The 41,926-nt window shown below is 43.9% G+C and carries 37 protein-coding genes and 1 pseudogene; 12 read left to right on the top strand and 26 right to left on the bottom strand.

What is annotated here, in order from left to right:
- From IR173_RS15050 to IR173_RS15035, 4 genes are all read left to right on the top strand, one after another.
- Positions 1 to 646, top strand: a 646-nt coding sequence (locus IR173_RS15050; RefSeq protein ID WP_237040363.1) for a M16 family metallopeptidase, incomplete at its 5' end; no start/stop codon positions are given.
- 125 nt (positions 647 to 771) lie between these two features.
- On the top strand, positions 772 to 2,031 hold the full coding sequence (gene hflX, locus IR173_RS15045; RefSeq protein WP_237040362.1) for a GTPase HflX: 1,260 nt from the start codon (positions 772 to 774) through the stop codon (positions 2,029 to 2,031).
- A 12-nt stretch (positions 2,032 to 2,043) separates the two neighbouring features.
- The gene (locus IR173_RS15040) at positions 2,044 to 4,029 is read left to right on the top strand and encodes a DUF4954 family protein (protein WP_237040361.1); all 1,986 of its coding nucleotides are present in this window, start codon (positions 2,044 to 2,046) and stop codon (positions 4,027 to 4,029) included.
- A 50-nt stretch (positions 4,030 to 4,079) separates the two neighbouring features.
- Positions 4,080 to 5,324: a GTP-binding protein gene (locus IR173_RS15035; RefSeq protein ID WP_237040360.1), complete on the top strand. Its 1,245-nt coding sequence runs from the start codon at positions 4,080 to 4,082 to the stop codon at positions 5,322 to 5,324.
- A gap of 173 nt (positions 5,325 to 5,497) precedes the next feature.
- Here the strand turns inward: IR173_RS15035 and IR173_RS15030 are convergent, their stop codons facing one another.
- Positions 5,498 to 7,408 carry a CocE/NonD family hydrolase gene (locus IR173_RS15030; RefSeq protein ID WP_237040359.1) on the bottom strand — a complete coding sequence of 637 codons (1,911 nt, stop codon included), beginning with the start codon at positions 7,406 to 7,408 and terminating at the stop codon, positions 5,498 to 5,500.
- 141 nt (positions 7,409 to 7,549) lie between these two features.
- Between IR173_RS15030 and IR173_RS15025 the strand changes: the two genes are divergently transcribed.
- Positions 7,550 to 9,193, top strand: coding sequence for a fumarate hydratase (locus IR173_RS15025; RefSeq protein WP_237040358.1), 1,644 nt, complete (start codon positions 7,550 to 7,552; stop codon positions 9,191 to 9,193).
- A gap of 237 nt (positions 9,194 to 9,430) precedes the next feature.
- On the opposite strand, the gene IR173_RS15020 is transcribed toward IR173_RS15025, so the two are convergent.
- The 8 genes from IR173_RS15020 to IR173_RS14985 form a co-directional block, all read right to left on the bottom strand.
- Positions 9,431 to 11,086: an amino acid permease gene (locus IR173_RS15020; protein WP_237040357.1), complete on the bottom strand. Its 1,656-nt coding sequence runs from the start codon at positions 11,084 to 11,086 to the stop codon at positions 9,431 to 9,433.
- An 88-nt stretch (positions 11,087 to 11,174) separates the two neighbouring features.
- Positions 11,175 to 12,494: a TolC family protein gene (locus IR173_RS15015; protein ID WP_237040356.1), complete on the bottom strand. Its 1,320-nt coding sequence runs from the start codon at positions 12,492 to 12,494 to the stop codon at positions 11,175 to 11,177.
- Positions 12,491 to 15,526: an efflux RND transporter permease subunit gene (locus IR173_RS15010; protein ID WP_237040355.1), complete on the bottom strand. Its 3,036-nt coding sequence runs from the start codon at positions 15,524 to 15,526 to the stop codon at positions 12,491 to 12,493. Before IR173_RS15010 ends, IR173_RS15015 begins: the two co-directional genes overlap by 4 nt.
- An 18-nt stretch (positions 15,527 to 15,544) precedes the next feature.
- Positions 15,545 to 16,621, bottom strand: coding sequence for an efflux RND transporter periplasmic adaptor subunit (locus IR173_RS15005; protein ID WP_237040354.1), 1,077 nt, complete (start codon positions 16,619 to 16,621; stop codon positions 15,545 to 15,547).
- A gap of 93 nt (positions 16,622 to 16,714) precedes the next feature.
- Positions 16,715 to 17,734 (bottom strand): M28 family metallopeptidase, encoded by a 1,020-nt coding sequence (locus tag IR173_RS15000; RefSeq protein WP_237040353.1) that lies wholly within the window; start codon positions 17,732 to 17,734, stop codon positions 16,715 to 16,717.
- A gap of 13 nt (positions 17,735 to 17,747) precedes the next feature.
- Positions 17,748 to 18,680 carry a ribosome small subunit-dependent GTPase A gene (rsgA, locus tag IR173_RS14995; RefSeq protein WP_237040352.1) on the bottom strand — a complete coding sequence of 311 codons (933 nt, stop codon included), beginning with the start codon at positions 18,678 to 18,680 and terminating at the stop codon, positions 17,748 to 17,750.
- A gap of 9 nt (positions 18,681 to 18,689) precedes the next feature.
- Positions 18,690 to 19,250 carry a ribosome recycling factor gene (gene frr / locus IR173_RS14990; RefSeq protein ID WP_237040351.1) on the bottom strand — a complete coding sequence of 187 codons (561 nt, stop codon included), beginning with the start codon at positions 19,248 to 19,250 and terminating at the stop codon, positions 18,690 to 18,692.
- A gap of 99 nt (positions 19,251 to 19,349) precedes the next feature.
- Positions 19,350 to 20,756, bottom strand: coding sequence for a S41 family peptidase (locus tag IR173_RS14985; RefSeq protein ID WP_237040350.1), 1,407 nt, complete (start codon positions 20,754 to 20,756; stop codon positions 19,350 to 19,352).
- Positions 20,757 to 20,855: 99 nt separating this feature from the next.
- Here IR173_RS14985 and IR173_RS14980 point away from each other — a divergent pair, with 99 nt between their 5' ends.
- A complete protein-coding gene (locus tag IR173_RS14980) occupies positions 20,856 to 21,371 on the top strand; it encodes a histidine phosphatase family protein (RefSeq protein WP_237040349.1) in 516 nt (171 codons plus the stop codon).
- Between the two features lie 517 nt (positions 21,372 to 21,888).
- Here the strand turns inward: IR173_RS14980 and pyrH are convergent.
- Positions 21,889 to 22,599 carry a UMP kinase gene (pyrH, locus tag IR173_RS14975; RefSeq protein WP_237040348.1) on the bottom strand — a complete coding sequence of 237 codons (711 nt, stop codon included), beginning with the start codon at positions 22,597 to 22,599 and terminating at the stop codon, positions 21,889 to 21,891.
- A gap of 171 nt (positions 22,600 to 22,770) precedes the next feature.
- Between pyrH and IR173_RS14970 the strand changes: the two are divergent.
- Positions 22,771 to 22,980: pseudogene (locus tag IR173_RS14970) on the top strand (DNA-3-methyladenine glycosylase I); the annotation flags it as partial.
- Here the strand turns inward: IR173_RS14970 and IR173_RS14965 are convergent.
- Genes IR173_RS14965 through IR173_RS14950 form a run of 4 tightly spaced genes read right to left on the bottom strand, consistent with a single transcriptional unit; the run spans position 22,947 to position 25,782 of the window.
- Positions 22,947 to 24,281 (bottom strand): MATE family efflux transporter, encoded by a 1,335-nt coding sequence (locus IR173_RS14965; protein ID WP_237040347.1) that lies wholly within the window; start codon positions 24,279 to 24,281, stop codon positions 22,947 to 22,949. The pseudogene IR173_RS14970 and the gene IR173_RS14965 sit on opposite strands and share 34 nt — an antisense overlap.
- 12 nt (positions 24,282 to 24,293) lie before the next feature.
- On the bottom strand, positions 24,294 to 25,055 hold the full coding sequence (locus tag IR173_RS14960; RefSeq protein WP_237040346.1) for a biotin--[acetyl-CoA-carboxylase] ligase: 762 nt from the start codon (positions 25,053 to 25,055) through the stop codon (positions 24,294 to 24,296).
- Positions 25,039 to 25,398 carry an MmcQ/YjbR family DNA-binding protein gene (locus IR173_RS14955; protein ID WP_237040345.1) on the bottom strand — a complete coding sequence of 120 codons (360 nt, stop codon included), beginning with the start codon at positions 25,396 to 25,398 and terminating at the stop codon, positions 25,039 to 25,041. The genes IR173_RS14960 and IR173_RS14955 overlap by 17 nt, the downstream gene beginning before the upstream one ends.
- Positions 25,399 to 25,416: 18 nt before the next feature.
- A complete protein-coding gene (locus IR173_RS14950; protein ID WP_237040344.1) occupies positions 25,417 to 25,782 on the bottom strand; it encodes a YraN family protein in 366 nt (121 codons plus the stop codon).
- Positions 25,783 to 25,857: 75 nt separating this feature from the next.
- On the opposite strand from IR173_RS14950, the gene IR173_RS14945 reads away from it, so the two are divergent.
- Together IR173_RS14945 and IR173_RS14940 are read left to right on the top strand one after the other, a co-directional pair.
- Positions 25,858 to 26,091: a hypothetical protein gene (locus IR173_RS14945; RefSeq protein ID WP_237040343.1), complete on the top strand. Its 234-nt coding sequence runs from the start codon at positions 25,858 to 25,860 to the stop codon at positions 26,089 to 26,091.
- Between the two features lie 7 nt (positions 26,092 to 26,098).
- Complete coding sequence (locus IR173_RS14940; protein WP_237040342.1) at positions 26,099 to 26,533, top strand: nucleoside deaminase; 435 nt, start codon at positions 26,099 to 26,101, stop codon at positions 26,531 to 26,533.
- Positions 26,534 to 26,553: 20 nt separating this feature from the next.
- Here IR173_RS14940 and IR173_RS14935 read toward each other — a convergent pair whose 3' ends face one another.
- From IR173_RS14935 to IR173_RS14925, 3 genes are read right to left on the bottom strand one after another with little or no spacing between them, the layout of a single operon-like run.
- Positions 26,554 to 26,844, bottom strand: a complete 291-nt coding sequence (locus IR173_RS14935; protein WP_237040341.1) for a DUF4834 family protein — start codon at positions 26,842 to 26,844, stop codon at positions 26,554 to 26,556.
- A 52-nt stretch (positions 26,845 to 26,896) separates the two neighbouring features.
- Entirely contained in the window at positions 26,897 to 27,604 is a 708-nt protein-coding gene (locus tag IR173_RS14930) for a CDP-alcohol phosphatidyltransferase family protein (protein ID WP_237040340.1), read from the bottom strand.
- A 10-nt stretch (positions 27,605 to 27,614) separates the two neighbouring features.
- Positions 27,615 to 28,301 carry a phosphatidylserine decarboxylase family protein gene (locus IR173_RS14925; RefSeq protein ID WP_237040339.1) on the bottom strand — a complete coding sequence of 229 codons (687 nt, stop codon included), beginning with the start codon at positions 28,299 to 28,301 and terminating at the stop codon, positions 27,615 to 27,617.
- Positions 28,302 to 28,492: 191 nt separating this feature from the next.
- Here IR173_RS14925 and dnaE point away from each other — a divergent pair, with 191 nt between their 5' ends.
- From dnaE to IR173_RS14910, 3 genes are read left to right on the top strand one after another with little or no spacing between them, the layout of a single operon-like run.
- A complete protein-coding gene (gene dnaE / locus IR173_RS14920) occupies positions 28,493 to 32,290 on the top strand; it encodes a DNA polymerase III subunit alpha (protein ID WP_237040338.1) in 3,798 nt (1,265 codons plus the stop codon).
- A 52-nt stretch (positions 32,291 to 32,342) separates the two neighbouring features.
- Entirely contained in the window at positions 32,343 to 32,657 is a 315-nt protein-coding gene (trxA, locus tag IR173_RS14915; protein ID WP_237040337.1) for a thioredoxin, read from the top strand.
- Between the two features lie 37 nt (positions 32,658 to 32,694).
- Positions 32,695 to 33,030 (top strand): hypothetical protein, encoded by a 336-nt coding sequence (locus IR173_RS14910; protein WP_237040336.1) that lies wholly within the window; start codon positions 32,695 to 32,697, stop codon positions 33,028 to 33,030.
- A gap of 74 nt (positions 33,031 to 33,104) precedes the next feature.
- Here the strand turns inward: IR173_RS14910 and IR173_RS14905 are convergent, their stop codons facing one another.
- From IR173_RS14905 to gpmA, 9 genes are all read right to left on the bottom strand, one after another.
- A complete protein-coding gene (locus tag IR173_RS14905) occupies positions 33,105 to 35,399 on the bottom strand; it encodes an outer membrane beta-barrel protein (protein ID WP_237040335.1) in 2,295 nt (764 codons plus the stop codon).
- 152 nt (positions 35,400 to 35,551) lie between these two features.
- Entirely contained in the window at positions 35,552 to 36,442 is an 891-nt protein-coding gene (locus IR173_RS14900; protein WP_237040334.1) for a LytTR family DNA-binding domain-containing protein, read from the bottom strand.
- Positions 36,439 to 36,660 (bottom strand): immunity 17 family protein, encoded by a 222-nt coding sequence (locus IR173_RS14895; RefSeq protein WP_018452168.1) that lies wholly within the window; start codon positions 36,658 to 36,660, stop codon positions 36,439 to 36,441. Before IR173_RS14895 ends, IR173_RS14900 begins: the two co-directional genes overlap by 4 nt.
- Before the next feature lie 136 nt (positions 36,661 to 36,796).
- On the bottom strand, positions 36,797 to 37,222 hold the full coding sequence (gene tsaE, locus IR173_RS14890) for a tRNA (adenosine(37)-N6)-threonylcarbamoyltransferase complex ATPase subunit type 1 TsaE (protein ID WP_237040333.1): 426 nt from the start codon (positions 37,220 to 37,222) through the stop codon (positions 36,797 to 36,799).
- Positions 37,223 to 37,250: 28 nt separating this feature from the next.
- Positions 37,251 to 38,075, bottom strand: a complete 825-nt coding sequence (locus tag IR173_RS14885) for a metal ABC transporter permease (protein ID WP_237040332.1) — start codon at positions 38,073 to 38,075, stop codon at positions 37,251 to 37,253.
- A 52-nt stretch (positions 38,076 to 38,127) separates the two neighbouring features.
- On the bottom strand, positions 38,128 to 38,547 hold the full coding sequence (locus tag IR173_RS14880; RefSeq protein ID WP_237040331.1) for a phospholipase: 420 nt from the start codon (positions 38,545 to 38,547) through the stop codon (positions 38,128 to 38,130).
- A gap of 4 nt (positions 38,548 to 38,551) precedes the next feature.
- Complete coding sequence (locus tag IR173_RS14875) at positions 38,552 to 39,778, bottom strand: 3-phosphoshikimate 1-carboxyvinyltransferase (RefSeq protein WP_237040365.1); 1,227 nt, start codon at positions 39,776 to 39,778, stop codon at positions 38,552 to 38,554.
- A 203-nt stretch (positions 39,779 to 39,981) separates the two neighbouring features.
- Complete coding sequence (locus IR173_RS14870; RefSeq protein ID WP_237040330.1) at positions 39,982 to 41,034, bottom strand: class I fructose-bisphosphate aldolase; 1,053 nt, start codon at positions 41,032 to 41,034, stop codon at positions 39,982 to 39,984.
- 24 nt (positions 41,035 to 41,058) lie between these two features.
- On the bottom strand, positions 41,059 to 41,805 hold the full coding sequence (gpmA, locus tag IR173_RS14865; protein WP_237040329.1) for a 2,3-diphosphoglycerate-dependent phosphoglycerate mutase: 747 nt from the start codon (positions 41,803 to 41,805) through the stop codon (positions 41,059 to 41,061).
- Between the last annotated feature and the right edge of the window lie 121 nt (positions 41,806 to 41,926).

The raw sequence follows: 41,926 nt of genomic DNA, 5'->3' as shown, positions 1-41,926 counted from the left end.
GAATACGGTTTATTTCCTTCCCAACACTGATGCCCAGCAGAGCCAGATTTATTTCTATATTCCCATGGGGGATTATAACCGGGAGGAGAACGTGAGGCGTGAGGCTTTCAACCAGTATATCAGTGGCGGTTTCAGCGGATTGATAATGAATGAGATCCGTGAAAAGAACTCGATGGCGTATACCGCTTACGGTTTTGCCTCCTCGCGCGGACTGCCGGGAGCACAAACTTATTTCTCCGGTTATATCGGTACCCAGAACGACAAGGCGGTCGATGCCGTTGATTTATATATGAAACTGTTGACGGATATGCCTGAGCGTCCGGAACGCATTGACAACATAAAGAGTTACCTGCGTCAGTCCGCCCTGACCAGTCATCCTGACTCTCGTAACCTGAGTCTCCAGATAGCGGAATGGAAACGCAGGGGCTATACGGATGATCCTGCCAAAGAGGAGCTGCCCCGGATTGATTCCCTGACATTCCCCGATATTGTGGAGTATTACCAGAAGAATATAAAGGGAAAGCCGATTGTCATTGGAATTATGGGAAATCCCAAAGATATAAGTGTTGAGGCGTTGAAAAAGTTCGGAAAAGTGATAAGAATGAATGAGAAAAAACTGTTTAATGAAAAAGATACCATGTTCTAGGGCTTTTATAGAATTAAACAGGAGGATTCATATCTCAGAAGAATCATAAAAAAGAGGATGAACGTTCAACGTTCATCCTCTTTTTTTGTTATATTTGTCGCGAACTTATTTATAATCATAGATAAATGAAAGAATTTGTAATATCTGAAGCACAAGTTGAAACGGCTATCCTGGTAGGTCTTATAACACAGACTCAGGATGAACGGAAGACAATGGAGTATTTGGACGAATTGGAGTTCTTGGCGGAAACGGCAGGAGCGACGGTTGTGAAGAGGTATACTCAAAAGTTACCGTCTGCCAACTCTGTGACTTATGTTGGTAAAGGGAAATTGGAAGAAATCAAAGAATATATTCATCAGGAGGAAGAGGAAGAACGAGAAATCGGAATGGTGATTTTTGATGATGAACTTTCTGCAAAGCAGATACGGAATATTGAGGCTGAACTGAAGGTGAAGATACTTGATCGTACTTCGCTGATTCTTGATATTTTTGCCATGCGTGCGCAAACGGCAAATGCCAAAACTCAAGTGGAGTTGGCCCAATACAAATATATGCTTCCTCGTCTGCAACGCTTATGGACACACTTGGAACGTCAGGGTGGCGGTTCTGGTGCCGGTGGTGGAAAAGGTTCTGTAGGTTTGCGCGGACCGGGTGAAACACAGTTGGAAATGGACCGTCGTATTATCTTGAACCGTATGTCTCTATTGAAGGAGCGTTTGGCGGAGATTGATAAGCAAAAGACTACTCAACGGAAGAACCGTGGCCGAATGATACGTGTGGCATTGGTAGGATATACCAACGTAGGAAAATCTACATTGATGAATCTGCTTTCAAAAAGTGAAGTATTTGCAGAAAACAAGTTGTTTGCTACCTTGGATACGACTGTGCGTAAGGTTATAATTGATAACTTGCCCTTCCTTTTGACGGATACAGTAGGGTTTATCCGTAAGTTGCCGACAGATTTGGTCGATTCCTTTAAATCGACATTGGATGAAGTGCGTGAAGCGGATTTGCTGATTCATGTAGTGGATATCTCGCATCCTGATTTCGAGGAACAAATAGCAGTAGTAGATAAAACCATTGCAGATTTAGGTGCCGGTGGTAAGCCTACCATGATTGTGTTTAACAAAATTGATGCATACACTTATATTGAGAAGCCTGAAGATGATTTGACTCCTAAAACAAAGGAGAATATTACTTTGGATGAATTGATGAAAACGTGGATGGCTAAATTAAATGATAATTGTATTTTCATTTCGGCAAAAGAGAAAACCAATTTGGAAGAACTGAAGAATATCATATATAATAAGGTGAGGGAACTCCATGTGCAAAAGTATCCATATAATGATTTTCTTTATCAGACTTATGACGAAACAGAGATATAAAATATACCGGTTATGAATACTTATCGTTCACTGACACTGCAGGAAATACAACAACTGAAAGAACACTCATGTACGGCTGTCAATTGGGCGGACGTTGAAGTAGTAGAGAATTTTAAGACCGACTATATTTACCATACCCGTTTCTCAGGAAAGGTGAAGTTGGGAGTCTTTGAAGAGGAGTTTATCCTTGCTGGTGGTATGTGCAAACATTCGGGTTTGTTTCATACGACGTTGCACAATGTGACAGTGGGCGATAATTGTTGTATCGAGAATATTAAGAATTACATAGCCAATTATGTGATTGGTGATTATACTTTCATTGAAAATGTCGATATTATACTGGTAGACGGCAAGACTAAGTTCGGCAATGGGGTGGAGGTAGCTGTTCTGAATGAGACAGGAGGACGTGAAGTAATTATTCATGACCGTTTGTCGGCTCATCAATCTTATATTATGGCACTGTACCGCCATCGTCCCGAATTGATTTGCCGGATGAAAGCGATTATCGATAAATATGCGGAAGAGAATGCATCCGAGACAGGTTCTATCGGACACCATGTAACAATTGTAGATGCCGGATATATAAAGAATGTGCGTATCGGTAATTATTGTAAGATAGAAGGGGCCGGACGTTTGAAGAATGGAAGTTTGAACAGTAATGAGACAGCTCCGATTCATATTGGATATGGTGTGGTCTGCGACGATTTTATTGTGTCTAGTGGCTCCAGTATAGAGGATGGTACCATGCTGACTCGTTGTTTTATTGGTCAAGCCTGTCATTTGGGACATAATTATTCTGCATCCGATTCATTGTTTTTCAGCAATTGTCAGGAAGAGAACGGAGAAGCCTGTGCCATCTTTGCAGGGCCGTTTACCGTTACCCACCATAAATCCACATTGCTTATTGCCGGCATGTTCTCGTTTATGAATGCAGGTTCGGGTTCTAATCAGAGTAATCACATGTATAAATTGGGCCCAATCCATCAGGGAGCAATGGAACGGGGAGCAAAGACTACTTCTGATTCTTATATTCTGTGGCCGGCAAGAGTCGGCGCTTTTTCTTTGGTAATGGGGCGTCATGTGAATCATTCGGATACGTCCAACCTTCCTTTTTCCTATTTGATAGAACAGCAAAATACTACCTATTTAGTGCCGGGGGTAAATCTGCGTAGTGTAGGAACGATTCGTGATGCCCAAAAATGGCCGAAGCGGGACAAGCGGAAAGATTCGAATCGCTTAGACCAAATCAATTATAATCTTTTAAGCCCTTATACCATCCAGAAAATGATGAAGGGACGTGATATCCTGAAGGAATTGCGAAGGGTTTCCGGTGAGACCTCTGAAACTTATTCTTATCAAAGTGCGAAAATTAAAAACTCGTCTTTAAATAATGGTATTCGTTTTTATGAACTTGCCATTCATAAGTTCTTGGGTAATTCTTTGATTAAGCGTTTGGAGGAGATGCATTTTGCAAGTGATGAAGAAATCCGTGCCCGATTAATTCCTGATACAGAAACAGGGACAGGGGAATGGGTGGATATCTCAGGCTTGATAGCTCCGAAGAGTGAAATAGAAAAGTTGATGGCAGATATAGAATCGGGTGTATTGACTAATGTAGACCAAATACATGAACGTTTTGTAGAAATGCATCATAACTATTATACCTATGAGTGGACTTGGGCGTATGGAAAGATGCTCGAATATTACCATTTGCAATCCGAAACCATTACAGCTAAAGATGTGGTTGCTATTGTGAAACAATGGCAGGAAGCAGTAGTGGAACTCGATAAAATGGTTTATGCAGATGCCAAGAAAGAGTTTTCTTTGTCTGCCATGACCGGATTTGGCGCAGATGGTTCGCGAGAGGAAAAAGAACAGGACTTTGAGCAGGTACGCGGTGTCTTTGAAAGCAACCCATTTGTGACTGCCGTGTTGCAGCATATCGAGGTCAAGACGGCTTTAGGCAATGAATTGATAGAACGTATTGGCTTTTTGTAGCTAAAGAAGCGAAGGATTCTGAATGTGAATACAATAAAATAATAATTAGCATGAAAATAAAAGAAATACCTATATTACTGCTGACCGGCTATTTGGGCAGTGGAAAAACGACGTTGGTCAATCATATTCTCACTAATAAGCGTGGTGTCAAGTTCGCAGTTATAGTCAATGACATTGGTGAGGTGAACATTGATGCTGACTTAATTCAGAAAGGTGGAATTGTAGATAAGAAAGACGATAGTTTGGTGGCACTTCAGAATGGTTGCATCTGCTGCACCCTTAAGATGGATTTGGTAGAGCAGATAGATGACATTATGAAATTGGGACGCTTTGATTATATTGTCATTGAGGCAAGCGGTGTCTGCGAACCGGCTCCTATTGCACAGACCATTTGTTCTATTTCAGGGATGAACGCTGTACATGGTTCATGTCGGTTGGATTGCATTGTGACTGTAGTGGATGCCTTGCGTTTGCAAAGTGAGTTTTCGTGCGGCAATGATTTAACTCGTAAAGGTATTGATGAAGAAGATATTGAAAATCTGATTATCCAGCAGATTGAATTCTGTAATATTGTCCTGTTGAATAAGGCTTCGGAAGTGAAGCGTGAGGAATTGGAGCGTATTAAGCAGATTATCCGTACTTTGCAATCGGTTGCCGAAATAATAGAATGTGATTATGCTGGGGTTGGTTTGGATAAGATTATTAATACCGGAAAGTTTGACTTTGAGCATACTGCCACTTCTGCCGGTTGGGTGCGCGGAATAGAAGGAGCACTTACGGAAGAGCAGAAACAAGAGGCCGAAAGACATGAACATCACCATCATCATCACGAAGAGCATGAAGAGGAACACGAAGAGAACGCTCATCACATAGGCCACGATGATGAGCACCATCATCACCATCATCATCACGAAGGCGGCGAAGTGGAAGAATACGGCATCGGTACTTTTGTCTATTACCGCCGTCCTGCGTTCGATATTCATAAGTTCGACCGTTTTGTTGCTACCAAATGGAGTCGCAATATCATCCGTGCCAAAGGTGTATGCTATTTTAGCAATAACCCTGATATGTCTTTCCTTTTTGAACAAGCCGGTGTGCAGAAGAAACTGAAAGAAGCAGGCTTGTGGTATGCCACGGCACCGGAAGAGGAGTTGATGGAAGTGATGCGTCAGGAACCGGGCCTACTGCGTGATTGGGATGATAAATACGGTGATCGTATGCAGAAGATTGTCTTCATTGGTCAGCATTTGGATAAGGAACAGTTGATACGTGACTTAGATGAGTGCCTGGAATAATATAGGAGGATGAATGCTTCAATAGACTGTTAAGAGTTTCTTTTAGGCACAGAACTCAGGGACAAACACGGATTATTTTTTCTTATTCCGTAAGTTCCATGTTTTCTGTGCCTAAAACAGATTCTATAAATAAGTATATTTGCCTGTAGGACAATCTTCCTCCTGTTGCTGTCCTACTTCTTCTTTACTACCGGAAGTAGTAATCTAGTTGCTGCGCCTTGCTGGTGAAATATCTTAATGCTTTGTTTCATCACAAAATCCTCCACTCCGCAATGATAAGTGTCTATGAACTTCTGAGGGTTGCGGTCAATAATGGGGAACCATGAACTTTGGATTTGAATCATCAGCCTGTGTCCGGGCAGGAAAGAGTGGGCTACATCGTACAACGTATAGTTGACCTGTGTAATTTCTTCCGGCCTGAAAGGTTTGGGTGTGTCGAACCCTTCCCGAAAACGTCCTCGGAACAATTCGCCGCGGACCATTTGCTGAAATCCGCTCATGGGATAGTTGCTTTTCAGTTGTTTGCGTATTTCTTGTGGATATTCAAATCTTTCGGGGTAAACATCAATTACTTTCACCATGAAGTCTGCGTCGGTGCTGCTTATGGCTGTCATGAGCTCTACCCCGATGGGGCCTGCCAATGTGAGTGTATCTTGCAACGGTTCGGTCATGAAGGTAATGACATCTGGGCGTGAAGCGGCAAAACGTTGGTCGTCAATCATATATTCCAATGTGCGGTAAGTAGTCGGATTGGCTGTATAAGGAACCGGTCGTGACATATCCGATACATATTCTGTATACGATTTTTCTTCGGTCGGTGCCTGAGTCGATACTGAGCCGTCGGCATGAATATAATAAGGAGTCGGAACCATTTCTTTTGCAGGCCACTCTTCATAAGTCTTCCATTCGTTTTCACCGGAATAGAATATGTTTACCCGCTTTTCGGGTTTTTCTCCTTCCCCTTCCAAGAAATAACGGAAGAAGGGATACTGAATTTCATCCATATAATAAGCTGAAGTACTTTTGCCGAAATAGACATTTCCGATACTTTGGAAATTGCGGCGGGTCCAAGCACCATGCCACCAAGGACCGAAAGTCAGATAAAGGTCGGTTTCGGGAGACTGCTCTTTGATTGCTTTGTATAAGTTCCATGCACCATAGCAATCCTCTGAATCATACAGCCCTCCCACTACCAATATAGCCGGTTTCAGATTGTAGCAAGAGGTACGTGCATCTCGTTCTTTCCAGAACTCGTCGAAGTTGGGATGGCTTTTGATATCGTTCCACATGGTTTCAGTCGTATCTTTCACCAGATTGTCTATATCTTTAAATGTGCCGATAGACAGGAAATCAGTATATACATCGTTTTTCACAATCTGATGCATTACACCTTTTCCCATGTTGCGACCTTCCAGACGGGGGAGAAAATTAGTGGTTTGCAGGAGGGTAAATGCGCCATTGTGATGGCGGTCGTCTCCTCTGAACCAGTCTGTGACCGGTGCTTGCGGTGAAACGGCTTTTAATGCCGGATGATTGCATGAGGCGGTCATGGTGGCATAGAAACCTTCATAGCTGATGCCCCAGGTTCCCACTCGCTCGTTGCTGTGAGTATGATGAATCAACCATTCGATGGTGTCATAAGTATCGGTGGATTCATCTATATTTTTCTTATTCTTTTTCCCCTTCCTATTTTTGTTTAACGGACGTAGTTGCACGAAGTCCCCTTCGCTCTTATGGCGCCCGCGTACATCCTGAAAGACAATGATGTAGTTGTTGTCCACGTACTTTTTCAATGCGGTTTTCAGATAATCGTCAAATCTTTCTCCGTATGGACTGCACGAATAAGGGGTACGCATCATCAGTGTGGGGTGTTTCCGACTGTTGTCTTTTGGTTCGTAAATAGCAGTGTAGAGCTGTACTCCGTCACGCATCGGAATCATGACTTCTCGCTTGGTATAGATTTCCATGAGCCGGAGTTCCAGACTGTCCGGTTGGTTGGTGGCTCTGTCGCGGCTCCACCCTTTCAGACCGAAAAGACATAAAAATAAAGAAGTGATAAAAAGTAATTTGCCTGTTCTTTCCATATATAATATTAGGTTATTAAATAATGAGTCGGCAAAGGTAAGGACATTCTCTGAAAGTTTTTACGCTAATTAAGGAAAAATTTCGATAATAGTTGCTACCTTTGTGACACTAATAACTAATTAACTAAAATAAGTATCATTATGGCAACACCTCCGTTCCACTATCAGCCCATGTTCGATTTGGGACCTGACAAAACTGAGTATTATTTGCTGACCAAGGACTATGTGTCAGTAAGTGAGTTTGAAGGAAAACCTATCTTGAAGATTGCAAAAGAAGGTTTGACTGCAATGGCAAATGCTGCATTCCGCGACGTTTCGTTCTTGCTCCGCCGTTCGCACAACGAACAGGTTGCTAAGATTCTGAACGATCCCGAAGCTAGTGACAATGATAAATATGTAGCCTTGACTTTCTTGCGTAATGCGGAAGTTTCTGCCAAAGGTAAATTACCGCTTTGCCAAGATACCGGTACAGCTATCATCCACGGTGAGAAAGGCCAGCAGGTTTGGACTGGTTATTGCGATGAGGAAGCTCTTTCTGAAGGTGTGTATAAGACTTATACGGAAGAGAATCTGCGTTACTCTCAGAATGCTCCTCTGAATATGTATGATGAGGTGAATACTAAATGTAATTTGCCCGCACAGATTGACTTGGAGGCTACTGAGGGCATGGAATATCACTTCCTTTGTGTTACTAAGGGTGGCGGTTCTGCCAATAAGACTTATTTATATCAGGAAACGAAGGCTGTGCTGAATCCGGCTACTTTGGTACCGTTCTTGGTAGAAAAGATGAAAACTTTGGGCACGGCTGCTTGTCCTCCTTATCATATTGCATTCGTAATTGGCGGTACATCGGCTGAAAAGAACTTGCTGACAGTGAAATTGGCATCCACTCATTATTATGATGAATTGCCCACTACGGGTAATGAATACGGACGTGCGTTCCGTGACGTAGAACTTGAAAAGCAAGTATTGGAAGAGGCTTACAAGATTGGTTTGGGAGCTCAGTTTGGTGGTAAATATATGGCACACGATGTTCGTATTATCCGTTTGCCCCGTCATGGTGCTTCTTGTCCGATTGGGCTTGGGGTATCTTGCTCTGCCGACCGTAATATTAAATGTAAAATCAACAAAGACGGTATCTGGATTGAAAAGATGGATGACAAACCGGGTGAATTGATTCCGGCAGCACTTCGCGAAGCAGGTGAAGGTGATGCTGTAAAGATAGACCTGAATCAGCCGATGGCGGATATCCTGAAAGAATTGACTAAATATCCGGTAGCTACCCGCCTTTCATTGAACGGAACAATCATCGTTGGCCGTGATATTGCTCATGCTAAGTTGAAAGAACGTTTGGACCGCGGCGAAGATTTGCCTCAATATATTAAAGACCATCCTATCTATTATGCTGGTCCGGCTAAAACACCGGAAGGCATGGCGTGTGGTTCTATGGGCCCCACCACTGCAGGACGTATGGACCCGTATGTGGACTTGTTCCAAGAGCATGGAGGCAGCATGATTATGTTGGCAAAAGGTAATCGCAGCCAGCAAGTAACCGATGCTTGCAAGAAACATGGTGGTTTCTATTTGGGCTCTATCGGTGGACCGGCTGCTATCCTTGCACAAAACAATATCAAGAGCATCGAATGTGTGGAATATCCTGAACTGGGTATGGAAGCCATTTGGAAGATTGAAGTGGAAGATTTCCCTGCATTCATCTTGGTAGACGATAAGGGGAACGATTTCTTCAAACAGTTGAAACCGCGTTGCTTGGGTAACTGTAAATAAGCAATATACTCTTTTATAAATAACAATAGGGTTGTGTCAAAACGTGGATAATGCTGTCGTTTCGTTCGTTGGGGCGAGGTTCGCTCGCCCGAAAACAGTTTGCTTTGTGTCTTCGGGCAGGCAAACCCTGCCCCTACAGCTGACGATGGGATAGCTCGGTTTAGTTTTGACACACCCTCATTCCTTTTTATGGCGGTGAAACTGCCTTTACGATATTCGTTGCGTCTTCTGTTTTTTTTATTTCTTTTGGGAAGTCTGTCTCCAAATGCGTACCATATAGAAAGCACAGTGAGTAAAAGCGAAGACGAATGAGATAATAAGCAAAGTTTTATCTTCGTCCCAGCCTACTGTCTGCTGATGCCATAACCCTGTGATAACGGATAAGACAGATAAGGCAATACCTATCATGTTGAGTATGGTAAGTCCGCGTCGGCGGGGGATGTGCTGCTCCAGTTTGCTGTGTTTTACTCCATAACAGGCATAGATGTCCAAACCAATCAGCATCCACAATACCAATCGAATCCAGGTATCCGCCGGAAGGAATAGCATCATGCAAAGGCAGGTCAGGATTCCCAAAATAGGCACTACCGGCACAAAGGGTGTCTTAAAGGCACGATGCACTTCAGGCATACTTTTGCGGACAATCAAAACGGCTGCACAAACTAGGGTAAAAGCAAAAAGAGTCCCGATACTGGTCATCTCACCGGCTACGCGTGCCGGAACAAATGCGGCCAGCAATCCTACAATAATCATGAACAGCAGATTGCTGCGTGCCGGTGTACGGAATTTCTCATTGATATGTGAGAAGAAAGGCGGCAATAATCCGTCACGGCTCATGCTGAGGAAGACACGGCTTTGCCCTAATAAAGTAACCATAATGACAGAACAATAACCGAAAAGGATGGCGAGTACGATGGCGCGGTTCAGCCATGGGTAATCGGGATGAATGATGCCGGCTGCATCTGCATGTCCCATGTGGTCGATGGCTACGGCTACAGGTGCGATACCTTGTTGGCCGGCAAAGTCGGTGTAGTGGGCGACTCCTGTCATTACATGGGCAAAGACCATATAAAGTATGGTACAGATTAACAGTGACATGAGTATCCCGATGGGCATATCCCGTTTAGGGTTCTTGGTTTCTTGAGCGGCCGTACTTACGGCATCAAAGCCGAGAAAGGCGAAAAATACAATGGCGGCTCCACGCAGTACACCCGACAAGCCGAACTCTCCCAATGTTCCTGTGTTGGCAGGAATGTAAGGAGTGTAGTTCTCTGCGTTGATGTATTTCCAGCCCAGTACCACGAAAGTGAGTATGACAGCTACTTTCAGGAATACGATGAAACCGTTGAAGATAGAACTTCCTTCCGTACCTCTAATCAGGAAGATACTCATCAGTACTACGATAAGGAAAGCCGGAATATTGATAATGCCTCCGTCCCACGGGCAGGCTGTGAGCGCGTGCGGAAGGTTGATTCCCACTCCTTCGAGAAAAACGACAAGGTATCTGCTCCAACTGATGCTGACCGTGGTGGCCGCTACTGTATATTCCAGAACTAAGTCCCAGCCGATTATCCATGCTATCAGTTCTCCCATGGTGGCGTATGAATAGGTATATGCACTACCAGCTACGGGTATCATCGAGGCAAATTCAGCATAGCATAGCCCGGCAAAACAGCATCCAATGGCTGCAATGGCAAAAGAGAGTGTAATGGCAGGGCCGGTATATCCTGCTGCTACTGTTCCTGTGATGGAGAATAATCCCGCACCGATAATCACGCCTACTCCCAATGCTACCAAACTCCATGCACCTAATACTCTTTTAAGTGACTTTTCGCCTGATTCGTTTGCTTCGGCTTGAAGCATGGAAAAAGGTTTTCTAATAAATAATCCCATATCTTTTTATAACGTAATTAGTGATAATTGGGCGCAAAGGTACGGATTACCGCCCTGAAATACAAACGCGCAGTAAACTCTATAACGATTATTCGAGATATTTCGTTATTTTACCGCTTATTTGGAGCAGGGATATTTCGCATATCTTGGTATCATATTCTGCTGAAAGTATACGTTCTTCTGCATCGAGCAAACTTTTTTGCGCTTCACGCATTTCGATACCTGACAGGTCGCCGAGCAGATAGCGCTCTTTGGCTATTTCATGGTTCTCGCGGGCGGCAACCAGATTTTGACGTTCCAGATTTAACAGGCGCAAGTTATTGCGGTAGGCCTGCCATAAGTTGCTTAGGTCGGCCTTCAATCCCAGCTCCAGTTGCTCGCGTTCCAGTTGTGAATTGCGGATGGCAAGGCTGGCATTGCGTTTCTCACGGCGTCGGTTGCCGTCCCATAAGTTGATGCCTACTGTGATGCCTCCGTTCAGTCCCCAATTGCTTCTGCGGCTGGTGGCGTTAGTCTCATATTTATTTAATGTATAGCCATATCCGGCTTTCAGTTTCACATAAGGATAGTTGCGTGACAATACTTTCCGGTAGTCTAATTGGGCGATGGTCGTATTCTGGTCTGCTCTGAGCAGTCCGGCATTGGTCGACAGAGTTGCAGACCACAGTTCGTCATAATTCAGTACGTCATTGACCGTGATGATGGAATCATGGAGACGTAGGGGGCGGTTGACTTCTTGCACAGCCATCAGTTCATTCAGATTAATGCGGGAGGTCACCACCAGTTCTTGTTGTTTCATATATTGTGCACTGTCGGCATTGAAGTCTACTTTTGCCTGCTGGTAGTCCAGTCGGGAGAAGTTACCGATATGGTAACGTTCTTCTACGATACGCAGACGCTCTTTAGACAGTGATACGGCATATAGGAAATTCTTCAAACGTATCTCTTGTTGGACGTAGTTGTAATATTCGGCGGTCAGTCCGGCTATGAAATCCTCCAGCGTGATGCGGGTGTTTGTTTCTCCCAACCGTTCCAGTTCCTTCAATTGCTTGTAGGTTGTGCTGATGTTAAATCCGTCAAAGAGTGTCCAGTTTACGTCCAGTCCGGCTTGCAGGGTTTGGTCGTAGACATTGCGTTCGCTGGTGGTGCTTCCGGTGCTGCGGCTTTTACTGTCGGTATTGTCCAGTGAACCGCTATATCCTGCCGATAAATCGAGTGTAGGCAGATAACCGGCATTGGCTAGTGTGGCATTGTTGTGGCTCACTTGCTCTTCGTTGCGGGTGATGCGGATGGAATAGTTATTGGCGAGTCCTTCTTCCAGACATTTCTTTAGTGTATAAGGGTATTGTGCATATATCCCGGTTATTCCTGCCAGACAGATACACATTGTTATAATGATTCGTTTCATACGGTTTCTGTTTTAACTTTTCGGTTAGTGGAAATATAAGTATAAATAGCCGGTACGATGTACATGGTGAGCAGAGTGGAAACAAGCATACCGCCTACAACGGCCGTACCCATGGCGATACGTTGGTTGGTTCCTTCTCCGGTTGCAAAAGCCAAAGGAATCAGTCCCAATATGGTGGAAACACTGGTCATTAGGATGGGGCGAAGGCGCTGCAAGGCTGCATTTCGGATGGCCGCCATCTTGTCTTCACCCGATTCTTGCTTCAAATTGGCAAATTCTACAATCAGGATACCATTCTTTGCCACCAGACCAATCAGCATGATGATACCGATTTGACTGAAGATATTCATTGTAATTCCGCCGGCAAACATAAAGATAAGTGCTCCCGCAATGGCCAACGGTACTGTCAGCATAATAATGAACGGGTCTTTGAAGCTTTCGAATTGTGCCGCCAGAATGAGGTAAATAAGTATCAGTGCCAGTATAAAGGCAAACATCAGGCTGGACGAACTTTCGCGATAATCTTTAGAATCGCCCGAAAGTGCGGTACGAAAACTGTCATCCAAGGTTTCGGAGGCAATCTTGTCCATCTCTTCCAATCCTTGTCCGATTGTCTTTCCATCGGCAAGTCCCGCAGAGACGGTAGCCGAGATAAAACGGTTGTAGTGGTAAAGTTTGGGTGGTGCTACAGACTCTACGAATTCTACCAGATTATCCAACTGAATCATTTCTCCTTTGTCGTTTCGGATATAGATGGACTTGATATTGGAAGGTTTATTCCGTTGTTGACGGTTGATTTGCCCTAAAATCTCGTACTGTTTTCCATTCATATAAAAGTAGCCCATACGTTGTCCGCTGAGGCCGTATTGCAATGTCTCTGCAATATCGCGCACGCTGGCACCCATTGTTCCCGCTTTGTCGCGGTTGATATTGACTCTCATTTCGGGACTGCTGAATTTCAAGTCGACGTCGGCCATTTGGAATGTCGGGTTATCGTATACTTTGCTTAGAAATTTGGGTAACACTTTCTCCAAGTTTTCAATGCTGACGGCTTGCAGCACATATTGTACAGGCATACTTCCCCTGCGTCCGCCAAAGGAAGATTGCTGTTGGACAAAGGCTCGGGCTTTTGTTTTGTTGCGGATAGCCTTTGAGATACGTTCGGCCACTTCCATTTGGGTGTAATCGCGGTCTTTTATGTCTTTCAGTGTGATACGGATATTACCGCTACCGCTTGACACACGTGCCGTAACCGATTCAGCATCAGGGACGATAGAGTCAACCAGATTATTGATATCTTCGGTGTAATCGCGGATATATTCATAACTGGCTCCTTCGGCTGCGCGGGTATTAATGCTGATTTGTGAACGGTCTTCCATCGGTGCCATTTCTGCCGGAATATAACTCCATAATATTCCGATGGCAATCAACATCAATAGAGTTATAGGGATAGCCAACATACGCTTTTTTAAGAAAGCATCCAATGAGCGGGCATAAATGCGGTTCATACCCTCAAAGAACGGTTCTGTCTTTCGGTAGAACCAACTCTGCTTCTCACGTTTCACCAATAGTTTGGTGGCAAGCATCGGGGTAAATGTCAATGCGGCAAATGAGGAGATGATGACCGAACCGGCTACAACAAAACTGAACTCGCGGAACAGGCGCCCACTGGTTCCTTCCATAAACACGATGGGGAGGAAAACTGCAACCAGTGTGATGGTAGTCGATATCACGGCAAAGAATATTTCTTTTGCTCCTTCGATTCCTGCTTCGAACGGTTTCATTCCCCGTTCAATTCGGATATAAATATTTTCGGTCATTACAATGGCATCGTCCACCACCAAACCAACGGATAATACGACAGCCAGCATGGTGAGTACGTTAATGGAGAATCCGGCAATATACATGACGAAAAAAGCTCCGATAAGCGATACCGGAATAACGATACAGGGAATCAACGTCACGCGCCAATCGCGCAAGAAGAGGAAGATAATAATGATAACCAGTATGAAGGCTTCATATACCGTCGTCTTTACCTCGTCAATGGAAGCGCGTATGAATTTGGTATTGTCAAAGCCGTAGCTGTATTTCACATCTTCGGGAAGGTCTTTTTGCATTTGCTGCATACGTTGGTATACGGCATCGGCTATCTCTATGTGGTTGGCACCCGGTTGGGGAATCACGACAACTCCCACCATCGGGACTCCGTTCATTTTCATATAACTTTTAATATCGGCAGGACCGAGCTCGGCATAACCGATATCGCTAAAACGGATAACATTGCCGTTTACTTCCTTCAATATAATATTATTGAATTCTTTAGCCGTATGCATCTGTCCCATTGTACGCAAAGTCAGTTCGACAGTGTTTCCTTCGATACTTCCGGAAGGTAGCTCTATGTTTTCTTTGGTGACTGCATTTTTTACGTCTACCGGAGTAATGCCGTAACCTGCCATTTTAGTCGGGTCAAGCCACAGACGCATAGAGTAACGTTTCTCACCCCAGATGGAAACACTGCTTACATCCGATATGGTTTGCAATTGTTCTTTTACCGTTAAGTCGGCTATTTCACTGAGTTCCAGTAGTGAACGGCTGTCGCTTTGGATAGCCACCATCAAGATAGGAACGGCATCGGCATCGGCTTTCGATACGGTAGGAGGGTCGCAGTCACGCGGCAGATAGCGTTGTGCACGGGAAACTTTGTCTCGCACATCGTTGGCTGCCGTCTCAAGGTCGACAGATAATTCAAACTCTACCGTGATGCGGCATTGCCCTTGTTGGCTCACACTGGACAGGGAACGGATACCGGGAATGCCATTGATGTTCTGTTCCAGAGGTTCGGTGATTTGGTTCTCAATCACATCTGCATTCGCACCGGAATAGCTGCAAGTAACTGAGATGATAGGATTATCCACAGATGGGTATTCACGAACTCCCAGTGTGTTGTAGCCTATCAGTCCGAAAAGTAATATGATAATCGTAAGTACGGTAGCAAGCACCGGCCTACGAATACTAAGTTCGGATATATTCATAGAAGCATTTTTTTGTGGTTAGTTAAAAGCCTGGATTTCAACCGGCATGCCTTTTCGTAATTGTAGTGTACCCGAAGTCAGGATAGTGTCACCGATAGCCAAACCTTGGACAATCTGGATTTCGGACTCGGTACGGATACCGACAACTACATCGGTCGGTTCCGCCACTCCGTTGCGATACACAAAGACTTTATTCTTTCCCATTTCGGGTACGATTGCTTCTGATGGGATAGCTATTGCATCTGCTATTTCTTTCTGTTTCAACTGAATATCGGCATATCGTCCCGGCAATAACTCTCCGTTTCGGTTAGGATAGATGGCGCGAATGTTCAGTGAGTGAGTTTCCATATCCAGACTGGATTCTGTGGCATATACTTGTGCAGGATAAGCGTTGAGCCGTCCTTCTACCCTGAAGTCCAGATTCATTCCTTTTTTTATTTCGCGTGCGTAACGTTCGGGTACGGCGAATTCTACTTTCAGCGGGCTTACTTTTGTCAGTTTGGCAACTACGGTGGTAGGAGAGGCATAAGCTCCGACACTGACCTGTCTTAATCCGATAATTCCATCGAAAGGAGCGCGGAGTTCCGTCATGTCAATACTTGCTTTTACATTTTCAATGTCGGCATTCAGGGTAGCTAGTTCTGTTTTTACCTGTTCATAAGCCTCTTTACTGACAGCATCGCGTTGTAACAAGGCATTTTGGCGGAAAACACGGTCTTCTGCCAATGGTATTTGAGCTTCCAGCCGTTTGAGCTGAGCTTGCAATTGCCGGTCGTTTACTTTGGCAAGTAACTCTCCGCGCTTGACGGAGCTACCTTCTGTGAAAAAGATTTCGGTAATCTTGCCGGAGGTTTCAAAAGAGAGGTTTACTTCTTCGTCAGGCACCAAGCGTCCTGTCACCAATATTTCATCGGTTAGCAAGTGCGGTGTAATGACTTGTGCATTCACTTTCAGTGTCTTTGATTTATTCTCTCTGGGCAGTGCATCGGCTGCCGTTAACTCTTCATTTTCGTGTGGGGTGAATTGGTAGATGCCTAAACCGGACAATCCTATTCCGATTATTAATATAATGCCCCATTTAACTCGTTTGTTCATGTGCCTTTCTGATATCTGATTTCCGATGAATACAATCATCGTTGTAAGGTTAGAAAAGAAGCGCGGTGTTAAGTTTAAACGCCGCGCTTCTTTTTAATATTTTTTTTCGTTTGCCAGTTTCCACATGGCAAGGAAAGAAGCTTTTGTGATATCTACTGTTTTGTTCCAGTTTATTTTTGCCGCTTCGTCACCCGGCAGATGATAGTCTGGATGACCGTTGGTGTGATACCATATAATAGGTATCCCTTCTTTTGCGAAACTTCCATTGTCACTTCCACCTACAGGGTTGTCCCATGCACGATAGTCGGGCTCCAGTTGCAGGCGGTAGTCTTCAATGTCTTTTTTCAGCCAGTCGCCGAAAGCGGGATGAGCGGCGGTATAGAAATAAACGACACCTTTGGGTTGTTCTTCATTGTTGTTGCGCCCTATCATGTCATAGTTCAGATAACCTTTTATTTTCTTTAGTTCTGGATAGGTCATCGTGAAGTAGCGCGAACCTAACAAGCCTTTTTCCTCACCGTCCCAGAAAGCAAAGATAACAGTACGTTCCGGTTGCTCTCCTGTTGCCAGAAAAGCGCGTGCCACTTGCAGTACGGCTGCCACTCCCGAGGCATTGTCATCTGCTCCGTTGTAGATTTGATCGCCTTCCAAAGTCGGGTCATAACCAAGATGGTCATAATGTGCACCGATAACTACAATCTCATTCGGGTTCTTACCTTCTATTTTTGCCAGAATATTGCGCAGGTCCAGCTTCTGATGAACTGTTTTTTTCAGGGCGGCGATAGAATCGGGATGAACTTGCCAGCGTTTATTCTTCACCTGACGTTCGGCATGGCACACCTCGAAAGGTTGGACATAATCGTCAAATAGAGGTTGCAGTCCCATCTGTTTCAGGCATGAAATGATATAGTTACCGGCAATGCGACCACCTTTCCATCCGGCTTCACGCCCTTCCAGTTCATCGCAGGCCAGGAATCCGATATGTGCTTCGGCAGTTGCACGGTTGATGGTTTCTACTCCTTTCTTTTCCGGTGCTGTTTTCTTGGGGGAAGCAGCATTCAGGTTTGTGGCACCAATCGCAAAGAGTGCGGCTAGGATAAGATGTCTTTTCATAAAGTCATGGTTGTTAATAGGCTGCGCGATATTTACCTTCTTCCTTGTCTTCCAACATATTAAGATAAGAAGTATAGCGCGACTCGCTGATTAAATGTTTTTCTACTGCTTCACGAACTGCGCAGCCCGGTTCATGGCGATGGGTGCAGTTACCGTATTTGCAGTCGGCGGAATATTCGAATATCTCTTTAAAGTAATGTCCCACCTCTTCTTCTTCCATATCGAAGGTTCCGAAACCTTTAATACCCGGAGTATCAATAATATATCCGTCTCCCGCTATAGGGAACATTTCAGAAAAAGTGGTAGTGTGCATCCCTTTATTATGGTAATCGGATATCTCTCCTGTCTTTAGGTTCTTCTCGGGGAGAATGGCATTGATTAAAGTGGATTTGCCTACGCCGGAATTACCGGAAAGGAGTGTGACCTTACCTTCCAAATCCTTTTTAATTTCGTCTACACCGATGTGGTTCAGTGCGGAAACTTTAAAACAGGGATAGCCGATGTGTGTGTACAGGTTTATCAGGGCATCCAGATAGCGCAAATCATCTTCGTCATACTTATCTGTCTTGTTGAATACCAATTTGACAGGAATGCGATATGCTTCTGCGGTAGCTAGAAAGCGGTCAATGAAAATAGTCGAAGTTTCAGGATAATTAATCGTGATAATCAACATACACTGGTCGAGGTTAGCGGCCAGTATATGTGATTGTTTGGAAAGATTTGAGGCACGTCGGATAATATAATTCTTACGGTCTTCTATTTCACTGATAAAAGCGGTACCTTCATTGTTCATAATGATTTTCACGTAGTCTCCCACAGCAATGGGATTGGTACTACGAATCCCTTTCAGTCGGAAGTTTCCTTTGATTTTACAGTCAATGAGCTGTCCGTCTTCCGTCTTTACCTGATACCAGCTACCTGTATTTCTTATTACTAATCCGCGCACTTCGTTCTTTTATACGGTCATAATTTCTTTATCTTTCTCGGCAAGCAGTTCTTCAATCTTCGCAATGTACTTATCGTGTACCTTCTGAAGTTTGGCTTCTGCATTTTTCTGTTCGTCTTCGGGCATGCCTTCTTTTACGGCTTTCTTCAAAGCGTCGATGGCATCGCGGCGTGCGTTGCGGATACTTACTTTGGCTGTTTCGCCTTCTCCTTTGCACTGTTTGGCCAATTGTTTACGGCGTTCCTCTGTCAGAGGGGGAATGCCTAAACGGATAATTTCGCCATTATTTTCGGGAGTGATGCCGAGCTCGGAATCCATAATTGCTTTTTCGATGATGCGGAACATACTCTTGTCCCATGGTTTGATGACGATGCTGCGGGCATCGGGAGTAGTTACTGCAGCTACGTTGCTGATGGGCACCATGCTTCCGTAAGAATCAACACGAATACCATCAAGCAGTCTGGTGCTGGCTTTTCCGGCGCGGATGTGGGCCAAAGCCTCTTCCAGATACATAACGGCCATATCCATTTTCTCTTGTGCGTCGTTAATGCAAGTCTTTGCGTCTATCATACTGTTTTCTTATTTTAAGTTATATATTATCAATGCTTTGTTTTTTAGTGAAACAAAAGTAATTTATTTTTTGATTATCTGCAATATATGGCAGAGGATTTATTTATAAAGTTTCCCAAACTCTGTTTTCCTTTCCAGTGATGAGTAAAAAGGTTGTATGTCTTCCGGGGTTCCGGCGTTGCGCACTTTCGATTGTGATGTGGATTGTACCCCTATGATGTTGAGCGTATGGCTCAGAAGCATTTCCTTCGTATCTCCCAGTTCTTTAAAGTTATCATTAATCGACAATGACATTTCGTCGGCAAAGTAGCGGTATTTCTCAATCTTGAAGCCGTCCTCATAGTCCGATTCCATTTGGCTATTGTATAGTTTCATGGTAATAGGCCATATATCCCAACCCAGCTTTTCATTTCTGTGGAGAGTGGAACCGACATTCTTTCCGATGGTGGTACTGCCGATTAATGTAACATCCATATAGGGGAAGAGCCCGTTGATGAGTGCTTCGGAAGCTGAGGCGGTATATCTGCCTGTGATGGCATACAGGTTTGTCAGGTTGAGGTTAGGAACTTCTCGGATGAAGTCCACATCCGTTTTCTCTCCTTTGTTGTTCTCTTTTATCAGAAATATATCATTCAGATTTTGGGGAGGCACGAGCATACTGCCCAATAGTTGCAGGGTAGCAAGATTGCCTCCGCCATTATAGCGTAGGTCGATGATGAATTCCGTGACATGTTGTGATTTCATTTTGCCGATGACGTCTTTCAGTTCGTTTTCATAAGTGTGGTCATCGAATCCGGTGGGGCCGCTTGTGAAATGGTTATAGCACAGATAACCGATGGTCTTCCCTCCGATGTGGTATACAGAGTCTTTCAAGATGGGATGATTGGCTATGCTGCGGGAGGCTCCGATTGTTATTTCCCCGCTTTTGGCTATTGCATAGGATTTGCCTTCTTCTGTAAGTCTGAGGGTGCCGAGTGTGCATCGGATACTGCCTCCATACTGTAAAGAGGTAGAAGAGGCGTGAATTTTCTGTCCGTTGATTTCTATAATCCAGTCTCCGCGTTTCAGTCCGCTTTCGGCGGCCGGGGAGCCGGGCAGGACATACAGCACTCTGGCATAATAATAGTTCTGGTCTTTGATGGAATAAAGGATATATTCAAAGCCATACGAATTTTCTTCCGATACGGCACGTGCTTTGCTCGTGGGAGTCTTTTCTATCGTAGAGAAGTAGTGGTGCGAGCCGTCACTTAGTTTTTTTCCGTCTTTTGATGAGAGTAATGAGGTGAAGAATGTTTCAGGAGAAGCTTCGAAGTCGAGTGATGATTTACCGGGCAAATCGTCATTCCAAAGGTAGTCTTCTCTCATGGCGTTGTCTATCCATTGGTTCACTTTCCCATTGTCCGATGTAGGGGTCTCAAAATTATCCTCTTCTTTTTGACAGCCGATGGCGATAAATCCGATGAGGCAGCCTAAAAAGAGGGATAAATAGCATCTTTTGTTCATCATAACTGTGTAATTATACATTTTGCAAATGTACAAAAAACAATATTGGATTGTTCCTTATTGCTCTGTTTCTTATACCTTTGTAACAAAAAACATAGAAGTATGATTTCATTATATTTAGCCCGGCACGGGCAGACGGAAGAAAATATAGCGCGTATATTCCAAGGGCATTTACCGGGACAGTTGACTGCAGAGGGGATTGCTCAAGCGGAGGCTTTGCGGGATTCTTTGAAAGAGATTCCGTTGGATGCTGTCATTTCCAGTGACTTAAAACGCTGTATGGATACCACCCGGATTGTGATTGGGGACAGGCACTTGCTGTGGGAGACAACGGATTTGCTTCGCGAGATAGATTGGGGGAGCTGGACAGGACTTTATATAAAAGAGGTAGACCTTAATCATATTCCGGCAGATGTGGAGACAGAGGAGATGCTCTATCGGCGTGCCGGTCGTTTTCTTGATTATATAAAGGCGGACTATGATGGGAAAACGCTTCTGGCTGTCGGGCACGGATTGATAAACCGTGCGGTTCAGGCACGGATTCAGGGAGTAACTTTACAGCATTTGCGCAGTGTGCCCAAAATGAATAATGCAGAACTGAGACTGTTTATGCTGTAATTGTTTCATTGACAAGCGTGCCATTGGCTTTGTATGCTGCTCCCATACGTTCGCCAGAATGGAGGTGTTTCCATAGGGGCATCTTGTTTTCTTGGGGATTCAACATATCACCACACAAAGGGAAGAGTAAGCCGTTTCGTAGGGTCAGCTAAGGCTTTTTAAACGGAAGATTATTACAGTCTCCGCCGGCGGACTGTACAGTCCACTGCAATGGACTGTACGGTCTACTGTAGCGGACTATACAGTCCACTGCCGAAGACTGTAGTAATCTGACGGACAGAAAGGCATAATCGAAAGGATGAAAACGCTTACTCCGACTAATGAAACGACTTAGGGAGTTATAAACGTATGCAGTGTTTGAAAACCGGAGGAGACAACATCCGGCGACAGGTGTTTGCTTGATATATTAAATTTCCAAGAATAATAACTGAACCTTGCCGTTCTGTGCTTATCAAGAACGAGGGTGTGTCAAAATGAAAACACTTTATCGCTTTTGACACACTCCCTAAATGTGACATTAATTATGTACTAAAGTACCGATATTTTCTCCTGTCATGACTTTCTTCAGGTTGCCGAGTGTGTCCATATCGAATACGATAATCGGCAAGTTGTTTTCTTTGCACATGCAGGTAGCGGTGAGGTCCATCACTTTCAAACCACGGCGCAAAACTTCATCATAGGTGATATCGTCGAACTTGGTAGCTGTAGGGTCTTTCTCCGGATCGGCGGTATAGATGCCATCCACACGTGTGCCTTTCAGCATGACGTCTGCCTCTATTTCGATACCGCGCAGTGAAGAGCCTGTGTCGGTGGTAAAGAATGGGTTTCCGGTACCGGCTGACATGATGACCACTTCACCGTTTTCCATTGCTTCAATGGCTTTCCATTTGCTGTAGAACTCGCCAATCGGTTCCATGCGTATGGCAGTGAGTACGCGTGCTTTTACTCCGGCTGCACCCAAGGCGGAACTCAGCCCGAGGCTGTTGATAACGGTTGCCAGCATTCCCATCTGGTCGCCTTTCACACGGTCGAAACCTTTTGAAGCACCGCTCAGTCCGCGAAAAATGTTACCCCCACCGATAACGATACCGATTTGCACACCCAGTTCGTGAATCTCTTTGATTTGTTGTGCATACTCACCCAGACGTTTTTCGTCTATGCCATATTGTTTTTCACCCATCAAGCTCTCGCCACTCAGCTTTAATAGTATTCTTTTAAATCTTGCCATAGTGATTTATTATTTATTGTTTGGGCAAAGATAAAAAAATAATTTGATACTTGGCACTGTAATAAGAGCTGTGAATCAATTATCTTTGTGTCGGATTATAAATGTGATGACTATGCAAGGTATAATAAACGGACGTTGCGGTTGGTGTGGAACGGACGAACTGTATGTGAACTGTCATTCTTCCCCGATAGAAAGCCGGTTGTTCATACTTTTCATTCGTTAAGCGAGATTCCGGTTTCATCTCCCGAATCGGATGCTATGAGCAAAGATATGAAGGAACGGGGCTTTAAGTCCTTTGGAACGATGATTTGTTATGCTCACTTGCAGGCTTCGGGTTTTATCAATAATCACTTGGCTGACTGCTTTTGCCGAAAAGGATAGTAGCCTAGAATTTTTCTTCCCAAGATGCTTTGCAATACGCCCCGAAGCAATAGATAGATGATAAACGCCATCCACAATGCATGGTTTTCCATTGCGCCTTTGAACCCGTAATAAACAAGGAAGAAGCATCCGGATGCCACTGTCATGGCGCGGAGCATGAGATGGGTGGCGGTTGCGCCGATGAATATGCCATCGAGCAGGAATGCCGGGAATCCGGCCAAAGGTATGGCAAGTACCCAATAAAAATAACTTCCGGAGGCTGCAACCACTGTTTCTTCATTTGTCAATAATCCAAGGAAAGCCTGTCCGCCTATTCCATATAATAAGGTAAAGGCAAGGGAAAGGCCGATTCCCCAGCCAAATAGCCGGCGCACGGTCTGATGGAGTGCCTGCTTGTTGCCGGCACCGATATATTTGCCGGCCAATGCTTCTCCGGCGTATGCAAACCCATCCATGATGTACGAAAAGAGAGTGAACAGTTGCATAAGCAGTGTATTGACAGCCAGAACGACTTCTCCTTGTGCAGCTCCTACCGAGGTGAAGAACACGGTAACGGCTACCAGGCAGATGGTACGGAAAAAAATATCCCGGTTTACTTGAAAGAAACGATACATGGCTTGCCGGCCGAAGGAGGAATGCCATTCGATACGCTTCCTTAAGCTACCATAATAACGAATCCAAAGCAGGTAGGCCATCACTAATCCTGCATATTGTGCGGTTAATGTGCCGATGGCCACCCCTTCTATTTTCATATTGAAACCATAGACCAGACAAAGGCTTGCCACGATATTCACTATGTTTTGAGTGATGGCAATGTACATGGGGAAGCGCGAATTCTGCATACCGATAAACCATCCGGCAAAACTGTATAGCCCCAGTACGGCAGGCGCACCCCAGATGCAGATGCGGAAATAGAGGGTGGAAAGTTGTGCCACTTCGTCTGTGGTATCTATCAATGTGAAAGCCACTTTCTCGATGGGATATTGGAGGGCTAATAAGGCCAAGGCGATGAATAATCCTACCCCCACAGAGCGTAGCAGCAGGCGGGTTACTTCATTTAAATCGTGCCTGCCGTATGCTTGTGAAGTCATGCCGCTGGTTCCCATACGCAGAAAACCGAATATCCAGTAAATGATATTAAACAGCATTCCGCCGACAGCTATCGCTCCTATATAAGCGGCAGAACCAAGGTGTCCCACAATGGTAACGTCTATCAGGCCCAACAGGGGAACTGTGATGTTCGATACGATGGAAGGAACGGCAATCTGAAGAATCTTTTTATTTCCGTTGCTTAGTTGCATCTCTTAATATTGTTATATGATGTATTGCACTTCTTTGAATGCGTATTTTCGGAGCATACCTTTTTCATCTTTCAACAGGAGGTGTCCGTCCGGTTCTATTGTTTCGAGGCTTGCTTTAAATTCTCCGTTTTCATCTCTGTAAAGATACATTCCTTTATGGCGATATTGTGCGTTCAGATAATCGGAATGAATGCTTTCCTTAATATTCGGTTCTTGAGTCATCAATGGGATATAATAGGAAAGCAGTCTTTTCAGAATACTTTCCAATACCTCCGACTTGTCTGTCTCCCGTCCCAGTATCTGCTTCAGTGAAACCGGATTGGGGGCGGAAGAGATGAAATGTTCTTGGTTGATATTCACGCCGATACCTGCAATGCAACGAACCAGATAAGCTCCTTCCAATTCATTCTCTATCAGAATGCCGCATATTTTCTTGTCTTTCCAGTAAATGTCGTTTGGCCATTTGATGCTGAACCCTTCGGCATAGTCGCTCAATGTGTCGTAGATGGACAAAGCTATAAGCATGGAGAGTATGAACTGTTCACGTGCCTTTAGGGTTATGGGATAGAGCACGGTGCTGAAAGTGAGGTTCATGCCGGTGGCAGATTCCCACGAATTGCCACGTTGCCCCTTGCCTGCAGTTTGTTTGTCGGCCAACAAGGTGGTAAACTCTTTTATATCTTCCCGGTCGCACAGTTGCGCAAGCCGGTTATTGGTAGAGTCGGTTTCTTTTTCTTTCAGTATGGAGACTGTCGGGTTAGTCGGGTAATTCATTGTATTCTTGTTTTAGTTTACGAGTGAATTTCTTGATGACTTCTTCGTATGAATGGTCTATCAGACTTAAAATCAATTTGTCGTCGATATCTCCTTTCAGCGATACTTGATTCCAATATTTCTTATTGAAATGGTAAGCGCCTTCTATTCCCGGATAACGGTCGCGCAGCTCAATGGCATATTCGGGGTCACATTTCAGTGTGATTAGGTCGGGCTGTCCCAGCCAAATGCAGGCAGTCATCTTTCCCATTACTTTAAACACTAAAATATCCTCTCCGAAAGGAAATCCTTCTGTAGTTCCTTTTTTGGCGAGGCAATAATCGCGGATTGTTTCTATGTCCATATATAAATAAGTATAATATCACCAAATAGGCGGATAGAAAGCATCGGCAATATGTTCTATTTGAAAAGGTGCTTCTTGTCCTACCACTGTTATAATGTCAAAGCGAACAGGCAGGTCGATGGCAAATTTGCGGAGATAGGCATCGGTTGAGGCTATAATATGTCGGATTTTTCTGTTGTTGACAGCCTCTTCCGGATTACCGAACCGTATGTCTTTGCGCGACTTTACTTCTACAACGATTAGCTCATTGTTGTATTCGGCTACAATGTCTAATTCTTTCTTGCCACATCGCCAGTTACGGTGAAGGATGGAGTAGCCTTTTTCTGTCAGAAACTCGGCTGCCGCTGCTTCCCCTTCTTTGCCAAATTCGTTGTGTTCTGCCATTCTGTTACATTTTGCACAAAAATACTCATTTTTATGTTTTGTATTTACAGAAGTAAAGCTAATTTTGCAGAGAATATGGCAAACAACGTAAAAAAGAGAGTAAAAGTCCCCGCTTCTACGCCTAAAAGGAAGCAACGTATGGTGTGCTTGATGAGCGAAGAGGAACTAAAGATAGTGGATTGTTATCTTAAGAAGTATAAGATAACAAACAAAGCTCGTTGGCTGCGTGAAACGGTGTTAACTTTTATTCATCAAAAGATGGAGGAAGATTATCCTACATTATTCAACGAACATGATATGAGACGGTAAAGTGAATATGGCAGATGATACTTTTTATATGAAGCAGGCTTTAATGGAAGCGCAGAAAGCGTTTACATCGGGGGAGGTGCCGGTAGGCGCTGTCGTTGTTTGTCGTGACCGTATCATTGGGCGAGGACACAACCTGACAGAGACGTTGAATGATGTGACAGCTCATGCCGAGATGCAGGCTATCACGGCTGCTGCCAATAATCTGGGCGGTAAATACCTGAATGAGTGTGCGCTGTATGTCACGGTGGAGCCGTGTGTGATGTGTGCCGGAGCTATAGCATGGGCACAAATGGGTAAATTGGTTTTCGGGACTGCAGATGATAAGCGCGGCTATCAAAAGTATGCACCTGATGCTTTACATCCGAAGACTGTAGTGATAAAAGGAGTACTCGCGGATGAATGTGCCCGATTGATGAAAGATTTCTTTAAGAAAAGGCGATAACCGGAATAGGAGAGGGTTGCTTATTGTTCCTCAAAATCGACGTACTCTCCTTCGTCATCACCAAATATCTTCTTTTTATTGCCTTTTGACTTTCGGTGTGTGTCCGAAGCCGGGTCGGTTTCGGTATAGCTGTCATTGCTGTCTTGTCGTTGTCTGTTGAAACTTTCGTGATTAGTATATGTATGGCTTTGATAATTGCCGCGTTTGCTTCCGCCACCAAACAATACGCGCATAATATTGCCTAGAATAGAAAAGCCGATAAAGATAATCAGCAAGAAAAGAATAAGTAGAAAACTTAAAAATCCAAACATAGTAATTTCTTTTTTAGTATATCACGTACAACAAGTGTGCCACGCATATTGTTTACGCTCTTTTTTTAGTTAAAAGAGATAGAATGATATACCAGATAATGACGGCTGCAAAGCCGCTGATTTTGAAAATAATCAGTAAAGGAATGCATACTATCAGGAATATATAGCTCACTTTGTTCTGACTCCATGTCAAATTCTTGAACTTTAATGAGAACATCGGAATTTCAGCAATCAGCAGTAAAGACATGATTAGGACTAAAATGAATAAGTATATCGCATTGAAAGAATCGGATATCAAAAAGGAGTGGCCACCCACTACCAAGGAGCCCCAGAACAATGCATTGGCCGGGGTCGGCATACCTATGAACGAACTGCTCTGACGCGGGTCGATATTGAACTTTCCCAGCCTCAAGGCTGAGAAAACAGCTATGAGAAACGCAGTGTAAGGCATATATCCTGCTATGGGTGACAGGAAATCGGGATAATGTACTTCTTTAAACAGGGAGAAAACAATGGCGGCAGGCGCAAAACCGAATGTAATATCGTCTGCCAGCGAATCAAGTTCTTTGCCAAGCGGTCCCGAAACTTTGAGCAGGCGTGCCAGCATGCCGTCGAAAAAATCAAATACAGCTCCTATTATAATAAAGGTAATCGCCAGTTCGTAGTTTCCTTTAAATGCCATTACGCTGGCAATACAGCCGGAAAATAAGTTGCAACAAGTTACAGTGTTGGGTATGTGGCGTGTAATACAGTTTGCCATTAGGTCTTTTTTATTTTAGTTTAGCAATGACGGTTTCGTTTCCGACGGTTGCTTGTCCCATTTTGACACATACTTCAGTGCCCAGCGGCAGGTAAACATCTACACGTGAACCGAATTTTATAAATCCCATGTGCTCGTCAATGTAGCAGTCTTCTCCTACTTCTGCGTAAGTGACAATACGGCGTGCGACGGCTCCGGCAATCTGGCGTGCCATAACGGTATGTCCTTCGGGAGTCTCGATAACCACCGTGGAGCGTTCATTTTCCGTGCTGGCTTTCGGAAGCCATGCTTTCATGAACTTGCCATTGTGATGATCTACATGTTTTACTACTCCGTCCACCGGATACCAGTTGGCGTGAACATTCACAATACTCATAAAGATGGAAATCATTAAACGGCGGTCGTGAAAATATTCATGTTCGTCTACTTCCTCGATTACTACTATTCTGCCGTCGGCAGGTGCAACAACTATTTTCTCGGTATCGTGTTCGAATAAACGGATAGGACAACGGAAAAAGTTAACCATTAACAAGTAGACGATGATACTTGCTGTAGCCAATAGGTAGAACAGGATTTTGCAGTCAAATGCCCAAAACACTAACGCATTAATGCCCGCCAGTAATAAAGCACTTGCAATTAAAATCTCCGTTCCTTCTCTATGTAGTCTTATTTTCTTTAATTTCTTCAGTCGGTTCATGATATAAGAAGACCAATTATCGTGCAAAAATATACTTATTTTGAAAACCCTGCAAATAAAAGTTGTTAGAAATGCCTATTTCTGTCACTTTTAAGATAAAAAAAGCGAATGTTGATAACTTCTTCTTTATCTTTTTGCAGGTTTTGTGAAAGCGGAGTATCTTTAACCGAATTTTTAGGAGAGGAGAAATTATGCAGGATTTTGTCCATTTACACGTCCATACCCAGTATTCTATTCTTGACGGGCAAGCGTCTATTTCGCGTTTGGTCGATAAGGCGATTGCTGACGGTATGAAAGGAATAGCGGTGACCGATCATGGTGATATGTTCGGTATAAAGGAATTCTTTAACTATGTAAATAAGAAGAATGGAGGAACCAACGGCGAGATAAAGGATTTGAAAAAGAAGATAGCCGGACTGGAAAAAGGTACGGTGGAATGTGATAATCCCGAGGCTGAGTTGGCAGTATGCAGGGAGCAATTGGAAGCGGCGAAGAAGAAATTGTTCAAGCCTATCTTCGGTTGTGAAATGTATGTGGCACGCCGTCGTCTATTTAATAAGGAGGGAAAACCGGATCAAAGCGGTTATCACTTGGTGGTGCTTGCCAAGAATGAAAAAGGGTATCATAATCTTATTAAGTTGGTATCTAAAGCATGGACGGAAGGATTTTATATGCGTCCGCGTACCGATCGTGTGGAATTGGAGAAATATCACGAAGGACTGATTGTCTGCACGGCTTGTATTGCCGGTGAAGTGCCTAAGAATATCATTGCCGGAAAGTATGAAGAGGCTGAAGAGGCTATCCAATGGTATAAACGCGTTTTTGGCGATGACTTTTATTTGGAGTTACAACGTCATAAGGCCACCGTGCCCCGTGCCAATCACGAAGCGTATAAGTTGCAACAGATTGCCAACGAGAAATTAATAGAGTATTCTAAGAAATATAATGTGAAGCTGGTGTGCACCAATGACGTTCACTTTGTAGATGAGGAGAATGCCGAAGCACACGACCGTTTGATTTGCTTGAGCACGGGAAAGGACTTGGATGACCCTAACCGTATGCTTTATTCTAAGCAGGAATGGATGAAGACGCGTGCGGAAATGAATGAAATATTTGCCGATGTACCCGAAGCACTGTCGAATACGGTAGATATTTGTAATCAGGTGGAGTTTTACAGTATCGACCATGCCCCGATTATGCCTACTTTTGCCATTCCGGAGGATTTTGGAACAGAGGAAGAGTATCGGAAAAAGTACACGGAAAAGGATTTGTTCGATGAATTTACGCAGGATGAAAATGGTAATGTGGTGATGAGTGAGGATGCCGCTAAGTCCAAAATAGAAAAACTGGGCGGCTATGATAAGCTTTACCGTATCAAACTGGAAGCGGATTATTTGAAAAAACTCGCATTGGAAGGAGCTCACAAACGCTATGGAGAAGTACTGAGCGAGGAGGTGCAGGAGCGAATCAAGTTTGAGCTTCATATTATGAAAACCATGGGTTTCCCGGGATACTTCCTGATTGTGCAGGACTTTATTCGTGCAGCCCGTGAGGAACTGGATGTATCTGTGGGGCCGGGGCGTGGTTCTGCAGCCGGCTCGGCTGTGGCTTATTGCTTGGGCATCACTAAGATTGACCCTATTGCTTATGATTTGCTGTTCGAGCGTTTTTTGAATCCCGACCGTATCTCTTTGCCTGATATTGATGTGGATTTTGATGATGACGGGCGTGGACGCGTGTTGAACTGGGTAACGGAAAAGTATGGTCAGGAAAAAGTGGCTCATATCATTACTTACGGTACAATGGCAACGAAGTTGGCCATCAAGGATGTTGCCCGTGTACAGAAGTTGCCGTTGTCGGAGTCCGACCGTTTGTGTAAGCTGGTTCCCGATAAAATACCTGATAAGAAAATGAATCTGCCCAATGCCATTGCATACGTTCCCGAGTTGCAGGCGGCAGAAGTGTCACCCGACCCGATTTTGCGCGATACGATTAAATATGCCAAGATGTTGGAAGGGAATGTCCGCAACACGGGAGTGCACGCGTGCGGTACTATTATATGTAGGGATGATATAACAGATTGGGTTCCGGTAAGTACGGCGGACGATAAGGAAACCGGAGAGAAAATGCTGGTTACCCAGTATGAAGGCTCGGTCATTGAAGATACCGGCTTGATTAAGATGGACTTCCTTGGGTTGAAGACTCTGTCTATCATTAAGGAGGCGGTAGAAAATATCAAGCATAGTAAGGGTATAACGCTCGACATTGATGAAGTGGATATCTGTGATCCTGCTACCTATGAACTGTATAGCGAAGGACGGACAATCGGTACTTTCCAGTTCGAGTCTGCCGGTATGCAGAAATACTTGCGTGAACTCGAGCCGAGTACTTTTGAAGACCTGATTGCCATGAATGCTCTTTATCGTCCGGGGCCTATGGATTATATTCCTGACTTTATCGACCGTAAACACGGGCGTAAGCCTATTGAGTATGATATTCCTATCATGGAGAAATACTTAAAGGATACCTATGGTATTACAGTGTATCAGGAACAGGTCATGCTGCTGTCACGTTTGCTGGCTGATTTTACTCGCGGTGAGTCTGATGCTCTGCGTAAAGCGATGGGTAAGAAACTGCGGGATAAACTGGACCACATGAAACCGAAGTTTATTTCGGGTGGTCAGAAGAATGGGCATGACCCGAAAGTGCTTGAGAAGATTTGGGCAGACTGGGAAAAGTTTGCATCATATGCATTCAATAAATCGCACGCCACCTGTTACTCGTGGGTAGCCTATCAGACTGCTTATCTGAAAGCGAACTATCCGGCAGAATATATGGCGGCTACCATGAGCCGGAATATTTCGAACATTACTGAAATCACGAAGCTGATGGACGAAAGTAAAGCGACCGGAATCATGACCAAAGGTCCAGATGTGAACGAAAGTTATCTGAAGTTCTCAGTAAACCGCAAGGGGGATATTCGTTTTGGTTTAGGAGCTATCAAAGGTGTAGGAGAAAGTGCAGTTCACTCCATTCTGGAAGAACGGGAGAGAAACGGAGAATATAAAGATATCTTTGATTTCGTTCAGCGTGTAAACCTCTCGGCTTGTAACCGTAAGAATATTGAAAATCTGGCTTTGGCAGGTGCGTTTGACAGTTTCCCCGGCATCAAGCGTGAAGATTTCTTTGTGAAGAATGCCAAAGACGAAACCTTTACAGAAGTATTGGTACGTTATGGAAATAAATATCAAATGGATAAGGCTGCCGCATCCAACTCTTTGTTTGGCGGTGAGAACCAGATAGAAGTAGCGACTCCTGAAATAGTTCCGGCACCGACATGGGGAGATTTGGAACGTCTCAACAAAGAGCGTGATTTGGTAGGGATTTATCTTTCGGCCCATCCATTGGATGAGTATGCTGTTATTTTGGAGAATGTATGCAATACCCACATGATTGAATTGACCGATCTGACTCCGCTTCAAAACAAAGATGTGACAATGGGAGGTATTGTAACCGGAGTCCGCGAGGGTTACACCAAGACCGGTAAACCGTATGGCATTGCGAAGATGGAAGATTATAGCGGTTCTGCCGAATTTGCTTTCTTCGGTAATGAATGGGTGGAAAAGAAAAACTTTTTCATGAACGGTATGTTCTTGTTCCTGAGAGGAAAATGCCAGCCGAAGCAGTGGCGGCAGGAGGAATGGGAAATAAAGATAAACTCAATTGAACTTTTGCCTGAGGTGAAAGAAAAGATTATTGAAAAGTTGACGGTGACTGCCCCTTTGTCTGCCATTGATGAAGAGATGATTGAAGAGTTTGCGGCTTTGGTGAAGGCAAACCCCGGCAATGCGGAACTTTATTTCCATGTACAGGATGAAGATGGTCAGATGTATGTCAATTTGATGTCTCGCATGATAAAGATTACGGTTCAAAAAGATATAATGGCATATTTAAAGAGCCAACCGATGCTCTCCTATAAAATAAATTAGTATATTTGCGCAGATAACAATTCATATAATATAAAGTAAGAGTATTACAATTATGGCACTAGAAATTAAAGATAGCAATTTCGATGAATTGCTGAAAGCAGGAAAACCGGTGGTAGTTGACTTTTGGGCAACATGGTGTGGACCTTGTAAAAAGATTGCTCCGGATGTTGAAGCTTTGGCTGAACAGTATAAAGATCAGGTCGTTGTCGGCAAATGTAATGTTGATGACAATGACGAGTTGACAGGCAGATTCGGTGTTCGTAACATCCCTACCGTTCTGTTCATCAAAGATGGTGAAGTACAGGACAAGACTGTCGGTGCAGTTACCAAAGCTCAATTGGAAGAAAAATTGAAAGCTTTACTTTAATCAACAGAGAATATTCACCCCTTAATATATTAGAACTATGGGAATGGAAGACGATTTCTTATTGGAAGATGAGGATGATGCAAAAACGATAGAATTTATCAAAAACTATCTGCCTCAGGATTTGAAGGACAAGTTCACGGACGATGATTTGTATTACATCCTCGATGTGATTGTTGACTATTATACCACCAGTGGTTGTCTGGATGTAGAGCCGGATGCGGAAGGATACATCAATATCGATCAGGATGAAATCGTGAATTACGTAGTCAAAGAAGCTGCGAATGACGGTATGGGCCCTTATGAAGCCGATGATGTGTTCTTCGTGGTGCAGGGTGAAATGGAATATGGAAATTCTTTGGGACAAGTAGACTGATACTTGCCTTTTTGATAGAACAATAAAAAAGTGAATGCGCATCTCTTTTATATAGAGGATGCGCATTCTGTATATTATAATCGTTTTATTTCTTCTGCTGCAGCTCCTTTCCCTTTGTATTTGCTCTTTGCCGTATTGAATTTGTAACGGATAGTGAAACGAAGTTCACGACTGTCAGAAACGTTGGCTACATCCATATTCATGTGTTTATTATAAATTCGGTTACCGTCCTTGCGTCCATGAGTCAGGTCTATACCTTGTAAATGAATGGATAAGTGCTCGTTGAGAAACGATTTGGTGAGTGTGGCGTTCATCATGAATACATTTTGATACATATAGATATTCTGATAATCCCCTTTACTTTGGAAGTTTATGTCTGCACTTAGAGTCCAATGATATGGCAGTTGGATGCCGTTGTTGAGTGTACAGAAGAATAAGGGGGTATCCATTTGAAGTGTTTCTCCGTTATGCTCTATTTTTGCCCATTGTTTTTGTATACCTACTGTGAGTTGGGGGTGCCAGCTGCCGATTGCAGGGGAAGCAGTCAGGAATGCAGAGAAATTATCTATACGGTTGAAGTTACGGTGGGTAACGGTGGTAATAGCGGGATTCTTTTCGTATTGTTCTGTAATATAGAGAATTGCATCTTTTTCGCGTTGGTAGCTTATCATAAACTGTAGCCATTTGTAGCTGCCGGATAAGGTGAGGTCATGGATTGTTTCAGGTTTTAAATCTGGGTTACCACTCATATAGGTAAACCGGTTCATATATCTCATATTACTGGATAGTTGGTTGTAGAAAGGGCGTTTGATTTTAGTAGTATAGCTTAGTTGGGTCTGAAATTTGCCTATTTGTGTAGCTAACGAGATATTAGGGAAGAAGTTGCTATAGGAGTGCTCCGAAGATATATGTTCATAACGTAATCCAATATTCAGGTATGCGATTTTTATGAAGCGGTTGTATTCCGCAAAGAATCCGGTATGAGTTTCTTTAATATGGTTATCAGTAGTAGGAAGTATTTCCTGTGGGTTGGCAAATAGGTCATAACGGTGGGTATGGGTATATTCGGAACCAAATGAGAATGTACCTTCAGCTATAGGATAGCTGAAAAGCAATTTTCCTGCATAAAGTTTGTTGTCTACTTTATTTGTTGATTGTATCATGCGGCTTGCTTGTTTGTGACTGGTTTCCTCTATTTCGTTTGTGGTTCTTACTTTACTCCATAGTGCATCGGCATTGAAGTCAATAGTCAGTTGGCCGAAGGTAGCTGAATAATATGCATTTATTTGTTGTGACGGCTTTTTTACTGTTATACTGTTGCTACTACTCAATAAATGGTCATAATAATCTCCATTGGCAAGAATCTCACTTTCTGCTTTATACCACACTTTATCTTTAGGTGAAGCAGACAGTGAATAACGGATACCTACAGATTGATTATTATTGATTTGGTAATTCATTCCTAACTCTCCTTTATAATTGTTGTATAGGGAAGCTTCTTTCATGATATTTTTCTGCTGCCATAAGGTATCGACAAAAATATCTTGGGTGACGCGGCGGGTGAGTAAATATTCATTGTGTATATATTGGAAAGTTCCAAAAATATCAAGGCTGTTATGTCGGTAGTTCAGGTTTAACTGCTCATTCAGTCTGCTGTTTTCAGACTGTCCCCAAGTGGAACGGACGTCAATTCCTATTCCGTCACCGCTTTGTCTTACTGTTTTAATACGGATTACTGCTTTTGCATCTGCTTTATATCTTGCTCCCGGATTCGTGACGACTTCCACTTGTCGAATTTCTGCTGAACTTAACCGGTCAAGTTCGGAAAGGTCACGTATTTCTCTGCCATTGATGTAGATAGTTGGTGTGCCCTTACCAAATACTGTGAATTTTCCTTCTTTTTCTTGTATTCCCGGAATGTGTTTCAGTACATCATTTCCTGTTCCTGATTTACTTAAAAGGCTATTTTCAATGCGGGTAACAAGGTTGCCGTCCTTTATTTGATAGTCGGGACGTTTGGCGGTAATGACCACTCCTTCCAATATAAACGTATCATTGGACAAAACTATGTGTTCTTTTTTGCTGTTTTGGGCCTTTTGATATGTGGTTTGATATCCTATGGAAGATACCTTTATTATATATGTGTTCGGAGATGGGGCAATTATTTCGAAACTGCCGTCTTCTTGGCTGATACTTCCTTGAATGAATGAAGAATCGCGGGCTGATAATAAAACGATATTGGCGAATCCTATCGGTTGATTTTGCATATCTGTTACTGTACCACAGATATGCTGAGCCATGAGATTGGTTGTTGTTACCAAGAATAATAGTACACAAATACTTGTTCCTTTAATTACATTCTTTTTCATTTTGCTGATAATTTTCGTGATTTATTTCCAGCAAAAGTAAGAGTGGGCAAGAAATAGGGCAAATAATAGGGATATACATCAATGTTTAGTGATAAAACACTTATTGATGCGTTCTATCCCATGTTTCTGGGATAAAAGACAAGGTCTGACGGCTAGTTTATAATATCTTTCAGTTTTTTCAGATTCTTCAGGTAAGTACGGGATACAGGAATTTCTTCGGTTGTTTCGGTTAGGTTTAAACGATAACCTTGCGCATTTCCACTGATGTGTATAATATGATTAATATTGACAATGTAGGCTCGGTGGCAACGGACGAAGTATTCGAAAGGCTGCATTGCTTCTTCCATCTGTTTAATGGTAGATCGTAGAAGTTTGTGTTTCTCTTTTCCTTCTTCTTTATAATAAATATCGACATAATTCCCAGATGCTTCCATATAGAAAATATTTTGGGGCAACAGGGTGACGGAGTCTTTTGTCTCTCCTGAAAGAGTAATCATTTCATTGCTTCCTTTTTCGTCTTTATGTCGTTCGGAAAGCGCTTTGTTCAGCTTTTGTGCTTCCAACAGGTTACGTTTCAAGGCATTGTTTTCTACAATGAAAAGACCAAAAGTAAGTGGAATTGCACCGATAGTGAATGCCGCAAGCATATCAATGCAAAGTATCTTGTAGAATCCGGGTGTCCCCAAATCATCCCAAAAGTTGGCTTTAATGAGAAAATAATGGTCGTAGATAAAGGTGCAGACTCCCATGAACAATAAGAAGGAGAAGCAGTGTATGATGTTTTTCTTTATAGTCCATTGTTCAGGATCATAAAAACGCTTGAACAGTTTAGGGGTTACAACGAATCCTAGAACGGAAGCAATGAATGCAAGTCCGATAAAAACACATAATACTCCAAATTGAATGACACTGTTTAATCTGTAATGAAAAGGTTCGAAAACAGCAAGAATCAATCCTACGGTGGTGGCATTCACTAATGCAAGTGTCCATGGCTTATCTACTGCATAGGTAGGGCGGTTCAGGTATTCCTTTAACTTTATCATACGATACCTTGTACATTAAGGAAGAAGTAAACGCCGGTGGCTATCATCATCAGTCCTAATAAAGCGTAAAATAAGCGTGCACGTTGGCGGCCTACGTTGTGGACAATAAATTGTGTATTATGCGCGGTGAAAAACCATTCCCAGTTGAGTAAGGAAGCTAGGATGGCAAGTAAACCCACCAATACAAATATTCCTTGTATAATATAATGCATTCCCATTTTTGTATAGTGTCATTGTAAGTAAGGAACACATGGCTCCTTATTATGAACTCCGTCATTCCAAATACTTTGCAGATATTTGGAACGACGAGATGATAATTATCTTTAGCTTTATCTGCTTCCCGAAGGAGCTTTTTTATTCGGCTGTTTCAAAATGGATTTTGCGGCTTCCGTCTTCCTGTTCGTCGATATAAACTTTCACGGCATCACCCGGCAAAACGTCTTCTATCAATTCCGGCCATTCGATAAAGCAAAGCGCACCGCTGTAAAAGTAATCTTCATATCCCATATCATATACTTCTTCCAGTTTCTTGATGCGATAAAAGTCAAAATGGTAAATCAGTTCGCCTGCCTCTTCCGAACGATATTCGTTGACGATGGCAAATGTAGGCGAGTTGATGACATCTGTTACTCCCAGTTCTTCACATACTGCTTTGATGAACGTCGTTTTACCGGCACCCATCTTTCCATAGAAAGCGAAAACGGTGTTGTCTCCCATGGCTGCGATAAACTGTCGGGCAGCTTCGTGGATAGAGTCTAAAGAATTGATTTTGATTTCCATATAATTGTTTGTTTTAACTTCTTATTATTTATCGGGTATGTCTGCAAAGATAAATGCTTTTCCCCACTTTGCAAAGTGCATACACCAGAATAGAGAAAAATATGATGGCGGCTCCTGAAGGAACTTGTAGTTTATAAGAAATGAACAGTCCTCCCAGACAGCCGACGTATCCGATAACGATGGAAAGCCAAATGATGCGCTTGAAACTGTGAGTGAACAGGTTGGCGGTCATTTGTGGCAATGTCAGCAGTGAGATGGCAAGGACAATCCCCACCATGCGCAGGCATGAGACGATGGTAAGTGCAATGAACATCATCAGCAGATACTCAAAAATGGCGACGGGGATGCGTTGCGAACGGGCAAACTCGCGGTCGAAAGCTATATAGATAATGGGATTTAAAAAGAGGGTGAAAAATAGAATCAATAAGACCGAAAGGGTAGCCAGCATCCAGATATCCGTTGGTGTGATGGTAAGGATATTGCCAAAAAGAAAAGCCGAAAGGTCGGGGGTGAAGCCCGGTGCCAGGAAACTGAAAATGATACCTACTGCCATGCCGAATGTCCAGAAGACGGCAATGGCGGAGTCTTCGCGCATATCTTTTCGCTTGCTCAGCCACTCTACTCCGAAAGCAGACAAAACAGAAAATACGGCAGCCGACAGAAGGGGGGAGATACCGGCATACAGCCCTAGCCCGATACCGCCGAAAGAGGCATGAGTGATGCCACCGCTGATAAACACCAGACGGCGTGTCACAATGTACGTACCGATGATGCCGCAGGCGATGCTGGCAAATAAACTTCCCAACAGGGCATGCTGGAAGAAAGTATAATGTAAAAGTTCTAATATATCCATTTGGCTTTGTTTATTAACTCTTTCTGCCGGAGGCACCTCCGGAGGGCGGGGACTATTTGAATCTCCGTTCTCCTACTATCAGGAACAGTTCGTCTTTCAATTCGTCTGGCAATTCGATACCCCGAAGCTGCAAACTGCGGCTCCATCCGGCTACCTCGTCTTCCTTGCAGGTATACATCACTTCACGAAATTCTTCAATTTCTTCTTCGCTGTATCCGTCCGAAGAATGTCCGCGGAAGCGGTCCAATTCTTCATCGTCATAATATTCTATCTTTTTGCTTACGGCGGCCAGCAGACTTTCTTTTTCGCACACTTCATGTTGTCCGCAACATTCGGCATCTGCTTCTACTATTTCGGGAGCAGCCTGCAGTTCACCGCTTTCTATCTTTTTTTGAATCTTTTTGTTACGTGCATAGCCCACTGCCATGGCAATGGCGGTCAGAACGATTAATCCGATAATTAGTATCCACATATTTTTATACCTCCTTTATTATGAAACCTGCCTGTCTCAAATCTTCCCAATAACGGGGGTAAGACTTGGAGACTACTTGCGGATTGTTAATCAATATTTCGGGCAATGTCAGGCAGGCAGGGGCAAATGCCATTGCCATGCGATGATCTTCATACGTATCGATGGCAGGATGCTCTTCAGCACTGCATCGTTCTCCTTCCCATGAAAGAACAGCCCCGTCAGTTTCACGGAGTATATACCCCAGTTTCCTCATTTCCGTTATCAGTGCAGCCATACGGTCTGTCTCTTTGATTTTCAAACTTTGCAGGCCGGAGAAGCGGAAAGGGATATTTAGTAACGCACAAGTCACAACAAATGTTTGTGCCAGGTCAGGCTGGTTGATGAAGTCATAATCCAGTCTTTCTATGGCGTTTCCACTTTTTTTCAGAGTGACGGTTTGGTCTTCGTATATGGTTTCTACTCCCAGTGAGCGGAATATTCCGGCTACTTGGCTGTCACCCTGATAGCTTTCCTTGAAAAGTCCGGGCAGTGTGACTTCCGCTTCTTTCGACAAGGCTACTATCTGATACCAGTAAGATGCGGCACTCCAGTCACTTTCTACATAGAAAGGGATAGAATGGTAGGCTTGCGGCTTTACTTTGAGCTGATGGCCGTCTGTCCATTCCGCACAGACACCGAAATCGTTCATCAGTTGCAAAGTCAGGTTGATGTAGGGGCGTGAGATGATATCGCCTGTCAACCGGATGGTTAGTCCGTTTGTCAAAACGGGGGCTATCATTAATAAAGCGGAAATATATTGGGAGCTTACGTTGCCGGGCAGACTGATAGTGTCTTTTTCGAATTTCCGCCCTGTGATGCGTAATGGGGGGAAGCCGTCGTTGGCTACATATTCTATATCTGCACCCAGTTCACGTAAAGCGTTGACCAGCACTTGTATCGGACGTTGTTGCATACGTTGTGTTCCGGTGATGATTCGTGTTCCGGGAGTTACCGACAAGTAGGCGGTGAGAAAGCGCATGGCTGTTCCGGCAGCCATAATGTCAATGGTTTCTTTGTCATCGTTCAAGGCGCGTACCATTACCCGGGTGTCATCGCAGTCCGACAAGTTTTCGGGTTGGTGTGTTCCGTGGCCTAACGCATTGATGATAAGTGCACGGTTGCTGATACTCTTGGAAGAGGGCAATTGGATAGTTGTATGTATCTTAGCGGGTGCCGTTACTTTTATTTGCATCATACCTTATATATAATAATGTGTATCGGAGTGCAAAGTTAGGAATATTATCTTAATACTTGATACGTTGGAGGATAAAAAGAATGTTCTTTTAAGGAGAAGGGGAACCGGAAGCGGGATGGAACAAAAAATCGGGCGGAAAGATTCCGCCCGTCAGTATAATGCTTTTCACAAAGCTCCCATGCTGATAATTTATAGTAAAGTTAAGCTATAGTAATGTCGGAATCCAGGTAAACGTCCTGAATGGTGTGAAGCAGTCCTACTCCTTCATTCATTGGTTTCTGGAACGCTTTGCGGCCGCTGATAAGTCCCATGCCTCCGGCACGTTTGTTCACAATGGCCGTGATGACCGCATCTTTCAAGTCGGAACTTCCATGTGATTCTCCACCGGAGTTAATCAGCCCTACACGTCCCATATATCCGTTGGCCACCTGATAACGGCAGAGGTCGATGGGATGTTCGGAAGTCAGTTCTGTATAAACTTTATCGCTGGTCTTGCCGAACTTGATAGCTGTGAATCCGCCATTGTTGACCGGAAGTTTCTGCTTGACAATGTCCGCTTTGATGGTGACTCCCAAGTGGTTGGCTTGCCCTGTGAGGTCGGCTGCCGCATGATAGTCCACACCGTCTTTCTTAAAGTCATTATTGCGCAGATAACACCACAAGATGGTGGCCATACCCAGTTCGTGTGCATATTCGAATGCTTCGGCTATTTCGACCAACTGACGGCGGCTTTGTTCAGACCCGAAATAAATAGTGGCGCCGACAGCTACCGCTCCCATATTCCATGCCTCTTTCACCGTACCGAACATCACTTGGTCGTAGGACGTGGGATAGGTCAGCAGTTCATTGTGGTTCAGTTTGACGATAAACGGAATCTTATGGGCGTATTTGCGGGCTACCGCGCCCAAGACTCCGAAAGTAGAGGCAACTCCGTTGCATCCGCCTTCAATAGCCAGCTTGACGATATTCTCAGGATCGAAATAAAGAGGATTCGGAGCGAATGAAGCTCCAGCAGAATGTTCGATACCCTGGTCTACAGGGAGGATGGAAACATATCCGGTGTTGGCCAGTCGTCCGTGTCCCAATAAAGTTTGCAGGCTGTTCAGCGTACGGATATTCCTGTCCGAATTAATCCACACCTTGTCGATGGTATCGGCCGAAGGAACATGGATGAGTGACTTATCTATTGTTTTACAAGTATGGCCCAGGTAGTATTCGGCCTGGTTGCCAAGTAAATCTATTATTTTATTCATAAAGTAATTGTTGTTAAAGTTTAGTTATTTCTTTTTTCCCTGATTGGCCACTGCTTCCATTAGCTTCTTTATCTCTTCTGGATTTCCGAGAAAATAGTCATTCTTCAGATTCAATTTATCATCAAATTCAAAGACATAAGGAACGGCAGTCGGAAGGTTGAGGTGTACAATCTCTTCATCGGGAATGTTTTTCAGATATTTAATGATACCTCTCAAGCTGTTGCCGTGAGCCACCACCAACAGTTCGTCTTCTGTTGCCAGAGCGGGGAAGATAATGCATTTCCAATAAGGCAGAATGCGTTCGATGGTTTCTTTCAAAGACTCGGTGCGGGGTAAGTCGCAGTCGGGAACTTCCTTGTAGCGGGTCTCGTGGATAGGATTGCGCGAATCGTTTTCTTCCAATGCATGCGGTGCCACGTCAAAACTGCGGCGCCATATCAGGACTTGTTCTTCTCCGTATTTAGAAGCTGTCTCACTCTTATTCAAACCCTGCAGAGAGCCATAATGCTTTTCGTTCAGGCGCCAGCTCTTTTCTACGGGAATCCAATCCAGGTCCATTTTGTCGAGCACACAGTTGAGTGTCTTGACAGCCCTTTTCAGGAAAGACGTATATGCTTTGTCAAAGTGGAAACCCTTTTCCTTCATCAGTTTGCCGGCTTTGTGGGCGTCGGCTATTCCTTTCTCCGTCAAGTCCACATCCGTCCAGCCGGTGAATCGGTTTTCTTTATTCCATGTACTTTCTCCGTGTCGGAGTAATACTATTCTTTTCATATTTGGTTCTCCTTTCTTGTTACCTTAAAATCGTATGGCTGATATCGGCAAAGTTACTTGCCATTATTTTCATAATCAATACCTACTGATTATGAATTAAACAATGGCGGAGAACGATTTG

Source organism: Phocaeicola faecalis (assembly GCF_021730445.1).
Lineage (GTDB): Bacteria > Bacteroidota > Bacteroidia > Bacteroidales > Bacteroidaceae > Phocaeicola > Phocaeicola faecalis.
The sequence above is the reverse complement of the archived record's forward strand: the minus strand, read 5'-3'. Positions and strand labels throughout refer to the sequence as shown.

What these genes read in the sequence shown, in the direction of transcription:
- hflX (WP_237040362.1), top strand. Translation starts at nt 772, where the DNA reads ATGAAAGAATTTGTAATATCTGAAGCACAAGTTGAAACGGCTATCCTG.
- IR173_RS15040 (WP_237040361.1), top strand. Translation starts at nt 2,044, where the DNA reads ATGAATACTTATCGTTCACTGACACTGCAGGAAATACAACAACTGAAA.
- IR173_RS15035 (WP_237040360.1), top strand. Translation starts at nt 4,080, where the DNA reads ATGAAAATAAAAGAAATACCTATATTACTGCTGACCGGCTATTTGGGC.
- IR173_RS15030 (WP_237040359.1), bottom strand. Translation starts at nt 7,408, where the DNA reads ATGGAAAGAACAGGCAAATTACTTTTTATCACTTCTTTATTTTTATGT.
- IR173_RS15025 (WP_237040358.1), top strand. Translation starts at nt 7,550, where the DNA reads ATGGCAACACCTCCGTTCCACTATCAGCCCATGTTCGATTTGGGACCT.
- IR173_RS15020 (WP_237040357.1), bottom strand. Translation starts at nt 11,086, where the DNA reads ATGGGATTATTTATTAGAAAACCTTTTTCCATGCTTCAAGCCGAAGCA.
- IR173_RS15015 (WP_237040356.1), bottom strand. Translation starts at nt 12,494, where the DNA reads ATGAAACGAATCATTATAACAATGTGTATCTGTCTGGCAGGAATAACC.
- IR173_RS15010 (WP_237040355.1), bottom strand. Translation starts at nt 15,526, where the DNA reads ATGAATATATCCGAACTTAGTATTCGTAGGCCGGTGCTTGCTACCGTA.
- IR173_RS15005 (WP_237040354.1), bottom strand. Translation starts at nt 16,621, where the DNA reads ATGAACAAACGAGTTAAATGGGGCATTATATTAATAATCGGAATAGGA.
- IR173_RS15000 (WP_237040353.1), bottom strand. Translation starts at nt 17,734, where the DNA reads ATGAAAAGACATCTTATCCTAGCCGCACTCTTTGCGATTGGTGCCACA.
- frr (WP_237040351.1), bottom strand. Translation starts at nt 19,250, where the DNA reads ATGATAGACGCAAAGACTTGCATTAACGACGCACAAGAGAAAATGGAT.
- IR173_RS14985 (WP_237040350.1), bottom strand. Translation starts at nt 20,756, where the DNA reads ATGATGAACAAAAGATGCTATTTATCCCTCTTTTTAGGCTGCCTCATC.
- IR173_RS14980 (WP_237040349.1), top strand. Translation starts at nt 20,856, where the DNA reads ATGATTTCATTATATTTAGCCCGGCACGGGCAGACGGAAGAAAATATA.
- pyrH (WP_237040348.1), bottom strand. Translation starts at nt 22,599, where the DNA reads ATGGCAAGATTTAAAAGAATACTATTAAAGCTGAGTGGCGAGAGCTTG.
- IR173_RS14965 (WP_237040347.1), bottom strand. Translation starts at nt 24,281, where the DNA reads ATGCAACTAAGCAACGGAAATAAAAAGATTCTTCAGATTGCCGTTCCT.
- IR173_RS14960 (WP_237040346.1), bottom strand. Translation starts at nt 25,055, where the DNA reads ATGAATTACCCGACTAACCCGACAGTCTCCATACTGAAAGAAAAAGAA.
- IR173_RS14955 (WP_237040345.1), bottom strand. Translation starts at nt 25,398, where the DNA reads ATGGACATAGAAACAATCCGCGATTATTGCCTCGCCAAAAAAGGAACT.
- IR173_RS14950 (WP_237040344.1), bottom strand. Translation starts at nt 25,782, where the DNA reads ATGGCAGAACACAACGAATTTGGCAAAGAAGGGGAAGCAGCGGCAGCC.
- IR173_RS14945 (WP_237040343.1), top strand. Translation starts at nt 25,858, where the DNA reads ATGGCAAACAACGTAAAAAAGAGAGTAAAAGTCCCCGCTTCTACGCCT.
- IR173_RS14940 (WP_237040342.1), top strand. Translation starts at nt 26,099, where the DNA reads ATGGCAGATGATACTTTTTATATGAAGCAGGCTTTAATGGAAGCGCAG.
- IR173_RS14935 (WP_237040341.1), bottom strand. Translation starts at nt 26,844, where the DNA reads ATGTTTGGATTTTTAAGTTTTCTACTTATTCTTTTCTTGCTGATTATC.
- IR173_RS14930 (WP_237040340.1), bottom strand. Translation starts at nt 27,604, where the DNA reads ATGGCAAACTGTATTACACGCCACATACCCAACACTGTAACTTGTTGC.
- IR173_RS14925 (WP_237040339.1), bottom strand. Translation starts at nt 28,301, where the DNA reads ATGAACCGACTGAAGAAATTAAAGAAAATAAGACTACATAGAGAAGGA.
- dnaE (WP_237040338.1), top strand. Translation starts at nt 28,493, where the DNA reads ATGCAGGATTTTGTCCATTTACACGTCCATACCCAGTATTCTATTCTT.
- trxA (WP_237040337.1), top strand. Translation starts at nt 32,343, where the DNA reads ATGGCACTAGAAATTAAAGATAGCAATTTCGATGAATTGCTGAAAGCA.
- IR173_RS14910 (WP_237040336.1), top strand. Translation starts at nt 32,695, where the DNA reads ATGGGAATGGAAGACGATTTCTTATTGGAAGATGAGGATGATGCAAAA.
- IR173_RS14905 (WP_237040335.1), bottom strand. Translation starts at nt 35,399, where the DNA reads ATGAAAAAGAATGTAATTAAAGGAACAAGTATTTGTGTACTATTATTC.
- IR173_RS14900 (WP_237040334.1), bottom strand. Translation starts at nt 36,442, where the DNA reads ATGATAAAGTTAAAGGAATACCTGAACCGCCCTACCTATGCAGTAGAT.
- IR173_RS14895 (WP_018452168.1), bottom strand. Translation starts at nt 36,660, where the DNA reads ATGGGAATGCATTATATTATACAAGGAATATTTGTATTGGTGGGTTTA.
- tsaE (WP_237040333.1), bottom strand. Translation starts at nt 37,222, where the DNA reads ATGGAAATCAAAATCAATTCTTTAGACTCTATCCACGAAGCTGCCCGA.
- IR173_RS14885 (WP_237040332.1), bottom strand. Translation starts at nt 38,075, where the DNA reads ATGGATATATTAGAACTTTTACATTATACTTTCTTCCAGCATGCCCTG.
- IR173_RS14880 (WP_237040331.1), bottom strand. Translation starts at nt 38,547, where the DNA reads ATGTGGATACTAATTATCGGATTAATCGTTCTGACCGCCATTGCCATG.
- IR173_RS14875 (WP_237040365.1), bottom strand. Translation starts at nt 39,778, where the DNA reads ATGCAAATAAAAGTAACGGCACCCGCTAAGATACATACAACTATCCAA.
- IR173_RS14870 (WP_237040330.1), bottom strand. Translation starts at nt 41,034, where the DNA reads ATGAATAAAATAATAGATTTACTTGGCAACCAGGCCGAATACTACCTG.
- gpmA (WP_237040329.1), bottom strand. Translation starts at nt 41,805, where the DNA reads ATGAAAAGAATAGTATTACTCCGACACGGAGAAAGTACATGGAATAAA.